Annotated in this window: 51 protein-coding genes and 1 tRNA gene (2 of these 52 running past the window's edge); 18 read left to right on the top strand and 34 right to left on the bottom strand. The window is 64.8% G+C overall.

Annotated features, from left to right (window positions below; translation table 11 throughout):
* The 3 genes from tpx to RO07_RS22275 form a co-directional block, all read left to right on the top strand.
* Window positions 1–284 carry the 3' portion of a thiol peroxidase gene (gene tpx / locus RO07_RS22265; protein ID WP_039405903.1) on the top strand. It extends 217 nt beyond the left edge of the window, so 284 of the gene's 501 nt are visible here — the last part of the coding sequence; its start codon lies beyond the left edge, outside the window; it ends in the stop codon at window positions 282–284.
* A 273-nt stretch (window positions 285–557) separates the two neighbouring features.
* On the top strand, window positions 558–1,493 hold the full coding sequence (locus RO07_RS22270; protein ID WP_039405906.1) for a carbohydrate kinase family protein: 936 nt from the start codon (window positions 558–560) through the stop codon (window positions 1,491–1,493).
* Between the two features lie 18 nt (window positions 1,494–1,511).
* Window positions 1,512–1,991, top strand: coding sequence for an outer membrane lipoprotein (locus tag RO07_RS22275; RefSeq protein ID WP_039405909.1), 480 nt, complete (start codon window positions 1,512–1,514; stop codon window positions 1,989–1,991).
* 280 nt (window positions 1,992–2,271) lie between these two features.
* Here RO07_RS22275 and RO07_RS22280 read toward each other — a convergent pair whose 3' ends face one another.
* Together RO07_RS22280 and RO07_RS22285 are read right to left on the bottom strand one after the other, a co-directional pair.
* Entirely contained in the window at window positions 2,272–2,868 is a 597-nt protein-coding gene (locus tag RO07_RS22280) for a histone H1-like DNA-binding protein (RefSeq protein ID WP_039405911.1), read from the bottom strand.
* Window positions 2,869–3,586: 718 nt separating this feature from the next.
* Window positions 3,587–4,729 carry a ribonucleotide-diphosphate reductase subunit beta gene (locus RO07_RS22285; RefSeq protein ID WP_039405914.1) on the bottom strand — a complete coding sequence of 381 codons (1,143 nt, stop codon included), beginning with the start codon at window positions 4,727–4,729 and terminating at the stop codon, window positions 3,587–3,589.
* A gap of 587 nt (window positions 4,730–5,316) precedes the next feature.
* Between RO07_RS22285 and RO07_RS22290 the strand changes: the two genes are divergently transcribed.
* Entirely contained in the window at window positions 5,317–6,279 is a 963-nt protein-coding gene (locus RO07_RS22290) for an aldose epimerase family protein (RefSeq protein WP_039405917.1), read from the top strand.
* A 144-nt stretch (window positions 6,280–6,423) separates the two neighbouring features.
* Here RO07_RS22290 and RO07_RS22295 read toward each other — a convergent pair whose 3' ends face one another.
* The 5 genes from RO07_RS22295 to RO07_RS22315 form a co-directional block, all read right to left on the bottom strand.
* On the bottom strand, window positions 6,424–9,375 hold the full coding sequence (locus RO07_RS22295; protein WP_039405920.1) for a ribonucleoside-diphosphate reductase subunit alpha: 2,952 nt from the start codon (window positions 9,373–9,375) through the stop codon (window positions 6,424–6,426).
* Between the two features lie 387 nt (window positions 9,376–9,762).
* Window positions 9,763–10,362: a 1,6-anhydro-N-acetylmuramyl-L-alanine amidase AmpD gene (ampD, locus tag RO07_RS22300; protein WP_039405922.1), complete on the bottom strand. Its 600-nt coding sequence runs from the start codon at window positions 10,360–10,362 to the stop codon at window positions 9,763–9,765.
* Window positions 10,363–10,779: 417 nt separating this feature from the next.
* Window positions 10,780–11,292 carry a DUF1269 domain-containing protein gene (locus RO07_RS22305; RefSeq protein WP_039405925.1) on the bottom strand — a complete coding sequence of 171 codons (513 nt, stop codon included), beginning with the start codon at window positions 11,290–11,292 and terminating at the stop codon, window positions 10,780–10,782.
* Between the two features lie 181 nt (window positions 11,293–11,473).
* Complete coding sequence (locus RO07_RS22310) at window positions 11,474–11,752, bottom strand: PP0621 family protein (RefSeq protein ID WP_039405928.1); 279 nt, start codon at window positions 11,750–11,752, stop codon at window positions 11,474–11,476.
* Between the two features lie 6 nt (window positions 11,753–11,758).
* Window positions 11,759–12,643, bottom strand: a complete 885-nt coding sequence (locus tag RO07_RS22315; protein ID WP_039405935.1) for a cytochrome C assembly family protein — start codon at window positions 12,641–12,643, stop codon at window positions 11,759–11,761.
* A gap of 100 nt (window positions 12,644–12,743) precedes the next feature.
* Here RO07_RS22315 and ffh point away from each other — a divergent pair, with 100 nt between their 5' ends.
* Both ffh and RO07_RS22325 read left to right on the top strand, forming a co-directional pair.
* Window positions 12,744–14,108: a signal recognition particle protein gene (gene ffh / locus RO07_RS22320; protein ID WP_039405938.1), complete on the top strand. Its 1,365-nt coding sequence runs from the start codon at window positions 12,744–12,746 to the stop codon at window positions 14,106–14,108.
* A gap of 142 nt (window positions 14,109–14,250) precedes the next feature.
* Window positions 14,251–14,799 carry a hypoxanthine-guanine phosphoribosyltransferase gene (locus RO07_RS22325; protein ID WP_039405941.1) on the top strand — a complete coding sequence of 183 codons (549 nt, stop codon included), beginning with the start codon at window positions 14,251–14,253 and terminating at the stop codon, window positions 14,797–14,799.
* Between the two features lie 143 nt (window positions 14,800–14,942).
* Here the strand turns inward: RO07_RS22325 and RO07_RS22330 are convergent, their stop codons facing one another.
* Window positions 14,943–15,536, bottom strand: a complete 594-nt coding sequence (locus RO07_RS22330; RefSeq protein WP_039405943.1) for a MarC family protein — start codon at window positions 15,534–15,536, stop codon at window positions 14,943–14,945.
* A 186-nt stretch (window positions 15,537–15,722) separates the two neighbouring features.
* Window positions 15,723–17,462 (bottom strand): proline--tRNA ligase, encoded by a 1,740-nt coding sequence (locus RO07_RS22335; RefSeq protein ID WP_039405946.1) that lies wholly within the window; start codon window positions 17,460–17,462, stop codon window positions 15,723–15,725.
* A 213-nt stretch (window positions 17,463–17,675) separates the two neighbouring features.
* Here RO07_RS22335 and RO07_RS22340 point away from each other — a divergent pair, with 213 nt between their 5' ends.
* Window positions 17,676–18,332, top strand: a complete 657-nt coding sequence (locus RO07_RS22340) for an RNA pyrophosphohydrolase (RefSeq protein ID WP_084072758.1) — start codon at window positions 17,676–17,678, stop codon at window positions 18,330–18,332.
* Window positions 18,333–18,510: 178 nt separating this feature from the next.
* A complete protein-coding gene (locus tag RO07_RS22345) occupies window positions 18,511–19,083 on the top strand; it encodes a CNP1-like family protein (RefSeq protein ID WP_039405948.1) in 573 nt (190 codons plus the stop codon).
* A 143-nt stretch (window positions 19,084–19,226) separates the two neighbouring features.
* Here the strand turns inward: RO07_RS22345 and proB are convergent, their stop codons facing one another.
* The 4 genes from proB to rplU form a co-directional block, all read right to left on the bottom strand.
* Complete coding sequence (gene proB, locus RO07_RS22350) at window positions 19,227–20,360, bottom strand: glutamate 5-kinase (protein ID WP_039405950.1); 1,134 nt, start codon at window positions 20,358–20,360, stop codon at window positions 19,227–19,229.
* Between the two features lie 155 nt (window positions 20,361–20,515).
* Window positions 20,516–21,655: an Obg family GTPase CgtA gene (gene cgtA / locus RO07_RS22355; RefSeq protein WP_039405953.1), complete on the bottom strand. Its 1,140-nt coding sequence runs from the start codon at window positions 21,653–21,655 to the stop codon at window positions 20,516–20,518.
* Between the two features lie 150 nt (window positions 21,656–21,805).
* Window positions 21,806–22,066, bottom strand: coding sequence for a 50S ribosomal protein L27 (gene rpmA / locus RO07_RS22360; RefSeq protein WP_039405956.1), 261 nt, complete (start codon window positions 22,064–22,066; stop codon window positions 21,806–21,808).
* Window positions 22,067–22,094: 28 nt separating this feature from the next.
* Complete coding sequence (rplU, locus tag RO07_RS22365; protein ID WP_010803930.1) at window positions 22,095–22,406, bottom strand: 50S ribosomal protein L21; 312 nt, start codon at window positions 22,404–22,406, stop codon at window positions 22,095–22,097.
* Between the two features lie 337 nt (window positions 22,407–22,743).
* Between rplU and RO07_RS22370 the strand changes: the two genes are divergently transcribed.
* The 9 genes from RO07_RS22370 (at window position 22,744) to yacG (ending at window position 30,612) form a co-directional block, all read left to right on the top strand.
* Window positions 22,744–23,673, top strand: a complete 930-nt coding sequence (locus RO07_RS22370; RefSeq protein WP_237171484.1) for a polyprenyl synthetase family protein — start codon at window positions 22,744–22,746, stop codon at window positions 23,671–23,673.
* A gap of 23 nt (window positions 23,674–23,696) precedes the next feature.
* Window positions 23,697–23,773: transfer RNA gene (locus tag RO07_RS22375), tRNA-Pro, on the top strand.
* Window positions 23,774–24,061: 288 nt separating this feature from the next.
* Window positions 24,062–25,354 (top strand): HlyC/CorC family transporter, encoded by a 1,293-nt coding sequence (locus RO07_RS22380; protein WP_039405962.1) that lies wholly within the window; start codon window positions 24,062–24,064, stop codon window positions 25,352–25,354.
* A 114-nt stretch (window positions 25,355–25,468) separates the two neighbouring features.
* On the top strand, window positions 25,469–26,677 hold the full coding sequence (locus RO07_RS22385; RefSeq protein ID WP_039405965.1) for a GspE/PulE family protein: 1,209 nt from the start codon (window positions 25,469–25,471) through the stop codon (window positions 26,675–26,677).
* A 165-nt stretch (window positions 26,678–26,842) separates the two neighbouring features.
* Window positions 26,843–28,054: a type II secretion system F family protein gene (locus RO07_RS22390; protein ID WP_052266806.1), complete on the top strand. Its 1,212-nt coding sequence runs from the start codon at window positions 26,843–26,845 to the stop codon at window positions 28,052–28,054.
* Entirely contained in the window at window positions 28,051–28,851 is an 801-nt protein-coding gene (locus tag RO07_RS22395; protein ID WP_039405967.1) for a prepilin peptidase, read from the top strand. The genes RO07_RS22390 and RO07_RS22395 overlap by 4 nt, the downstream gene beginning before the upstream one ends.
* Before the next feature lie 14 nt (window positions 28,852–28,865).
* Window positions 28,866–29,480 (top strand): dephospho-CoA kinase, encoded by a 615-nt coding sequence (gene coaE, locus RO07_RS22400; RefSeq protein ID WP_039405974.1) that lies wholly within the window; start codon window positions 28,866–28,868, stop codon window positions 29,478–29,480.
* Window positions 29,481–29,657: 177 nt separating this feature from the next.
* Window positions 29,658–30,413: a cell division protein ZapD gene (gene zapD / locus RO07_RS22405; protein ID WP_039405976.1), complete on the top strand. Its 756-nt coding sequence runs from the start codon at window positions 29,658–29,660 to the stop codon at window positions 30,411–30,413.
* A gap of 4 nt (window positions 30,414–30,417) precedes the next feature.
* On the top strand, window positions 30,418–30,612 hold the full coding sequence (yacG, locus tag RO07_RS22410) for a DNA gyrase inhibitor YacG (RefSeq protein ID WP_039405978.1): 195 nt from the start codon (window positions 30,418–30,420) through the stop codon (window positions 30,610–30,612).
* Window positions 30,613–30,864: 252 nt separating this feature from the next.
* Here yacG and RO07_RS22415 read toward each other — a convergent pair whose 3' ends face one another.
* The 4 genes from RO07_RS22415 to secA form a co-directional block, all read right to left on the bottom strand.
* Complete coding sequence (locus RO07_RS22415) at window positions 30,865–31,299, bottom strand: NUDIX domain-containing protein (RefSeq protein ID WP_039405980.1); 435 nt, start codon at window positions 31,297–31,299, stop codon at window positions 30,865–30,867.
* A 116-nt stretch (window positions 31,300–31,415) separates the two neighbouring features.
* The gene (locus tag RO07_RS22420) at window positions 31,416–32,297 is read right to left on the bottom strand and encodes an ATP-binding protein (protein WP_039405984.1); all 882 of its coding nucleotides are present in this window, start codon (window positions 32,295–32,297) and stop codon (window positions 31,416–31,418) included.
* A 220-nt stretch (window positions 32,298–32,517) separates the two neighbouring features.
* Entirely contained in the window at window positions 32,518–33,747 is a 1,230-nt protein-coding gene (gene argJ / locus RO07_RS22425; protein WP_039405988.1) for a bifunctional glutamate N-acetyltransferase/amino-acid acetyltransferase ArgJ, read from the bottom strand.
* 213 nt (window positions 33,748–33,960) lie between these two features.
* A complete protein-coding gene (secA, locus tag RO07_RS22430) occupies window positions 33,961–36,756 on the bottom strand; it encodes a preprotein translocase subunit SecA (RefSeq protein WP_039405991.1) in 2,796 nt (931 codons plus the stop codon).
* Between the two features lie 338 nt (window positions 36,757–37,094).
* Here secA and RO07_RS22435 point away from each other — a divergent pair, with 338 nt between their 5' ends.
* Complete coding sequence (locus RO07_RS22435) at window positions 37,095–37,526, top strand: DciA family protein (protein ID WP_052266807.1); 432 nt, start codon at window positions 37,095–37,097, stop codon at window positions 37,524–37,526.
* Between the two features lie 122 nt (window positions 37,527–37,648).
* Here RO07_RS22435 and lpxC read toward each other — a convergent pair whose 3' ends face one another.
* From lpxC to coq7, 17 genes are all read right to left on the bottom strand, one after another.
* On the bottom strand, window positions 37,649–38,563 hold the full coding sequence (gene lpxC / locus RO07_RS22440; protein ID WP_039405999.1) for a UDP-3-O-acyl-N-acetylglucosamine deacetylase: 915 nt from the start codon (window positions 38,561–38,563) through the stop codon (window positions 37,649–37,651).
* Window positions 38,564–39,086: 523 nt separating this feature from the next.
* Complete coding sequence (ftsZ, locus tag RO07_RS22445) at window positions 39,087–40,277, bottom strand: cell division protein FtsZ (RefSeq protein ID WP_039406001.1); 1,191 nt, start codon at window positions 40,275–40,277, stop codon at window positions 39,087–39,089.
* 106 nt (window positions 40,278–40,383) lie between these two features.
* Window positions 40,384–41,616 (bottom strand): cell division protein FtsA, encoded by a 1,233-nt coding sequence (gene ftsA / locus RO07_RS22450; RefSeq protein ID WP_039406003.1) that lies wholly within the window; start codon window positions 41,614–41,616, stop codon window positions 40,384–40,386.
* Window positions 41,617–41,638: 22 nt separating this feature from the next.
* Entirely contained in the window at window positions 41,639–42,472 is an 834-nt protein-coding gene (locus RO07_RS22455; protein WP_039406005.1) for a cell division protein FtsQ/DivIB, read from the bottom strand.
* A 47-nt stretch (window positions 42,473–42,519) separates the two neighbouring features.
* Window positions 42,520–43,458 carry a D-alanine--D-alanine ligase gene (locus RO07_RS22460; RefSeq protein WP_052267454.1) on the bottom strand — a complete coding sequence of 313 codons (939 nt, stop codon included), beginning with the start codon at window positions 43,456–43,458 and terminating at the stop codon, window positions 42,520–42,522.
* 46 nt (window positions 43,459–43,504) lie between these two features.
* Window positions 43,505–44,914 carry a UDP-N-acetylmuramate--L-alanine ligase gene (murC, locus tag RO07_RS22465; protein ID WP_039406009.1) on the bottom strand — a complete coding sequence of 470 codons (1,410 nt, stop codon included), beginning with the start codon at window positions 44,912–44,914 and terminating at the stop codon, window positions 43,505–43,507.
* Between the two features lies 1 nt (window position 44,915).
* Window positions 44,916–46,019 carry an undecaprenyldiphospho-muramoylpentapeptide beta-N-acetylglucosaminyltransferase gene (gene murG / locus RO07_RS22470; RefSeq protein ID WP_084072762.1) on the bottom strand — a complete coding sequence of 368 codons (1,104 nt, stop codon included), beginning with the start codon at window positions 46,017–46,019 and terminating at the stop codon, window positions 44,916–44,918.
* The gene (ftsW, locus tag RO07_RS22475; RefSeq protein ID WP_039406012.1) at window positions 46,016–47,284 is read right to left on the bottom strand and encodes a putative lipid II flippase FtsW; all 1,269 of its coding nucleotides are present in this window, start codon (window positions 47,282–47,284) and stop codon (window positions 46,016–46,018) included. Before ftsW ends, murG begins: the two co-directional genes overlap by 4 nt.
* On the bottom strand, window positions 47,281–48,816 hold the full coding sequence (gene murD, locus RO07_RS22480) for a UDP-N-acetylmuramoyl-L-alanine--D-glutamate ligase (RefSeq protein WP_039406015.1): 1,536 nt from the start codon (window positions 48,814–48,816) through the stop codon (window positions 47,281–47,283). Before murD ends, ftsW begins: the two co-directional genes overlap by 4 nt.
* 125 nt (window positions 48,817–48,941) lie before the next feature.
* Window positions 48,942–50,111, bottom strand: a complete 1,170-nt coding sequence (gene mraY / locus RO07_RS22485; RefSeq protein WP_039406018.1) for a phospho-N-acetylmuramoyl-pentapeptide-transferase — start codon at window positions 50,109–50,111, stop codon at window positions 48,942–48,944.
* Between the two features lie 15 nt (window positions 50,112–50,126).
* The gene (locus RO07_RS22490) at window positions 50,127–51,524 is read right to left on the bottom strand and encodes a UDP-N-acetylmuramoyl-tripeptide--D-alanyl-D-alanine ligase (protein WP_039406021.1); all 1,398 of its coding nucleotides are present in this window, start codon (window positions 51,522–51,524) and stop codon (window positions 50,127–50,129) included.
* Entirely contained in the window at window positions 51,521–53,059 is a 1,539-nt protein-coding gene (locus tag RO07_RS22495) for a UDP-N-acetylmuramoyl-L-alanyl-D-glutamate--2,6-diaminopimelate ligase (RefSeq protein WP_039413324.1), read from the bottom strand. The genes RO07_RS22490 and RO07_RS22495 overlap by 4 nt, the downstream gene beginning before the upstream one ends.
* A 32-nt stretch (window positions 53,060–53,091) precedes the next feature.
* The gene (locus tag RO07_RS22500) at window positions 53,092–54,861 is read right to left on the bottom strand and encodes a peptidoglycan D,D-transpeptidase FtsI family protein (RefSeq protein WP_052266808.1); all 1,770 of its coding nucleotides are present in this window, start codon (window positions 54,859–54,861) and stop codon (window positions 53,092–53,094) included.
* Window positions 54,858–55,202 (bottom strand): cell division protein FtsL, encoded by a 345-nt coding sequence (gene ftsL, locus RO07_RS22505; RefSeq protein ID WP_039406023.1) that lies wholly within the window; start codon window positions 55,200–55,202, stop codon window positions 54,858–54,860. The genes RO07_RS22500 and ftsL overlap by 4 nt, the downstream gene beginning before the upstream one ends.
* The gene (gene rsmH, locus RO07_RS22510) at window positions 55,199–56,152 is read right to left on the bottom strand and encodes a 16S rRNA (cytosine(1402)-N(4))-methyltransferase RsmH (RefSeq protein ID WP_039406025.1); all 954 of its coding nucleotides are present in this window, start codon (window positions 56,150–56,152) and stop codon (window positions 55,199–55,201) included. Before rsmH ends, ftsL begins: the two co-directional genes overlap by 4 nt.
* A 22-nt stretch (window positions 56,153–56,174) precedes the next feature.
* A complete protein-coding gene (gene mraZ / locus RO07_RS22515; protein ID WP_039406026.1) occupies window positions 56,175–56,603 on the bottom strand; it encodes a division/cell wall cluster transcriptional repressor MraZ in 429 nt (142 codons plus the stop codon).
* Between the two features lie 423 nt (window positions 56,604–57,026).
* Window positions 57,027–57,671, bottom strand: the 3' portion of a protein-coding gene (gene coq7 / locus RO07_RS22520) for a 2-polyprenyl-3-methyl-6-methoxy-1,4-benzoquinone monooxygenase (RefSeq protein ID WP_039406043.1). It continues 12 nt past the right edge of the window; only the last 645 of its 657 coding nucleotides appear in the window; its start codon lies off the right edge, out of view — the gene reads right to left on this strand; its stop codon occupies window positions 57,027–57,029.

A 57,671-nucleotide genomic window follows, 5' to 3' on the forward strand; every position in this document is an offset into this window, starting at 1 on the left:
AGCTCGAGAACACCGTCGTGCTCGTCATTTCGGCCGATCTGCCGTTCGCGATGAGCCGTTTCTGCGCCACCGAAGGGCTGACCAACGTCGTTACGCTGTCGACCATGCGCGGCCGTGATTTCCTCAAGGACTACGGTGTGGCGATCTCCACCGGCCCGCTCGCCGGCGTTGCGGCCCGCGCCGTCGTGGTGCTCGACGCGGACAACCGTGTCATCCACGCCGAACTCGTGCCGGAAATCAAGAACGAGCCGAACTACGACGCGGCACTCGCCGCCAAGGCGTAAGCCATTGCCGTTCGGTCCGGTGTGCTCACGCGCCTGCACACCGGCATCGTGATTTCGCTGGTGCGAATCGAAACGCTTCGGCGCTTCTCGATACACGTCGCAGTGCGTCGATGTCCGCCGGCAGCGTTTCCCCGTTTCTCCGGCTTCTTCGGTGTCGCCGGTTTCCGCCAGATGGCGCCGCTTCCTCTGTGACGACTGGGCGAAGTGGCGCCCACACCGCGGCCGCCTGTCGAGACTTGCAGCCCCCCAACACCTTTCGCAAGGATCTATCCCGTGACTACCGTGATCTGCGGCTCGCTCGCCTACGACAACATCATGACGTTCGAAGGCCGCTTCGGCGAGCACATCCTGCCTGATCAGGTGCATATCCTGAACGTCAGCTTCCTGGTGCCGACGATGCGCCGCAATTTCGGCGGCTGCGCGGGCAACATCGGCTACAGCCTCCACCTGCTCGGCGGCAAGCCGCTCGTCATGGCCACGGTCGGCGAAGATGGCGCTGCCTACCTCGAGCGCTTCCAGTCGCTCGGCATGACGACCGAATTCGTGCGCACCGTGACCGGCAGCATGACCGCCAACGCGATGATCACGACCGATCTGGACAACAACCAGATCACCGCCTTCCACCCGGGCGCAATGATGTTCTCGGCGCAAAACCGCGTGGCCGATGCGAAGGGCGCCAAGCTCGGCATCGTCGCCCCGGACGCCCCCGACGCCATGCTCACCCACGCCGAAGGTTTCGCCGCCGCCGGAGTACCCTTCGTGTTCGACCCGGGTCAGGGCCTGCCGCTCCTCTCGCCCGAGGCGCTTCGCCGCATGGTGGAACTCGCTACGTATCTTGCGGTCAACGACTACGAAGCCAAGCTCCTCGCCACGAAGACCGGCTGGTCGATGGAAGACCTGCAGTCGCGTGTCGAGGCACTTGTCGTCACGCGCGGAGAGCACGGGGCTCTGATCTTCGCCGGCGGCAAGCAGCACGACATTCCTGCCGTGGCCGCCAAGCGTGTCGTCGACCCCACCGGCTGCGGCGACGCATTCCGTGGCGGTCTGCTCTATGGCATCGAAAAGGGTCTCGACTGGCCGACCACCGGCCGCCTGGCCAGCCTGATGGGTTCGCTCAAGATCGCCGAGCAGGGCCCGCAGACTTATGCACCCACGCGCGCCGAAATCGACGCGCAATACGAAGAAGCGTTCGGCCACCGCTTCGAGTGATTTTATAAAGGCACAACGATGGCACGACTGACCACACCGCTAATCCTTCTCGCCGCCGCGGCTTCGCTCTCCCTGTCCGCCTGCACGGCGTTCGGTCCGAGCAACTCCGCGAGCGTCTACAGCAGCCGTCAGGCACAACGTGAACAGGTCGTACGCATGGGCACGGTCGAGTCGGTTCGTCCGGTCACGATCGACAGCAGCAATGGCGAACCGGGCATTCTCGGCATCGCGGGCGGCGGCGCGCTCGGCGCCATCGGCGGCAGCGCCATCGGTGGCGGCCGCGGTTCGATCGCGACGGGTATCGTCGGCGGTTTGCTGGGTGCGGTTGCCGGGCAAGCCATCGAGAACCGCATGAGCAAGAAGGCCGGCCTGGAAATCACCGTGCGGCTCGACAACGGCGAACTGCGTGCGATCACGCAGGATGCCGACGAGGCCTTCCAGCCGGGCCAGCGCGTACGCTTGCTCTCGAGCGGTGGCGTGACGCGCGTGACGCACTGACCACTGGCGCTTCGGTATTATTCGGTACGGCAGGCGCAACGAACGCGATGCGCTGGCAATGAGGCGGCAAGGGAGCGAGGCGAGATTGCTTCGCCTCACTCCGCATCTCGACGGGCGACACATGTCGCCCGTTTTTCATTGGGGCGGTATGGACGCGGCATGGGTGAGGCCCATGAAAAAACCCGCTGTGACACCTAAGCATCACAGCGGGTTTCGGATCGAGTAGGCCTACTCGATCAAAAGACACCGAAGTGCCTTGGTTCCTGCATCGGCACTCGAATTACGGACGGCTGCCGGTCGGGAACGGCCATGCCGCTGCCGGGTTCAGTGCCGTCTTTGCTGCAGCCGGAGCCGCTGCGGGAGCAGCAGCAGCGGCAGGCTTGGCGGCGACCTTCTTCGCAGCAGGCTTCTTGGCAGCGGCCTTCTTCGCAGCGGGCTTCTTGGCAGCAGCCTTCTTCGCAGCAGGCTTCTTGGCGGCAGCCTTCTTCGCAGCAGGCTTCTTGGCAGCAGCCTTCTTCGCAGCCGGCTTCTTGGCGGCAGCCTTCTTGGCAGCAACCTTCTTCACTGCCTTCTTGGCTGCCGGCTTCTTGGCGGCGACTTTCTTGACCGCGGCCTTCTTGGCCGCCGGCTTCTTGGCGGCAACCTTCTTCACTGCCTTCTTGGCTGCCGGCTTCTTAGCGGCAACCTTCTTCACTGCTGCCTTCTTGGCGACCGGCTTCTTCGCCGCGGCCTTCTTGGCTGCCGGCTTCTTGGCGGCAACCTTCTTCACTGCTGCCTTCTTGGCGACCGGCTTCTTGGCGGCCACGGCCTTCTTGGCGACGGGCTTCTTGGCAGCAGCCTTCTTGGCTGCGGGTTTTTTCTTAGCAGTAGTAGCCATCACATTACTCCTTAACGTAAGAGATCACTCAAACAAACCACCTGAGAAGGAAACCCGACCACCGCGCGGCGAACCGCCGGCGAGCGGGCTATTCATCGGCGTACGCATCGGACATCGACGGCTTACGCTAATGAATTCGGCGCTGCGCGCATGATGCGGACCGTGTGTGCTCACGCGCGCAAAAAAATTGCCGGCGACATTGCCGCCAGCAATTCGATTGTCTTGAGAAGGGGGATTCGCCAGATTCTTCGGGGGGTAGCTTGCCTGTCCCGTCATCGGGATGGAGGAGATTGCGATAGCGGATAAGCGATACTGCTTGCTATGCACCAAGGTTTTTACGCTCCGTAACTACCAGCTCTCTGTCGCGGGAGGAAAGCGATGCACGCTTTCGTGTGTTCATCGAGACTGCAATTTATTTGAGCGAATAATAATTCTTTTGTGATGCGATGTTAATACTTTGCGCACAAAAAAGCGCACATCAATCGCAATGAAGAAGTCAATCTGTTGTATTTGATGCACAGCGCACTCGCATGTCGATGTGCGCGACGCGCTCACGAAGCGTTCGTCTCGACGCGTGGGCGAGGATGATGTGCGTGACCTGCGCGTTCTCTTCTGCTTCTCTTGCTACCAGTCACACGTGCGCCGCACGCACACATCACCCTCTTGAAAGCCGCATGGCTGCTGGCTTTGCAGCCAGCAGCCCATTTCTTCGAATTGCTTAGTCCCAGCTCAGTGCGCCACCGGTCTGGTACTCGATCACTCGCGTCTCGAAGAAGTTGCGCTCCTTCTTCAAGTCGATCATCTCGCTCATCCACGGGAACGGATTCTCTTCGTTCGGATAGAGCGCTTCGAGACCGATCTGGGCGCAACGACGGTTCGCGATGAAGCGCAGATAGCTCTTGAACATGCCCGCGTTCAGGCCGAGCACGCCGCGCGGCATCGTGTCTTCGGCGTAGCGGTACTCCAGCTCGACAGCCTTCAGGAACAGATTGCGGATCTCTTCGCGGAACTCCGGCGTCCACAGGTTAGGGTTTTCCAGCTTCACCTGGTTGATCAGGTCGATGCCGAAGTTGCAGTGCATCGACTCGTCGCGCAGGATGTACTGATACTGCTCTGCGGCGCCGGTCATCTTGTTCTGGCGGCCCAGCGCGAGGATCTGCGTGAAGCCGACGTAGAAGAACAGGCCTTCCATGATGCAGGCGAACACGATCAGCGAGCGCAGCAGCTTCTGGTCGGCTTCCTGCGTGCCGGTCGTGAACGACGGGTCGGCCACCACCTCGATGAACGGCAGCAGGAACTCGTCCTTGTCGCGAATCGACGGCACTTCGTGATACGCGTTGAAGATCTCGCCCTCGTCCAGGCCCAGGCTCTCGACGATGTATTGGTAAGCGTGCGTGTGGATCGCCTCTTCGAACGCCTGGCGCAGCAGGAACTGGCGGCACTCAGGCGCCGTGATGTGGCGGTAGGTGCCCAGCACGATGTTGTTCGCGGCGAGCGAGTCGGCCGTCACGAAGAAGCCGAGGTTGCGCTTGATGATGCGTCGCTCGTCTTCCGTCAGGCCGTTCGGATCCTTCCACAGGGCGATGTCGCGCGACATGTTGATTTCCTGCGGCATCCAGTGGTTCGCGCAACCGGCCAGATACTTTTCCCAGGCCCACTTGTACTTGAAGGGCACCAGTTGGTTCACGTCCGTCGTGCCGTTGATCACGCGCTTGTCGGAAGCGCTCACGCGGCGCGTGGACTGCGAGGCGATCACATTCGGGGTATCCCCTTGCGTGCCGAGAATGTTCGGCTCCGGCGAGAGGGATGCCGCCGGTGCGGCAGGTTTGGCGATGGAGGTGTCTTCTTCCCAGTTCAGCATAGGGTCTCAGTCCGTTCAGGTTGATGCGATACACGCGAGAGCGCGCATCGCCGAAGTGACAGATCAGCCGTTCGCGTGCGAAGGCCGACAAAAAACTTGCGATCCGGCGGCCGGCAACCTTTCGCCAACCGCGCGAAATTCGCCAGGGGTCGTGCCGTGTTTCGAGGGTGACGCAGATGCGCAATTGCGCTGTTCTGAACAACGATGCCGACGCGAGAGCTGCCGCAACATCCTCACCCCCCGACGTCGAATTGGATGACTCCAATTTAGCACAATTACGTCACTCATTCCAGCTAATGACACTAGATATAGTGTCGCAGTGCACGACAAACACTATACCTAGTGTTTTCGTCGGTTCCCCTGATTGACGTCATCCGGCACTGCGGGACCGGCATCTTGCCACGAATCGGCCGCTCGCGACAGCCTGCCCGGGCTCATCGCGAGGGGGGGCGCACGCACTTGCGACAGCCGCCGGGTCCTCGTCGCGGCATTGGCGTATCCTGTGCGGCAAGCGTCACCGCACAGCGAACCAGGACAACAGATTCCGGCGCGCGCCATCTTCGACGCAGACGAAGGAGAGACCCACCATGACTTCCCCAGACGCCGACGGCGCACGCGCGAGAACGCCCGCCACCGGCCCGACGCCGCTCACGCTCACGCCCGGCAAACCGATCCGCCTGACGGCTGGCACATTGATTGCCGAGATCCAGCCCGGCTGCGGCGCACGACTTTCGCGACTGAGCCGGCGCGACACGCGCGGCGACGTCTTCGACTATCTCGTGCCGCTCGGCAACGAGCCGTTTCCTTCGGACGAATGGCCAAAAGCCGGCGCGTTCCCGATGTTGCCGTATACCAATATGTTGCGCGACGACACGCTGCATTGGCAGGGACGCGCCATCACCGTGCGCGAGGCGCCGGCGGCATCCAGTTCGCTGCACGGCTGGGGACTGCGCCGTGCGTGGGAAGTCGTCGACGAGAGTCCTCACTGCTGCGTGCTGCAGCTCGACAGCCCCGCGCAGACGGAGTGGCCCTGGCACTATCAGGCCTACCTCTCGGTGACGCTCGACCCCCAGGGCGTCGACATGCAACTCTCGATCACCCATCTGTCGACGGGCGACATGCCTGCCGGACTCGGCCTGCACCCATACTTCCGGTGGCCGGCGGGTGCACGCCTCACCTTCGAATCGGAGGCCGTCTGGCGTTCGCCCTCCGAGGACATTCGCTGGCCGAGCGAGCAACGCGTACACGTCGGCGCCATCGAGGTGGTTTCCGTGGGCGGCGGACTCGATACCGAGGGCCGCTCCACCTGGTTCGCCGAAGTCCCGACGGACACCGGCCGCTTCGATGCGCGCATCGACTACGCCGGCGGCCTGCGCTCGGCCACCGTGCGCAGCGAGGACGCAGCGTGGCTCGTCGTCCATTCGCCGGCTGGGCGTCCGTACCTGTGCCTGGAGCCGTCGACGCATCGTGTGGGCGAGTTCGACGAGGATCACGCCGTCGTGCCGCACGGTGAGACGCTCAGCCTCTCCATGCGGATCGACCTGACCTGAGGCGGACGGCACCCCACGTCGCTGGACGTCGCCCGACACCGCCAGGCGCATGCCGTCCCAAAGAAAAAACCCCGTCGGCCCGCAAGGGCGACGGGGTTTTCCGCGTGTGCCGGGCACCGCACGCGGCACCACGGCAGACTCGGCTTACTGGCAAGCCTCGCACTCTTCGAAGCCGGGATCGCCCGGACGCATCGTGCAGACAGCGCCTTCGGCTTCCGGCATCGGCTGGGCCAGCGGCGAAGTCGGTTCGGCCGAGAAGCCGCCCGATACACCGCCCGAGCTCGGTACTGCGTTGAGCGCACCGTGGCTCACCGTCGACTTCTCGACGTGCGTGGCCGCCATCGTACGGAGGTAGTACGTGGTCTTCAGCGCACGCGTCCAGGCCAACTTGTACGTCTCGTCGAGCTTCTTGCCCGAAGCGCCCGCCATGTAGATGTTGAGCGACTGCGCCTGATCGATCCACTTCTGACGACGCGACGCCGCCTCGACCAGCCACTTCGGCTCGACTTCGAACGCCGTGGCGTAGATCTCGCGCAGGTCGGCCGGCACGCGGTCAATACGCGAGAGCGAGCCGTCGAAGTACTTCAGGTCGGCGACCATCACTTCGTCCCACAGGCCGCGAGCCTTCAGATCGCGCACCAGATACTCGTTGACCACCGTGAATTCGCCCGACAGGTTCGACTTCACGTACAGGTTCTGGAACGTCGGCTCGATACAGGCGGACACGCCGATGATGTTCGAGATCGTCGCGGTCGGTGCGATCGCCACGCAGTTCGAGTTGCGCATGCCGTGAGCGGCGATATGCTTGCGCAGGCTGTCCCAGTCGAGCGTGGCCGACATGTCGACGTCCACGTAACCACCGCGTTCTTCGGCCAGCAGCTTGAGCGAGTCTTGCGGGAGGATGCCGCGATCCCACAGCGAACCCTTGTACGACGAATACTGACCACGTTCCTTGGCCAGCTCGGTCGACGCCCAGTAGGCGTAGTAGCACACGGCTTCCATCGAACGGTCGGCGAACTCGACGGCGGCGTTCGATGCGTACGGCGTACGCAGCAGGTGCAGGCAGTCCTGGAAGCCCATGATGCCCATGCCCACCGGACGATGATGCAGGTTCGAATTGCGCGCCTTCGCCACCGCGTAGTAGTTGATGTCGATGACGTTATCGAGCATGCGCATCGCCACGCGAATGGTGCGCTGCAGCTTCTCGTGATCGAGCTCGTAACCGTTCGCGGTCTGCTTCATGTGCGCCACGAGGTTCACCGAGCCGAGGTTGCACACGGCGATTTCGGTCTCGCTCGTGTTGAGCGTGATTTCCGTGCACAGGTTCGACGAATGCACCACGCCCACGTGCTGCTGCGGCGAGCGGATGTTGCACGGATCCTTGAACGTGATCCACGGATGGCCGGTTTCGAACAGCATGCCCAGCATCTTGCGCCAGAGCGCCTGCGCCGGCACCTTCTTGAACAGCTTGATCTCGCCGCGCGCGGCCTTGTCTTCGTAGGCCGTGTACGCCTGTTCGAAGGCCTTGCCGTATTTGTCGTGCAGGTCCGGGCAGGTCGAGGGCGAGAACAGCGTCCATTCGCTGCCCTCCATCACGCGCTTCATGAACAGATCGGGAATCCAGTTCGCCGTGTTCATGTCATGCGTACGGCGACGGTCGTCACCCGTGTTCTTGCGCAGTTCCAGGAATTCTTCGATGTCCAGGTGCCACGTTTCCAGATAGGCGCACACGGCGCCCTTGCGCTTGCCGCCCTGGTTCACGGCCACGGCCGTGTCGTTGACCACCTTCAGGAACGGCACCACACCCTGGCTCTTGCCGTTCGTGCCCTTGATGTGCGAGCCGAGCGCGCGAACCTGCGTCCAGTCGTTGCCCAGACCGCCGGCGAACTTCGAGAGCAGCGCGTTTTCCTTGAGCGCTTCGTAGATGCCCTCCAGGTCGTCCGAGACGGTCGTCAGGTAGCACGACGAGAGCTGCGAGCGGCGCGTACCCGAGTTGAACAACGTCGGGGTCGAGCTCATGAAGTCGAAGCTCGACAGGATCTGGTAGAACTCGATCGCGCGGGCTTCACGCTCGACTTCGTTCAGCGCCAGGCCCATCGCCACACGCATATAGAACGCCTGCGGCATTTCGATGCGGTGACCGTCGATGTGCAGGAAGTAACGGTCGTACAGCGTCTGCAGGCCCAGGTAGTTGAACTGCAGATCGCGCGAGGCGTCGAGCGCGGCGCCCAGCTTGGCCAGATCGAACGAGAGCAGTTGCTCGTCGAGCAACTCGGCTTCGACGCCCTGCTTGACGAAGCGCGGGAAATACTCGATGTAGCGAGCCGGCATTTCGGCCTGCGGTACTTCTTCGCCGAGAATCTCGCGGCGGATCGTGTGCATCAGGATACGTGCGGTGACCTGGCTGTAGGCCGGTTCCTTCTCGATCAGGGTACGCGAGGCGAGGATCGCCGAATCGTAGACCTGCGACAGCGGCACGCCGTCGTACAGGTTCTTGATGGTCTCGGCCAGGATCGGCTCGGCGTCGACTTCGCTGCCGAGGTTTTCGCAGGCCGCCTGCACCACACCGCGCAATGCGGCCATGTCGAGCGGGTGGCTCACGCCGTTGTCGGTGACATGCAGCACCGGCGCGGCGGGGGCGGCGGTCTCCGGCTTTGCCTCGCCCGCATGAGCACGCTCTTGCGAACGTTTTTCACGGTAGAGCACGTAGGCGCGCGCCACATTGTGTTCGCCTTCGCGCATGAGCGCGAGTTCGACCTGATCCTGAATGTCTTCGATGTGGAACGTACCGCCGTTCGGGCGGCTGCGCACCAATGCGCGCACGACGTTCTGCGTCAGTTGTTCCACGAGTTCGCGAACACGCGCCGAAGCCGCACCCTGACCGCCATTTACGGCCAGGAACGCCTTCGTCACGGCGATCGCGATCTTCGACGGCTCGAAACCCACCACCGCGCCGTTGCGTCGAATCACTTTGTAGTCGGCGTTGGTCGCCGGCTCGAATGCGCCCGTCGTCTGGGGCGCCGACGCACCCGTGCCATTGCCGGCATTCGCCGCAGGCGTCGGGTTCGGGCGGGTGAGGTTTTCGTTGGTCTGCATGTAAAAACTCCCGTTCCAATGAGATGGTGCTGTTAGCGCGTCTCTACCAGTTTTACTGCCGGCAAAAATACGCCCTGGGGGGCGCCGATGGAGCGAAGTGCTGAACACAGCACGACCGACTGACGGCCAAGGGTTCGAGATGTCCGCTGCATGGCTTCGCTGCTGTGCCGCCTGCGCAAAACGCCGCGGGACGAGCACGGTATTGATGGTTTTGCTTCCGGCGCCGATCTCCACATCAACCACTAGATATAGTGGTCAGCACCCGAATTGGCACTAAGTATAGTGGAGATGACGCACTCCGCAAACCCAAAAATTTCTTCTACCGGGAAGGCCCGTGGCACCGCCGTGTCAAGCAAAACCTACCCGGGTATGGGGATTAATCGGGGATTAATCGGTCGGCTGAAACGGCAACGCCGCCGCGCTCAGTCCCGCCATCCTGCGCAAGCGCCGCCACTCGAAGTGCGGACCCGGATCCGTCTTGCGCCCCGGCGCTATATCGGCATGTCCGGCCACGGCTTGAATCGGATAACGCTCACGCAACAAGCGCGTGAGCGCTGCCAGCGTTGCGTACTGCGCTGCCATGAACGGCACGTCGTCGGTGCCTTCCAGTTCCACGCCGACCGAAAAATCGTTGCAGCGCACGCGTCCCTCGAACGACGACGCCCCGGCGTGCCACGCCCGCGCATCGCACGACACGAACTGCTGCAAGGCACCATCGCGCCGCACGAGAAAATGCGACGACACATGCACGCCACGGATCTCGTCGAAGAACGGATGCGCATCGTGATCGAGACGATTCTGAAAGAACGCCGCGATCTCGGGGCCACCGAACTGTCCCGGCGGCAACGATATGTTGTGCACGACGAGCAGGTCGATCGGCATGCCCTGCGGCCGGGCATCGAAGTTCGGCGACGGCAGATGCTCCGCTTCGCACACCCAGCCCTTGCCGTCGAGCGTGAAGACGGGCAGTCGGTCCGGTGCGTTCATGCGTCACCTCGCGGCGACGTCGCAACGCGCACGGACGCGCACGCAACGACGCGGTCGCATGAGCGATACACACGATACGAACGACACGGGTAACAGCGCCGGTGCGCAACCTTAGGGGACGCAGATGACTGGAGCATGACGGGCACAGCGAACTCCCGTAGAGCGAGGGGAGGCATTGTAGCCCACTTGGCGTAACGCCGCCGCCGGGCGCCCACACCTCCCAAAGAAGAAGCCCCTCGCCGAACTTGACCGAGAGGCTTCCATGGGCGTGACCACGCCCGGGGATGGCGTCGACTCGTGTCGTACGACACGCGCACCATCCCGCGCCGCTCACAGGGGCGGCGCCAAGGGCCGTTGCCGGCCGGTGAAACCTGTTGTTGCCTCGTCGAATCCGTCACCTCACGCCGTCTGCGCCAATCAGGGGAACGCCGGAATGGCGGCTTCCACGCCTTCCATGTGAGCTTCCGGGTGATGCGCCTTGAGCATCTCGCGGATCTCGTCCACCCGCCCCTCGCGCACATCCACCATCAGCAGGATCATGCCGCGCTCGAGCGGCTCGCGAAACGCCTTGAGTCGCGAGTTCGGCACCGACACGCCGATCATGCTCGACACCCAGGCGCCGAAGAGCGCGCCGAGCGGCGCCGTCACGATCATCAGTTCCCACTGGGGGCGCGTACCCACGATGGGGAAAAACGCGGCGACCGCACCGACGGCCAGCCCACAGAACCCACCGATCACGAGCCCGGCTTCCGCGCCGTGCACGATATCGGAGGTCTGAAGCAGGTTCGCCTCGTGCAGTCCCTCCAGGTCCATTTCGTCACGTGCCATGAAGTGGATGTGACGTTCCTCGACCCGGGCGAGCAGCAAGTCGCTCATCGTGCGCTGCGCACTGGCCAGATCGGGAAGAAGGAAATACATCCGTCTGCGCATTAGCATATTGCGCCTCCTGTCATCGCCCCTTCCCCTGTGTTTGTCGCTCTTCTTTTAGAAGGGGTCAGTAACTGAGTTTTAGTGCATGGGACAGGCATGCGCAAGGCGCTGTCGCGGCGTTGCCTTGCCGATCGCGACGGAATCTGCGGAATCGATGCGCGGACGGTTCGCGCGAGCGGCGTTAGACGCGGTGTTCACGCGTGAGATAGGCATCCCGATGCGTGCCGCTGCAAAAGTGCGTGCCACCGGCGCCGACGACGGATTCGCTCTCGGGAAGATAGGTCTGGCATTCGTCGCAGCGCACCATGCGCTCAGCCGGCGGCAGCGATTGCTGCGCCGTGGCGCGCGCATCGTTGGACGACGATGAACGCTTGCGCTCGGCTTCGCGCTTGCGCTCGTTATGACGCATCCACCAGGTGCCGCCGATCAACAGCAGCAGTAACAGAAGAATATTGCGCATCGCGCTTCAGCTCTCCGTCATGCGATGCAGCACCACCTCAAGAACGAAGCGAGAACCGACATACGCCAGCAACAGCGCCACGAACGACGCCAGAACCCAACGCAGCGCGACCTTGCCGCGCCACCCGTAGAAATGCCGCCCGAGCAGGACTGCGCCGAACATCGCCCAGGACACCACCGCGAACACGGTCTTATGATCGATGCGCACGGCGCGCCCGAACAGGGCCTCGGAGAACATCACGCCCGAGATCAGCGTCAGCGTGAGCAGCACGAACCCCGCGCCGATCAGGCGGAACAGCAGTTTCTCCATGGTAAGCAGCGGCGGCAGCGTCTCGAGCCAGCGCGATAACCAGCCGGTCGCCTCGCCGCCGCGCGACGGGTGCAACTGACGCTCGGCATAGATCATGAGCAACGCATGGAGCGCGGCGAGCGCGAACAGCCCGTAAGCCATGTTGGCGATGATGAAGTGCACCTTGAAAATCGGATCGGCCGCAAAGCCGAGAATACGCACATCCGGAGAAATCATCGGCAGCAGACACGCGACGGCGGCCACCGGTGTGACCATCAACCGCAGGCTGTCGAGCGGGAAGAAGAAGCTCTCGATCCAGTAGATGCCCACCGAGAGCCACAGCATGGCCGAGAGCATGTACGCGAAACCGAAGTGCATGCTGTCCGCGCGGAAGATCGTTTGATGCAGCAGCACCCCGTGCAGCACGAGCACGACGAACAGCGAGAGCTGCATCGGCCAGCGCGAGCGCGTGCCCGCGACCGGCGCAGGCGCGAGCTGCCCGCCCGCGAGAGCGAGCACGGCGTCGCGCCGGTAACCTTGCCACGAACAAACCGCCAATACGACGTAGAGGATGGCGGTCAGCGCATACAGTAAAATAGTCATGTTTCAAGTTTACACCAGCCCATGAGGGGCGCGCTGCCGTGCCTGCCATCGTCCCACGACGGGCACACGGGGCCACAGCAGGTCTTACAGGATACGTTTCATGCTCGACAATCTCACTACGCGCCTCGCCAAGGTCGTCAAGACGCTGCGCGGCGAAGCCCGCCTGACCGAGGCCAACACGCAGGAAATGCTGCGTGAAGTGCGCCTCGCCCTGCTCGAGGCCGACGTCGCCCTGCCGGTGGTGCGCGATTTCATCGCCAAGGTGAAGGAAAAGGCCCTTGGCGAGGAAGTGATTTCGAGCCTCTCGCCGGGCCAGGCGCTCGTCGGCGTGGTGCAGCGCGAGTTGACCGCCCTCATGGGCGGCGACTATGAAGGCCGCGCCGCCGAGCTCAACCTCGCGACGACCCCGCCCGCGATCATCCTCATGGCCGGCCTGCAAGGCGCCGGCAAGACCACGACCGTCGGCAAGCTCGCCAAGCTGCTGCGCGCGCAGAAGAAGAAGGTGCTGACCGTCTCCACCGACGTCTACCGCCCCGCCGCTATCGCCCAGCTCCAGACGGTGACCCAGCAGGTCGATGCCGACTTCTTCCCGTCGCAACCCGACCAGAAGCCGGTGGACATCGCCCGCGCGGCGGTGGACTGGGCGCGTCGCCATCACCATGACGTGCTGCTCGTCGATACGGCCGGTCGTCTGGGTATCGACGAGGCCATGATGCAGGAGATCAGCGCCCTGCACGCCGAGTTGAAGCCGATCGAAACGCTGTTCGTCGTCGACGCCATGCTGGGCCAGGACGCCGTGAACACCGCCCGCGCCTTCAACGACGCGCTGCCGCTCACCGGCGTGGTGCTCACCAAGCTCGACGGCGACTCGCGCGGCGGTGCGGCGCTGTCGGTGCGTCACATCACCGGCAAGCCGATCAAGTTCGTCGGTGTCGGCGAAAAGCTCGACGGCCTGGAAGTCTTCCATCCGGACCGCATGGCGAACCGGATTCTCGGCATGGGCGATATTCTCGCGCTCGTCGAGGAAGCGCAGCGCGGCGTTGACGTGCAGGCCGCGCAGAAGCTCGCCGAGAAGGTCAAGAAAGGCGGCGACTTCGATCTGAACGACTTCAAGGCGCAGATCGGCCAGATGAAGAAGATGGGCGGCCTGTCGTCGCTCATGGACAAGCTGCCGGCGCAGTTCCAGGCCGCCGCCAGCCAGACCAACATGGACCAGGCCGAGAAGCAGGTGCGCCGCATGGAAGGCATCATCAACTCGATGACGCCGACCGAGCGCGCCAAGCCGGAACTGATCAAGGCGAGCCGCAAGCGTCGCATCGCCGCCGGGGCGGGCGTGCAGGTCCAGGAAGTCAACCGCATGCTCAATCAGTACGATCAGATGCGCACCATGATGAAGAAGCTCAAGGGTGGTGGCATGATGAAGATGATGCGCGGCATGAAAGGCATGATGCCGGGCATGCGCTGACAAGCCGAAGACCGGACGCACTCCGGTCGCAGTCCGGGCATGACGACGGTCTTTCCGTATATACTCCGGGCCGCATTCGGCGAACGCTTGGCGCACCGAGCAACGTCGTCCCCCGCAACACCGTTATACAGGGTCGCCCCATATGAACCGCGAAGAAGCCCTCGAAGTATTCCGTGATTCCGAAGAAATCGTCTCCGCCGCCGAGGTCGACGCTTCGGTCGATCGCATGGCCACGGCCATCAAGGCCGCCATTGGCGACGAATTCCCGATGGTGCTGTCGGTCATGGGCGGCGCGGCCGTCTTCACCGGCATGCTGCTGCCGCGCCTGGACTTCCCGCTGGAGTTCGACTACATCCACCTCTCGCGCTACAACAACACCACCACGGGCGGTGCGATGCAGTGGCGCGTGGCGCCGCGCGACTCGGTGCGCGACCGCGTGGTGCTCGTACTCGACGACATCCTCGACGAAGGCGCCACGATGGCCGCGATCCGTGACCGGATTCTCGAGATGGGAGCGTCGAAGTTCTATAGCGCCGTGCTGTGCGAGAAGATCCTGACCAAGGAAAAGCCGTCGCATCCGGACTTCTGCGGCTTCACGGTGCCGGATCGCTATGTCTTCGGTTGCGGCATGGACGCCAAGGGTTACTGGCGCAACCTGCCGGCCATTCGCGCGCTGACCACGCCACGCTGAACGGCAAATCGAACGGCAGTTCGAACGACGAGCCGAACGCCACGACCTTCGGTCGACAAAATGGGGCCTGCGAAAAGCAAGGCCCCTTTTTCATTGCCGGACAATCGACAGTCGGCAGCTGGCATCGACCGACGCGCGCCGCGTCAGAATTGATGCACGAAGACCCTCACGCCCTTGAGGATCAATTCGACCGAGATCGCGACCAGAATCAGTCCCATCAGACGCTCGAACGCCGCCACGACACGCGAGCCGAGCAGGCGCTCGATGCGATCCGCAAGCAGCAACACCACGGCGCAGACGGCCATCGTCACGCACAGCGCCGTAATCCATTCGACCATGCGCCCCGGCTGCTGCGACACCAGCAGCATGACCGTTGCCAGCGCGGACGGCCCGGCCAGCGCCGGGATGGCCAGCGGCACGATCAACGGCTCGCCGGCATCGGGCAGCGTGCCGTCGTCCGGCCTCGGGAAGATCATCCGCAAGGCGATCAGGAACAACACGATCCCCCCCGCGAGCTGCAGCGACAGATCGGTGAGGCTCATCATGCGCAGGAAGCGCTCGCCGACCAGCATGAAGATCAGCAGGATCGCGAAGGCGATCAGCACTTCGCGCACGATCACTCGCCGTCGACGCGCCGGCGCCACGTTCTTCAACGCATTCACGAAGATCGGGATATTGCCGAACGGATCGGTGATGAGCAGCAACAGCACCGTGGCTGACGCAAACGTGTATTCCATGGAGACACCACTTGCCGCGACTCGCGCGGATATGACAACGGCAGCCGCCGGGGCGACTGCCGTCAGGTATTGCCGATATCGCTACGTGGCAAGCGCATCGGGCGGCGCGTCCTCATCCCGCCCCATCCCGTCCTCACCCGGCGGCCCTGCGACCGGGTGATGCGAAGACGCGCCCTGCCCTTGCGCTCAAACCGCCTTGGCAGCGCGCACCTTGCCGATCACGACTTCGGCCACGGAAGCCGCATCGAGCAATTGGGGTTCCGTATCGCGGCGGCCCTGGTACTCGATCTTGCCTTCCTTCAAGCCGCGATCGCCGATCACCACGCGGTGCGGCACGCCGATCAGCTCCCAGTCGGCGAACATCACGCCGGGGCGCTCGCCGCGATCGTCCAGGATGACGTCGACGCCGGCCGCCAGCAGCGCTTCATACAGCTTGTCGGCCGCCGCGCGCACTGCATCGCTGCGATCGTAGCTCATCGGGCACAGCACCACTTCGAACGGGGCGATCGCTTCCGGCCAGATGATGCCGCGCTCGTCGAAATTCTGCTCGATGGCCGCGCCGAGAATCCGCGTGATGCCAATGCCGTAGCACCCCATCTCCATCGGGGCGGGCTCGCCGTTCTCGTCGAGGAACGTGGCCCCCATGGCGTCCGAGTACTTCGTGCCCAACTGGAACACGTGACCCACTTCGATGCCACGGCACAGGGCGATCTCGCCCTTGCCGTCCGGCGACGGGTCGCCCGGCACGACGTTGCGCAGATCGAAGACCACTTCCGGCTCGGGCAGGTCGCGGCCCCAGTTCACGCCGGTGATGTGATAGTCGGCCTCGTTCGCACCGACCACGAAGTCGCTCATCTTCGCGACCGAACGATCGACCACGAGCTTGACCGGCTTCTTCGTGCCGATAGGGCCGAGGTAACCCGGCGGCGTGCCGAACCACTCCACGATTTCGGCTTCGCTCGCGAAACGGAAGTCGGCCAGGCCGGGCACCTTGCTCGCCTTGATTTCGTTCAGAGCGTGATCGCCGCGCAGAAGCAGCAGCCACAGCGTCGTGCCGGTGTCCTCGCTGTCGGTGGCCAGCACGATCGACTTCACCGTGCGGGCAAGCGGGATCGAAAGCAGTTCGGCCACATCTTCGCACTTGGCCTTGCCCGGCGTGGCGGTCCGGGTCATTGCCTCGGCGGGCGCGGCTCGCTCGCCCTGGGGCGCGAGCGCCTCGGCCATCTCGACGTTGGCCGCATAGTCCGACGTCGGGCAATAGGCGATCGAGTCCTCGCCGGTTTCGGCAATCACGTGGAATTCGTGCGAGCCGGAGCCGCCGATGGACCCGTTATCGGCCACCACGGCACGAAACTCCAGGCCCAGGCGCGTGAAGATGCGCACGTAGGCGTCGAACATCTTCTGGTACGACACCTGCAGGCCGGCGCGATCCTTGTCGAAGGAATAGGCGTCCTTCATGATGAATTCGCGTCCGCGCATCACGCCGAAGCGCGGACGGATCTCATCGCGAAACTTCGTCTGCACCTGGTAGAAGTTCACCGGCAGTTGGCGGTAGCTCTTGATTTCGCGGCGAGCGATGTCCGTCACCACTTCCTCGTGCGTCGGCCCGACGACGAAATCGCGATCGGAGCGATCCTTCAGACGCAGCAACTCGGGGCCGTACTTCTGCCAGCGGCCAGATTCCTGCCAGAGTTCGGCCGGCTGCACCGCCGGCATGAGCAATTCGAGCGCGCCGGCGCGATTCATTTCTTCACGGACGATGGCTTCCACCTTGCGGATCGAGCGCAGGCCGATCGGCAGGTAGTCGTAGATGCCGCCGGCAACGCGGCGGATCATGCCGGAACGCATCATCAGCTTGTGGCTGACGATCTCGGCGTCGGCGGGCGCCTCCTTGAGGGTGCCGATGAAGAAACGAGAGGCTTTCATGCAGATTTCCGGAAAAAATGAGGGTCAACGGCGCTCGCGGCGATTCGATTCGTGGCCGGGATCAGGGCCGGGGGGCGTCCGAACGTCGTCGCGGCCCCCGAGACACCCGCCGGCCTTGCGCGCCGCCCCGGTCGCCCGAGCCGCCGCCGGCCGCCGCGCCGGTGATTATCTGTTTATAATCGAAGCAATTTTAAAGGATTCAAGGGTGGTTGTATGCTGGACCGTGAAGGCTTTCGCCCGAACGTCGGCATCATCCTCTTAAACGCACGCAATGAAGTGTTCTGGGGCAAGCGGCTGGGCGAGCACTCCTGGCAGTTCCCGCAAGGCGGCATCAAGTACGGCGAAACGCCCGAACAGGCCATGTTCCGAGAATTGCACGAGGAAACCGGGCTAAAGCCAGAACACGTCAAAATCATCGGTCGCACACGCGACTGGCTGCGTTATGAGGTGCCGGACAAGTTCATCAAGCGCGAAGTGCGCGGACATTACCGGGGCCAGAAGCAAATCTGGTTCCTGCTGCGCATGGTTGGCCGCGACTGCGACATCTGCCTGCGCGCGACCGATCATCCCGAGTTCGACGCCTGGCGCTGGAACGAATATTGGGTGCCGCTCGACGCCGTGATCGAGTTCAAGCGCGAGGTCTATCAACTCGCACTGAACGAGCTCTCGCGCTATCTGCGCCGCTCGGCCGCGCGCGCCCAGCAGGACCGGCGGCGATTTCCGCGCGCCGGCGCCCGGGTCGACGAGCTGCCGCAGGCCGTGACGGGCACGCCGCACTCGCAGAACACCGGCCACGATGACAGCGATTGCGGCGGCGGTACGCCTCAGCCCAGCAGTGCCGACTCCGGCATGCCGCCCCGGGAGCACTGAACCGGGCCGCGCACGGCCTGTCTCACGTCACCGAACGCGGGCATCATGCCCGCGTTCCGTTACCGTGTTTTCCCGAGCGTTGTCGTCATTGGCCGGGCGCCATCCTGGATCCATCGGATCGTCCGCTGCCGAGGCTTCGCTCCTTCGTTCGTCCAACCGACTTTTCGATCAACAATCCATGCGTTCTTTCTTCGCCCGCCGCGCCCCGCGCCTGACCGCTCTGGCCCCTCTGGCCGCCTTGGCGCTGGTGGCTGCCTGCAGCAGCGTCTCGCAGCCCGTCCAGGACTTCGATGAGTACATGGCCCAGCAGGAAGCTGCCAAGGGCAAATGGAAGGAAGCCAGCTACACGCTGCCGACGAGCGCTCCGCAGGACGCCGATCTGTTGAGCTTCCCCACGCTGCCCGACGCCAGGCTCGACTACGCCATCGATGCAAAATCGGTGCAGGTGACCGATGACGGCGTGGTGCGCTACATTGCCGTGATTCGTAGCAAGCAAGGTGCGCGCAACGTCTCGTATGAAGGCATGCATTGCGCCACGTTCGAGTCGCGCCTCTACGCCACCGGCCGCCCCGACGGCACGTGGGCGCCCGCGCGCAACAGCGAATGGCGCCCGATCCGCCCGTATGGCGCGACGGCCTACCAGGGCATTCTGTACCGCGACTTCCTCTGCCAGGACAAGACACCGTTCGGCAACGCCAAGGAGATCGTGCAGAACCTGCGCTATCCGACGACGCCGACGAACTATCGCTGATTCACCACAGGTCCATCGCAGGTCGATCCAGCCGGGGACGTCCGCCGTCCCGCATTGTCGACGCGATAAAGACGCCGGTCACGCTTGCACGTGCCGGCGCTCTTTTTGCCGGTGACGCACAGCGCGCGGCCCGTGACGGCAGCTCAGCGCAAGATCAGGTTGTCGCGATGAATCAGCTCCGGCTCGTTCGCGAAGCCCAGAATCTGTTCGATATCGCTGCTGGGGTGACGCCGGATGAGACGCGTCTCCGAGGCGCTGTAGTTCGACAAGCCGCGCGCGACTTCATGACCGGCCTCGTCCACGCACGCGATCACCTCCCCACGCGCGAACGTACCTTCCACGTCGATCACGCCGATCGGCAACAGGCTCTTGCCCTCTTCCATCAGCTTCTTGCAGGCGCCGGCATCGATCACCACGCGCCCGCGCACTTGCAGATGATCGGCCATCCACTGCTTGCGCGCCGTGAGCACCGCCGTGCGCGCGACCAGTTGCGTGCCGATGCTCTCACCGCTCGCCAGACGCACGAGCACGTCCGCCTCGCGCCCCGACGCGATCACGGTGTGCGCTCCGCTCGTCGCCGCGCGCTTGGCGGCCAGAATCTTGGTCAGCATGCCGCCGCGGCCGATGTTGGTCCCTGCGCCGCCGGCCATCGCTTCCAGGCGCTCGTCGCCCGCTTCCGCTTCGTGGACGAATTCGGCATCCGGATGCTTGCGCGGGTCGGCCGTGTACAGGCCCGATTGGTCGGTCAGGATGACGAGCGCGTCGCCGTCGATCAGATTGGTGACGAGCGCGCCGAGCGTGTCGTTGTCGCCGAACTTGATTTCGTCGGTGACGACGGTGTCGTTCTCGTTGATGATCGGCACCACGCCCAGACGCAGCAGTGTAAGCAAGGTCGTACGCGCGTTCAGATAGCGTTCGCGATCGGCCAGGTCGGCGTGCGTGAGGAGAATCTGTGCGGTGCGTACGCCATGCTCGGCAAAGCGGGTCTCGTAGACCTGCGCCAGCCCCATCTGTCCCACGGCGGCGGCGGCCTGCAGTTCGTCGATGGCCTTCGGTCGGCGCGCCCAGCCCAGGCGCTGCATGCCCTCGGCAATCGCGCCCGAGCTCACCAGCACGACCTGCTTCGGCGGGCGTCCGTCGCCGCCGTGCCGCAATGCGGCGATCTGCTGCGCCCAGCGCGCAATCGCGACATCGTCCAACCCGCGACCGTCGTTGGTCACGAGACTGGACCCCACTTTCACCACGAGCCGTTTAGCATCGGCGATGACCGAACGCATGGAACTGAACTCTCCTGCGGAGGTATTTGGGAAGACTGGCCGCTACGGTCGGCGGGAAGATGCGCGAATCGACCTTCCCTCGCATGGCCACAGCAGCCGGATCGCCGGCACAGGCGCCGTTGCAACGCCGATGCCGCCTTTGAGTGATCTGAAGTTTACGCCTTTGGCGCGTCGTCCGGTGGCGTTTGCGGCGCACCGTCTGCCGACGGGATCGACGGCGCGGCACCGCCCTCGCGGAAGCGCGGATCCTGGGCGGCGTCCTCGATGGCTTCTTCGATGGCGCCGCGCTGCTGATACAGGTAGTCCTGCACCGCCAGGCACAGCTTCTCGCAGCCTTCGCCCGTCAACGCGGAAATCTGGTACGTCGGGCCGTCCCACTCGAAGCGCTTCAGGAAGTCGGCCACGCGCTCGGCGCGCTCGTCCTCCGGCACCATGTCGACCTTGTTGAGCACCAGCCAGCGCGGCTTGTCGAAGAGTTCCTGGTCGTACTTCTGGAGTTCGAGCACGATGGCGCGCGCATCGGCGACCGGATCGACGCCCTCGTCGAACGGCGCGATGTCCACGATATGCAGCAGCAGACCGGTGCGCTGCAGGTGGCGCAGGAACTGGTGGCCCAAACCGGCGCCCTCGGCCGCCCCTTCGATCAGACCGGGAATATCGGCGATGACGAAGCTCTTGCCCGGCGCGGTGCGCACGACACCGAGGTTGGGGTGCAGCGTGGTGAACGGATAATCGGCGATCTTCGGCCGGGCGTTCGACACCGACGAAATGAAGGTCGACTTGCCCGCGTTGGGCATGCCGAGCAGGCCGACGTCCGCGAGCACCTTGAGCTCGAGCTGGAGCATGCGACGCTCGCCCGGCTTGCCGTCGGTCTTCTGACGCGGCGCGCGGTTCGTGCTCGACTTGAAGTGAAGGTTGCCCAGACCGCCCGCGCCGCCATGCGCGAGCACGACCTCCTGACCGTGCTCGGTCAGATCGGCGATGGTCTCGCCCGTGTCCATGTCGCTGATGATGGTGCCGACCGGCATGCGCAGGAAGATATCGTCGCCGCCCTTGCCATAGCAATCCGAGCCCCGACCGGATTCGCCGTTCTTCGCCACGTGCTTCTTCGAATAACGGTAATCGATCAGGGTGTTGATGTTGCGATCCGCCACGGCATACACACTGCCGCCGCGACCGCCGTCGCCGCCGTCGGGTCCGCCGAAGGGCACGAATTTCTCCCGGCGCATCGACGCCGAGCCATTGCCGCCATTCCCGGCGATCACCTCGATACGCGCTGCGTCAATGAATTTCATGGTTCCGTTCCGCTTTATCGACCGTCTGCAGACGATCCTGACTCTGTTCCATACCCCGCGTGTCGATGCCGAATTTTCACGGCACACTCACGGGACAAACAAAAAAGGCTCCGCATGGGAGCGGAGCCTTTTGGTGGCAAAAGGCTTAGCTTACGCTGCCGGTACCACGCTGACGAATTGCTTCTTCGCTGCGCCCTTGACGGCGAATTGCACGTGACCGTCGGTCAGTGCAAACAGCGTGTGGTCCTTGCCGATGCCGACGTTTTCGCCAGCATGCATGCGCGTGCCACGTTGGCGAACGATGATGCCGCCAGCCAGGATTGCCTGACCGCCGTACACCTTCACGCCAAGGCGCTTCGACTCGGAATCGCGGCCGTTACGGGACGAACCGCCTGCTTTTTTGTGTGCCATGACTTAACTCCTTACCTAGCTCGATCGATTAGCCGTTGATGCTGTCGATGCGCAGCTCGGTGTAGTTTTGGCGATGGCCTTGACGCTTTTGGTAGTGCTTGCGACGGCGCATCTTGAAAATCTTCACCTTGGGGTGACGACCTTGGGCGATAACGGTAGCCTTGACGGAAGCCCCACTGACCAACGGCGCACCGAACTTAATCGATTCGCCCTCGCCAACGGCGAGAACCTGGTCGATGGTGATTTCAGCGCCAATGTCAGCCGGTATCTGTTCTACTTTGAGCTTTTCGCCAGCAGCAACCTTATATTGCTTACCGCCGGTTTTTATGACCGCGTACATTGTTGAACCTCACTCATAAACAAGAGAATTTCCGTGCAGGCCGAGGGTCCCGGAAGGACTCGTCTTGCCGACCGTTCGCATCGCCGCAGCCCCTCGGGCCCCTGCGTACCGCGGTATTTCAGGGCCGGTCGCTACGAATGCGCGCACGAAAACGGGGAATTATACAGACTTTCTCCTTTTGCGTCAAAGACTTCCATGAAGCCGGGGATTCCGCGGGGCTGGGACCCGAAAGTTGCCGCGCCCACTATATAATTTGGGGCGAATTTTTCCTCACCCGAGCCTTGTCTTGACTGCTTCGACTTCTTCCCAGAACGTACTGGCCGCCATCGCCGACGACATGCGTGCCGTCGACCAGCTTATCCGTAACCGGCTGGCCTCCGAGGTGGTCCTGATCAATCAGATCTCGGAGTACATCATCAACTCGGGCGGCAAGCGGCTGCGTCCGGCGCTGCTCCTGCTTGTGGCCGGGGCGCTGGGCGTGACCTCGCAGGCTCGCTACGAGCTGGCTGCCGTCATCGAGTTCATCCACACATCCACGCTGCTGCACGACGATGTCGTCGACGAGTCCGATCTGCGTCGCGGCAAGCAAACGGCCAACGCGCTGTTCGGCAATGCGGCGTCGGTGCTCGTCGGCGACTTCCTGTATTCGCGCTCGTTCGAGATGATGGTGAGCGTGGACAACATGCGCGTGATGCAGATTCTCGCTCGCGCGACCAACGTCATCGCCGAAGGCGAAGTGCTGCAGCTGTTGAACATGCACGACCCGGACGTGGATGAAGCGCGCTATCTGCATGTCATCAGATACAAGACGGCCACGCTGTTCGAAGCGGCGACGCAACTCGCGGCCGTGCTGGCCGGCGCCGACGAACAGACCGAAACCGCCGTGCGCGAATACGGTGGTCGTCTGGGTACCGCGTTCCAATTGATGGACGACTGGCTCGATTACGCCGGCGACACCGATGCGATGGGCAAGAACGCCGGCGACGATCTTCGCGAAGGCAAGCCGACCCTGCCGCTTATCCACGTGTTGCAGCACGGCACCGAGCAGGAGCGCGCGCTCGTTCGCGAAGCGATCGAGAATGGCGGCACCGACAAGTTCGAACCGATCCTCGCCGCGATCACCCGCACGGGGGCGCTCGACTACACATTGGCCCGCGCAAAGGAAGAAGCCGATGCCGCCGCACGAACTATTTCTGCGCTGCCCTCTTCCAATTACAAAAATAGCCTGCTAGAATTATGCTCTTACTCGATAGCGCGACGCACTTAACAAGCGAAGCCGCAGTATCGAAGCGGGGTGTAGCTTAGCCTGGTAGAGCGCTACGTTCGGGACGTAGAGGCCGGAGGTTCGAATCCTCTCACCCCGACCAGGATTTACTTTGCTCTCAAGCAAAGCGGAAAAACCGCCGGACGCGTCCGGCGGTTTTTTTATGCCCGCGCGGATCGGATCGTCGTTGCGAATATCCGAAGGCATCGGCCCGAAGAGGGACTCATTCCTCACGCGTCGTGCAAGGCGCTCAATGGGCAGCGGGGTGGTGCTGGCGATGATCGCCTCCGAGGCGTTATCCGCCATCGCACCGACCCCACTGCCCCACAAATCCGCTCTGATATAGTGGCAACTCATTGTCACCGCCTGCGCCGCTCGCGCACCCCATCGCTTGGAATCCTTGCCCTTATGGGCGCAGATTTGCGCCGTCGCCCTGCTGATCATCTGCTCGGGATTTTTTTCGATCTCCGAAACGAGCATGATGGCGCTCAACCGCCATCGCCTGAAGCACCTGGTACGGATGAACGTCCGCGGCGCCAAGGCGACCCAGGGTCTGCTCTCGCGCACTGAAGACCTGCTCTCGACCATTCTCGTCGGCAACAACGTCATCAACACGGTCGTGCCGGTGCTCACGACCTCGATTGCCGTGCGCTACTTCGGCAACGACGCGATCACGCTCTCGATCGCCACGGCGCTCATTGCGTTGCTGATCATCATCTTCGCCGAGATCGGTCCGAAAATCGTCGGTGCGACCTACCCCGAGCGCATCGCGCTGCCGGCGAGTACGCTGCTCGGTCCCATCGTCGGCGCCGCGAAGCCGCTCGTGTGGGTGCTCAACGGCTTCGTGCGCGGCATGCTGCGCGCGATGCGCATCGACACGCGGCGTGCGGCCAGCGAAGCCCGCCTCACCACCGAAGAGTTGCGCACCATCGTGCTCGAAGCCGGCAACTACATGCCGACCAAACCGCGCAGCGTGCTGCTCAATCTGCTGGATCTGGAGAACATCACAGTCGACGACGTGATGGTGCCGCGCGCGCGCATCGAAGCCCTCGATATCTCGGCGCCGCTCGACACGATCCTCACGCAGCTCGAAACGTGCTACCACAACAAGCTGCCGGTCTACGACGGCGATATCGACCGCGTCGTCGGCATTCTTCCGGTGCGACGCACGCTCGCGGCGCTGCGCCACCCCGACGATCTCACCGTCGATACGCTGCGCGCACTGCTCGTCGACCCGTACTTCATTCCGAGCGATACGCCTGCGCTGCGTCAACTGCAGTACTTCCAGGAGAACCATCGTCGCGTGGGACTGGTCGTCAACGAGTACGGCGAAGTCGAAGGACTGGTGACGACCGAGGACATCATCGAGGAGCTCATCGGCGAGTTCACGACTAGCGTGCCGGGTAGCGGCGGCAGCCGTTCCGGGTGGACGGCGGACGACGACTGCCTGGTCGGCGGCGGCGTCGGGCTGCGCGATCTGAATCGCCGGCTCGGACTGCATCTGCCGACCGACGGCCCCAAAACGCTCAACGGCCTGATCCTCGAAGTGCTGCGCGAGATTCCCGAAGCCTCCGTCAGCATGGAGATCGACGGTGTGCGAATGGAAATCGTGCAGATCGACAACCAGGCGATCAAGACCGTCCGCCTGTTCAAACCGAAAGCGCGCCCAGCATCGCGCGACTGAGCGGCGCCTCGTTCACTGCAGGTGACACGCCCCCATTTTTCGGGCAATTCCGATTGAGCAGCAACAGGGTTTTGACGAGACTGGAGCTCCACACCGCTCTCGTCGAACCCCGCCATGTCCCTGTCCGCCTCTCCCATGCCAGACGCCGTCACCGCAACGGACGGCGTCGCCAACACGCCGACATCTACCTCGCACGCGCCATCGCGCGGCGGCTCACCATTGCAGTTTCTCGAGCAGTTGCTGGGTGAAGCGATTCGAGCGGGGGCCTCCGACGTCCATTTCGAGCCGATGGCGCAGCGCTTTCGCGTGCGGCTGCGCATCGATGGTCGATTGCAGGAGCACGTCGACATTCCACTGCCATGGCGCGACATGCTCGTCTCGCGGCTCAAGGTACTCGCCAATCTGGACATCTCGCAGAAGCGCCTGCCCCAGGACGGGCGCATGGTGTGGCGAGAGGCGGGTGAACCGGTCGAATGCCGCGTCAGCGCATTGCCTTCGTTGCATGGCGAGAAGCTGGTCGTGCGGCTGCTCGATGGCGCGAAAGTCCCGCTCTCGCTCGAAGGCCTCGGCTACACGCCGAAACAGTACCTCGCGCTCACGCAGGCCATCGCCCGCCCGCACGGCATGATCCTGCTGACGGGCCCCACTGGCAGCGGCAAAACGGTTTCGCTCTATAGCTGCCTGCGCCGCCTCAACGACACCTCGCGCAATATCGTGACGATCGAAGATCCCGTGGAAATTCGCTTGCCGGGCGTCACACAGGTCAATCTCAACGAACGCGCCGGCCTCGACTTCGCGACCGCGTTGCGCGCCTTTCTTCGGCAGGATCCGGATGTGCTCGTCGTCGGTGAGATACGCGATGCGCAGACCGCCGAAATCGCCGTGCAGGCCGCGCAAACGGGGCACCTCGTGTTCGCGACGGTCCATGCGAACGATGCCCCGAGTACGCTCGCCCGCCTGTTCGATCTCGGCGTCGCGCCGTTCAATCTGTCGTCGACGCTGCTGCTGATCAGCGCGCAGCGGTTGCTCAGACGCCGCTGCCCCGCCGGGTGCGACCCCGGGCGTGCACCGCAGGCCGACGCTCGCACGACGCCGCTTTGTATGCGCTGCCACGGCACCGGGTTCGCCGGGCGGATCGGGGCGTTTCAGGTCATGCCCATCAGCGCCATCCAGGCGATCAACATTGCGCAGGCCCGCAGCCCGCACGAACTGGCGGCACAGGCGCAAAGCGAAGGCGTCATGACCTTGCGCGAAGCCGGCCTCTGGCATGCCGCCGCCGGCACCGTCTCGGAGGAGGACGTCGATGCGACGACGCCTGCGTGAATCGGCGTTGCGATGCTCACGCGATGCAACGCTCGCGCTCGCATGCCTTGTCGCCGGCCTTGACGCCCATCTTGTCGCCCGCCCTGTCGAACGATGCACGCGAGGGAGATGTCGACAGGGGGTGTCGTCAACAACAACGAGGCGAGGTCAGCCATGCCTCCTCGCATGACGCAACCGCGGCGCTGGCAGTGGCAAGGACGCGATGCCGACGGCCAGTGGCGGCGCGGCGAAGTGCTTGCGCACGGCGAAGCAGGCGCGCGCCTCATCCTGCGCGAGCAGCGCCTGACGATCACGCATCTACGGGTCGGACGTCGCCATATGCGGCCCGGTCGCACCCGGGCTTCCGACGCCACCGATCTCGTCCGCCGTCTGGCCACGCTGCTGGGCGCCGGCGTGCCGCTCACGGCCGCACTCGACGTGCTCGCCCGGGGCGCGCACACGCGAGGACTGAAGCAATTGGCGTCCGCCATCGCGCAGGACGTCAGGCAGGGGCACTCGCTGGCCGAGTCGATGTCGCGGGCCAGCGGCCGGTTCAGCCGCGTCGACTGTCAACTGATCGCGGCCGCTGAGCTCGGCGGCCAGTTGGGGCCGACATTGCGCCGGCTGAGCGCGCAATACGATCACACCCGGGGGATACGGGAAAAGCTGCAGCGTGCGCTCGCCTACCCGCTGACGGTGCTGGTCGTCGCGGTGGCGGTAGTGATTGCGCTGCTGCATTGGGTGATCCCGGAGTTCGAGCGCCTGTTCGCCAGCGCCGCCGGCGGCGGCATGCCTCTCCCGCCGATGACGCGATGGCTCATCGACGTCTCGCGCGCCTCGCTGGCGAACGGACCTTGGGTGGCGGCGGGGTCGGGCTGCCTGGGACTGATCGCCACGGCGGCATTGCGGCGCAGCGCGGGACTGCGCCGCCAGCGCGATCGCTTGATCCTGCACCTTCCGGGCGCGGGGCAGATCGTCCGCATGATGAGCGCGGCGCGCTGGGCGCGAACGCTCGGCACGTTGCTCGATGCGGGCGTCTCACTGCCGGATGCCATGGATGCCGCAGCGAATGCGTGCGGCAATCTCGTCATGCAGCAGGCAGCGCACGACGTGCATCGCGCAGTGGCTCGCGGGGCGCGTCTGGCAACGACGCTCGAAGCCGACGCCCGTTGGCCGCTGGTCATTGCGCAACTGGTCGTGATCGGCGAGGAATCGGGTACACTCGGGCGCATGCTCAACCAGGCGGCCGGTCTGCTCGACGAAGAGGCCTCGCACGCGCTGGTGAGCGCCTGTGCAACGCTCGAACCCATGATGATTACGTTTCTCGGCCTGCTGATCGGCGGCATGGTGCTCGCCATGTATCTGCCGATGTTCCAACTCGGATACGGTGTCGCATGAACGGTTACGCCGAGTTCCTGCTCGTTGACTGGCTCGCCCAACTGGAGCTCCATTGGCGTCTCGCACTGTTCGCGAGCGCCGGTGTCGTTGCCGGTCTGCTGCTGGACGTCATCGTGCGTCGTGTGCCAGCGGCCGTCGAACAGGCATGGCTGGCGGAGATGCAGGCCGTCGGCGACGCCGATACGTTCCCCTCGGAAGCCCGGGCACACGCGAGCGCCGCGTCGATGGCCACGACGATGGCCGCAGCCGTCGCGCATGCGCCCCCCGCTCGCCGCTGGCAGCTCTCGATACTGAGCGCCGCGCTGAGCGTGGCCGTCTCGTGGCGATTCGGCCCGACGTGGCAGAGCCTTGGCGCGCTCGGGCTCGTCTGGACGCTCATTGCGCTCGCCTACATCGATTACGACACGCAGCTTCTGCCCGACATACTGACGCTGCCGCTGCTCTGGGCCGGCCTGCTCGTCAATCTGGGCCATTGGTTCAGCGCGTTGCCCGCGGCCGTGATCGGCGCAGCCGTCGGATACATGAGCCTGTGGGCGCTGTACTGGGTGTACTGGTGGGTTCGCCGACGCGAAGGCATGGGATTCGGCGACTTCAAGCTTTACGCCGCGCTCGGCGCATGGTTCGGCTGGACGGCGCTGGTACAGATCCTGCTGCTGGCCTGCCTGCTCGCCATCGTGGTGGCCGGCACCGCATGGCTCGCAGGGCGTCTGCGCAGCGACCAGATGTTTCCCTTCGGCGCATTTCTCGCGACTGCAGGCGTCGCCACGCTGTTCTGGGGCAACGGCCTGACGATCTGAATCGGAGGGACTCCATGACTTACGCCATCGGCCTGACCGGCGGCATCGGCAGCGGCAAGACGACCGTGGCCAATCTGTTCGCGACGCACGGCATCGCCATCATCGACACCGATGCCATCGCGCACGATATCACCGCCCCGGGCGGCGCCGCGATGGCGGCCATCCGGCGCGAGTTCGGCGACGCCTTCGTGGCGCCCGACGGCTCGCTCGATCGTGCCCGCATGCGCGAAGCCGTATTTACGGACGATGCGGCAAAAGCCCGTTTGGAGGCCATTACCCATCCGCTCATTCGAACGGAGTGCGAGCGCGCAGCCGCGCAAGCGACGGGGCCTTATCTGATTTTCGTCGTCCCGTTGCTGGTGGAATCGGGGACGTGGCGCCAGCGTGTGCAGCGCGTGCTGGTCGTGGACTGCACCGAAGAGACGCAAATCGCCCGCGTGATGGCCCGCAACCGCTTCACGCGCGAACAGGTTCTGGCGATCATGGCGCGTCAGGCAAGCCGCGCGCAGCGGCTCGCGCAAGCCGACGACGTCATCGACAACGATGCCGCTCAGGCACCGCTCGCGCCGCAGGTCGACAGGCTGCACGCCGCCTATCTGAAACTTGCTGCGCAGGCGGAAAACGGTTGATCGCGGGGAAGGCGGCGAGGTCAGCGGCGAGGTTGGCGGCGGGCGGGCATGCGCGTTTCCGGCGCCGCGCCTGCGCGCCGCTCCCGATAGAACGCCCACTCGCGTTGCACCTCGACAGTTTCCCGCATTAGAATGTCGCCATTACGCTGAAAAGCGCCAACTTTTGGGCCAACGCGCTTGATCCTGTACGAATATCCGCTCAACGAACGCATTCGCACGCTGCTTCGGCTAGAAGAGCTGTTCGGGCGCTTTGCCTTTTTCGTCGCGCAGGATCAGCCGCTCGATCACCACGCGGCGCTGATCACCATGTTCGAGATCGCCGATATCGCGGGGCGAACCGATCTGAAGAACGATCTGGTCAAGGAGCTCGATCGCCAGCGCCAGACGCTTCAGACCTATCGAGGCAATCCCGATATTGCGTCCGACGCGCTCGAGCAGTTCATTGGCGAGGTCGAACTCGCCATCGCGAATCTCAACCAGATCCCCGGCAAGCCCGGCCAGCATCTGAACGACAACGAGTGGCTGGCGAGCATTCGCAGCCGGTCGGTGATCCCGGGCGGCACGTGCCGCTTCGATCTCCCGTCGTACTACGCCTGGCGTCACAACGACGCCGAGCAGCGCCGTGCCGACATCGACAAATGGATCGGCCCGCTGATGCCGCTGCGCGACGCCATCGCCATCGTGCTCGGGCTGGCGCGCGAATCCGGCCACGCCAGCAAGGCAATGGCGCAGCAAGGCAGCTACCAGCAGATGCTCACGGGACGCGTGTACCAGCTCATGCAGGTGCGCGTGGCAGCCGATTTACGCGTCATTCCCGAGGCGAGCGCGAACAAGTACATGCTGTGGGTACGTTTCACGACGCAGGACGGCGATCTGAAGCCGCGTCCGGTCGACAGCGACGTGCCGTTCCTGCTGACGCTCTGCAATCTGTAAGATCATGACGACCGTTGTCAACTGTCCGACTTGCGGGAAAAAGGTGGTGTGGGGCCCCGAGGCCAAATTCCGCCCGTTCTGCTCGGAACGTTGCAAGCAGATCGATATCGGCGCGTGGGCCGCGGAGAAGTACACGATTCCGGCCGAGTCGCCCGACGATCCGTCGCAGGACGCCCCGCTCGATCCCACGCAACGCTGAGCTGGCGCGTGCGGGAAAAAAGCACCCCCAAGGGGTTAGTGCCGTTCAATGAAAGCGAAAATGCCGCTTCGACGCCAATCGAAGCGGCATTTTTTTCGGTGTTTCGTGGCCCTTCGTCTGGTCGGACCAGCAATAAACACGCTTAACTGAACGGCATTAGCCCCGAAGGGCCTTTTCCCATTTGGTCGCATGTCATGGCGTTCGGCCAGCGAGGCGCCTGCCACGCTCGCCGTGCCCACCCCGCCCTCCCTGCTATCCCCGCGCAGCCAGCTCCTCCGCCAGCCAGTTCAGCGGCGGCAGCGCTGCGGGCAACAGCGGTTCGACCTTGACGGGCGGGTGTTCCCACGCCAGCGTCTGCCCTTCCTTGCCATGCGGCTCGCCTTGCCATGCGGTCACCTTGCAGAAGTGCAGCCGTACGTACGCATGCGGGTAATCGTGTTCGAGCACACGCCACGGGGCGCATCGCTCCACCGTCACGCCAAGCTCCTCGTGAAGCTCGCGGGCCAGCGCGGCCGCCACCGACTCGCCCGCCTCCAGCTTGCCGCCCGGGAATTCCCAATAGCCGGCGTACGGCTTGCCTGCCGGGCGCTGGCCCAGCAACACCGCGCCATCCGGACGTACCATCACGCCGACAGCCACTTCCGTAACGGGACGCCCGTCCGGTGCAAATCGTTTCGAATCTGTCATATCGTTGCCAGGCTGCCCCGCAGCCATACCAGCGGGCGTACCCGCGAAACACTCTGTCGATCCGGCGGGCGCCACGTGCCCGACATCGGGCATCGCACGTGGCGCCCGCCGAACCGTTACGACGCCTGCGCGCCGCCGCGCAGCTTGCCCGCCCAGTCACGCGCGAACTGAAAAGCCACGCGGCCCGAGCGCGAACCACGCTCCAGCGCCCAGATCAGCGCCTCCTGGCGCGCACTTTCCGTCTGATCGGCCGGCACGCCGAAATGCTGCAGCCAGTGGCTGACGATCGTCAGGTAGTCGTCCTGCTTGAACGGATAGAAGCTCACCCACAGGCCGAATCGCTCGGACAGCGAAATCTTCTCCTCGATCACTTCGCCCGGATGGATTTCCCCGTCCTCGGTGTGACGATAACTCTCGTTGTCCTTCATGTACTCGGGCAGCAGGTGCCGGCGATTCGACGTCGCATAGATCAGCACGTTGTCCGACTGCGCTGCCACGGAACCGTCGAGAGCAACCTTCAGGGCCTTGTAGCCCGACTCGCCGTCTTCGAACGACAGGTCGTCGCAGAACACCACGAAACGCTCGGGTCGCTGTGAAATCAGGTCGACGATATCGCCCAGGTCGGTCAGATCGTCCTTGTCCACCTCGATCAGACGCAGCCCTTCGGCAGCGTACTGATTCAGACAGGCCTTGATCAGCGACGACTTGCCCGTGCCGCGCGCGCCGGTGAGCAGCACGTTGTTGGCCGGCTCGCGACGCACGAACTGACGCGTGTTCTGCTCGATGAGCGCCTTCTGGCGTTCGATGTTCTGTAGATCGCCCAGCGTGATGCCCGAGATCTGCGCGACCGGCTGCAGGAAGCCGCGCCCCTGCTTCTTGCGCCAGCGAAACGCCACCGCGGTGTCCCAGTCGATCTCCGGAGCGGCCGGCGGCAACATCGCCTCCAGCCGTGCCAGCACGCCCTCGGCGCGCGTCAGAAACTGCTCGAGTTTGTCCATGCTTCGAAATCCCCGCGCCGCTCTCGGGCGCTCATGTCGGTGCTTCGTGGAGTTATGGTTTCCCTTCGCTGTGCGCCACGGTGCTTTTGCCACCGGCTGGCGATACGCCAACGGCGGTTGGCGACTGTCACTGGTGCATCGCCGATGCCGGTCGGGCACCGACGCTCCGCGCCAACGGCCTTCGCCTCCTGTGGGAGACGCCAGGCCGTCGCGTCAGGGCTCAGGAACGGTAATCGGCGTTGATGCTCACGTAGTCATGCGACAGGTCGCAAGTCCACAGCGTTGCCGCCGCGTCGCCGCGGCCGAGCACCACGCGTACCGTGATTTCACTTTGCTTCATCACACGCTGGCCATCCTCTTCGCGATAGTCCGCGTTGCGGCCACCGGCGCGCGCGACCAGTACATCATCCAGATACAGGTCGATCTTGCTCACGTCGAGATCGTTCACGCCGGCATAGCCGATCGCGGCCAGAATGCGCCCCAGATTCGGATCGGACGCGAAAAACGCCGTCTTCACCAACGGCGAATGCCCGATCGCGTAGGCGATCTGACGGCACTCGGCCACATCGCGGCCGCCTTCGACCGTCACCGTGATGAACTTCGTCGCGCCTTCGCCATCGCGCACGATCAATTGCGCGAGCTCCTGCGAGATCGAGAGCAGCGCGTCGCGCAGCGCCGCAAAGGCGGGCGTGTCGGTGCTGGCGATTTCCGGCAGGTCGGTCTGCCCCGTGGCGGCAACGATGAACGAATCATTGGTCGACGTATCGCCGTCGATCGTGATCGCGTTGAACGAACGGTCGGCGACGTACTTCACCAACGCGTCGAGCACCGGCTGCGCGACGCGCGCGTTGGTGCCGACAAAGCCCAGCATGGTCGCCATGTTCGGCTTGATCATGCCCGCGCCCTTGCTGATGCCGGTGAGTACGATCGTCTTGCCGTCGATCACGATTTCGCGCGACGCGGCCTTCGGCAGCGTGTCGGTCGTCATGATCGATTGCGCGGCTTCGTACCAATGGGCCGGCGCAAGGTTGGCGATGGCCCGCGGCAGACCGGCCACGAGGCGATCGACCGGCAGCGGTTCGAGAATCACGCCCGTCGAGAACGGCAGGATCTGGTTGGCCGAGACCGACAGCAGCCTGGCCAGCGCGTCGCACGTCTGGCGCGTGGCGGCCATGCCCGGCTCGCCGGTGCCCGCGTTGGCATTCCCCGTGTTGACGACCAACGCGCGAATCCCGGCATGCGCGGCCAGGTGCTCCTTGCACACCGTTACCGGCGCGGCGCAGAAGCGGTTCGTCGTGAATACGCCCGACACCGTGCTGCCGGGGGCCAGTCGCATGACCAGCACGTCCTTGCGGTTCGGCTTGCGGATATTGGCTTCGGCCCAGCCCAGTTCGACGCCAGGCACGGCGCGCAGTTGGGAGGCTTCGATCGAGGGGAAATTGACGGCCATGTGGGTTCGCCCGCGAGAGGAAAGGGTTGCAGCTCCCGCCCTGGCGATGTCGGCACGACAGTCCGCCGGGCGGCGGTTGATCGGTGCTGCCGGCTCGATCCGGGTGTGGCGTCCGTCGGCGCACAGCCGCTGGCCTCATCCCCCCGGAAAAACCGGCGCTACAAACGACGCGGCGCCGATCAGATGTCGGCGCCGCGTCGATCGGTTCACATCTTAAGACAGTTTGCCGTGGCAGTGCTTGAATTTCTTGCCACTGCCGCACGGACACGGGTCGTTGCGGCCGACCTTCGGCAGCATCTCGCCACCGGCCGCCACCGCTGCCGCGGCCTGCGCCAGCGCCGCGACCACCGGGCGACCGGCTTCCTCGTCCACTTCACCCTCGCCGCCCACGGTCTCGAGTTCGTCATGCTTGAACTCGATGTTGATCAAGCCGCCAGCGTTGTCGTCGAGCGACTCCGTCGCCTGCTCCAGTTCTTCCTGCGACTGGATGCGCACGTTCATGATCACGCGCGTGACCTCGAGCTTGATGGTCTCGAGCAACTGGGCGAACAGTTCGAACGCCTCGCGCTTGTACTCCTGCTTCGGGTTCTTCTGCGCATAGCCGCGCAGGTGAATCCCTTGACGCAGGTGGTCGAGCGCCGCCAGGTGCTCGCGCCAGTTCGAGTCGACGCTCTGGAGCATGACCGAACGCTCGAAACCCGAGAACGACTCGCGCCCCACGAGCTCGACCTTGGCGTTGTACGACGCTTCCGCCGCGTCGAGCACTTCCTTGAGGATGTCCTCGTCGTCGATCTCTTCCGAGCCCTCGATGCGCGACTGCAGCGGCAGATCGAGCTGCCACTCTTCGCGCAGCGTCGTCTCCAGGCCCTTCAGGTCCCATTGCTCTTCAACGGTACCAGCCGGCACGTAGGTGCGCACCAGGTCTTCGAACACGCTCTGGCGCATGCCCGCGATGGTCTCCGAAACGTCCTGCGCTTCGAGCAGCTCGTTGCGCTGCTGATAGATCACCTTGCGCTGGTCGTTCGCAACGTCGTCGTACTCGAGCAGTTGCTTGCGCACGTCGAAGTTGCGCGCCTCGACCTTGCGCTGTGCCGATTCGATCGAGCGCGTGACGATGCCGGCCTCGATGGCTTCGCCTTCGGGCATCTTCAGGCGATCCATGATCGCGCGCACCCGGTCGCCCGCGAAAATGCGCAGCAGCGGATCTTCCAGCGACAGGTAGAAGCGGGACGAACCCGGGTCGCCCTGGCGGCCTGAACGGCCGCGCAACTGGTTGTCGATCCGGCGGGACTCGTGGCGCTCGGTGCCGATGATGTGCAGACCGCCAGCGGCCTTCACCTGCTCGTGCAGCCCTTGCCACTCGTCCTGCAATTGCTTGATGCGCGCCTGCTTGTCGGCGTCGGACACGCTGGCGTCGGCCTCGATGAAGGTCGATTGCTTCTCGACGTTGCCGCCGAGCACGATGTCGGTACCGCGACCGGCCATGTTCGTGGCGATCGTGATCACACCGGGACGCCCGGCCTGCGCCACGATCTCGGCTTCGCGCGCGTGCTGCTTGGCGTTGAGTACCTGATGCGGCAGCTTTTCGCGCGTGAGCAGTTGCGAGAGATATTCCGAGGTCTCGATCGACGTCGTGCCCACCAGCACCGGCTGGCCGCGCTCGACGCAATCGCGGATGTCCTTGATGACGGCGTCGTACTTTTCCTTGGCCGTCTTGTAGATCTGATCCTGACGGTCGATCCGCTTGGGCGGACGGTTCGTCGGGATCACCACCGTCTCGAGACGGTAGATTTCGTTGAATTCGAACGCTTCGGTGTCCGCCGTGCCGGTCATGCCGGAGAGCTTGGCGTACATGCGGAAGTAGTTCTGGAACGTGATCGACGCGAGCGTCTGGTTCTCGTGCTGGATCGTGACGCGTTCCTTCGCTTCCACGGCCTGATGCAGCCCCTCGGACCAGCGACGGCCCGCCATCAGACGGCCCGTGAACTCGTCGACGATGACGATCTCGTCGTTCTGCACCACATAGTGCTGATCCTTGTGGAACAGCGTGTGTGCGCGCAGTGCGGCGTACACGTGGTGCATGAGCGTGATGTTCTGCGGCGCGTAGAGGCTATCGCCCTCGGCGATCATGCCCCACTCGGCAAGCAGTTGCTCCGCCTTCTCGTGACCGCGCTCGGTCAGGAACACCTGACGCGCCTTCTCGTCGAGCGTGTAGTCGCCCGGCACCTCGACGCCCGTGCCGTCGGCCTTCTCTTCGCCGATCTGGCGCTCGAGCATGGCCGGCAGACGGTCCATTTTCACGTACAGCTCGGTGTGATCTTCCGCTTGCCCCGAGATGATGAGCGGCGTGCGCGCCTCGTCGATCAGGATCGAGTCCACTTCGTCGACGATGGCGTAGTTCAACGTACGCTGCACGCGCTGCTCGGTCTCGTAGACCATGTTGTCGCGCAGGTAGTCGAAGCCGAACTCGTTGTTCGTACCGTAGGTGATGTCGGCGGCGTAGGCGGTCTGCTTCTGGTCGTGCGACATCTGCGACAGGTTGATACCCACCGACAGGCCGAGGAAGTTGTACAGACGCGCCATCCACTCGGCGTCGCGCTGCGCCAGGTAATCGTTGACGGTCACGACGTGCACGCCCTTGCCCGTGAGCGCATTCAGATAGGCCGGCAGCGTGGCGACGAGCGTCTTGCCCTCGCCCGTGCGCATTTCGGCGATCTTGCCGTAGTGCAGTACCATGCCGCCGATCAATTGGACATCGAAGTGGCGCATCTTGAGGACGCGCTTGCCCGCCTCGCGGCACACCGCGAAGGCTTCGACGAGCAGCGAGTCGACGCTCGCCCCCTGGGCGATACGTTGCTTGAATTCCTCAGTCTTGCCGCGCAGTTCGTCATCGCTCAGTTGCGCGATTTGCGGCTCGAGGGCGTTGATCGCCACGACGGTTTTCTGGTACTGCTTGATGAGCCGCTGGTTGCGGCTGCCAAATACTTTTTTAAGAAGACCGGGAATCATCGGATCACTGGTTAGGACGGCAAATGTCGTTCGCAGTCGCACGACCTGCCCGACGGCGAGCGCCCGCGGGACGCTTCCCCCGTGGATGCCGAACCGCCCGAGGCGTCTGTGCGCTGCGGGTCACCGGTGTTTGGCACTCGGGCCACACACCAGTTCGATACCTGTACTGAAAAACGGATTCTAGCACGCTGGCGTGGCGCGTCCCGGCACCGCCCGAGGTCGGCGAGCCGGTGTTTTCAAGGGATACCGGGAGGTGACGCCCGATGGCGGGGTAAAATATGCGGCGCCCTCTGTCTCATCATATGAAACGACCCAAAGCCTCCCGCGTTGCCCGCCCGATGACCGACCTCCTGTCTGCTTCCGACGGGGCCGGTTCGCTGCTGGTTGCCGCCGAGCAACTGGGCCGGCTCGAGCGCGACGTGCATTCGCTGCTGCCGGCGCCGCTGGCCGCCAGCGTGCGGCTGGCGCCGCCGCGCGACGGCGCGCTGGTCTTTCTCGTATCGAACAATGCGCTGGCGGCGCGCCTGCGGCAGCAAACGCCCTCATTGATCGAAGGGCTCGCCAGATGCGGCTGGCTCATCCGCACGATCCGCATTCGCGTGAGCATCGCCGAACCGGAGCCGCAGAAGCCCCCCAAGGAAGCGCGACTATCGCGGCAGGGCCTCGTCAGCCTGCGGGATCTGCGCGACGCCCTGGAACCGTCGCCACTGCGCGACGCCCTCGCCCGCCTCGTCGCCCGCCACTCGTACGGCGGCACGCGCAAGCCCTGATCGATCGCACGTCGTCCGAGCCTCAACGCCGGAATTTATCGACCGTCAAATAAAAAAGCGCCGGATTTCCGGCGCTTTCGTTTTGTTACATTCGCGCAGCCGTTGGCAGCGCGATGCGCAATTTATGCAAACTGCGTCTGCGGCTCGAACTGGAAGCCGCGCGGTGCCTCTTCGGCGCGCTCGAAAGTCACGATCTCGTAGGCTTCCTGCGCGAGAAGCTCGCGCAGCAGCTGGTTGTTCAGACCGTGGCCCGACTTGTATGCCGTGTACGACGCCAGCAATGGGTGGCCGATCACATACAGGTCGCCGATGGCATCGAGCATCTTGTGCTTCACGAACTCGTCGTCGTAGCGCAGACCATCGTTGTTCAGGATGCGGTATTCGTCGAGCACGATGGCGTTGTCCATGCTGCCGCCGCGCGCCAGCCCCAGCTCACGCAGCATCTCGACTTCGTGCGCGAAACCGAACGTGCGCGCGCGGGCGATTTCCTTCGCATACGACGTGTCGGCGAAATCGACTTCCAGCGCCTGACCGGTACGATCGACGGCGGGATGGCGGAAATCGATGGTGAACTTGAGCTTGAAGCCCTCGAACGGGTCGAGACGGGCAAACTTGTCGCCGTCGCGAATCTCGACGGGCTTCGTCACGCGGATGAACTTCTTGGCGGCGGCCTGCTCTTCGATGCCCGCCGACTGGATCAGGAAGACGAACGTTGCCGCACTGCCGTCCATGATCGGAATCTCTTCGGCCGTCACATCGACATACAGGTTGTCGATGCCCAGACCCGCGCATGCCGACATCAGGTGTTCCACCGTGGACACCCGTGCGCCATCCTTCTGCAGCACCGAAGCCAGACGCGTGTCGCCGATCGCCATTGCCGAGGCCGGAATCTCCACGGGGGGATTCAGATCGGTGCGGCAGAAGACGATGCCCGTGTTGGGCGGCGCCGGACGCAGCGACAACTCGACCTTGCGACCGGAGTGCAAGCCGATGCCGACTGTCTTGGCGATGGATTTGAGAGTGCGCTGCTTGAGCATGCTATTTGCTAAAACTATCAGATGCGTCGAATCATAGTTCCGAGTATACCAGATCGGCGCCTTTGCCGCTGTGCCACAAACACAACGCTTCGTTACGAAACATTTTGAATTTGCCCCACTGTTTCCACGTCGCCCATGGTGCGAAACGAAACATGGTGCTTCGCGGTTCGACGTCAGGTCCTTCAGGTTCGGGGCGCCCCGGCCGCCGCGACGGAGGCATGCCGCAGCGGTCGGGGGACAGGATCACGAGACCGGGTCAGGGATGACGAACGCTTACCCGTAACGTTCGTCATCTGCGAGACGTTGACGCCTGTTGCGACTCTGGCTGTCGCAACCCACCAGGCATCTACGCCCTCACAACCTTGCCGTATCGCCGTTCGGATTCATACCGCGGTGCACGCGCCCCACGCCCGGTGGCATGGTTGGCGAGCGACGGCAAATCCTCACGACGACCTGCGTAGGTCTCGCGATTCCCAAGGTGCGGCGGCGCCAGGCACTGGCACCTGGCCCGCGCGCAACCCTGTCAGTCGGCTTGCTTGCGCAGGAAGGCCGGGATGTCGTACGTGTCGACGCCCTTTTCCTGCAACGCGGCAACGTGCGAGGCTGCGGTCTCGCGCGTGCTGCGCCACACGGCCGGCGTGTCGAGCGCACCGTAGTCCGTACCGGCAGCCTGACCGACGTTCGGCACGTGGCCGGTAGCGATCGGCATGTTGTCGGTACCGGTCTTGAGCAGCGTCATCGGCGCCGCGGCCTTCTTCGCAATGGCACGGCCCAGGCCGGTCGCCACGACGGTCACGCGCAGGGCATCGCCCATCTTGTCGTCGTAGACGGTACCGAAAATCACGGTCGCGTCTTCGGCGGCGTAGCTCTTGATGGTGTTCATCACTTCACGCGTTTCCGACAGACGCAGCGAACGCGATGCCGTGATGTTGACCAGCACGCCACGCGCCCCCGAGAGGTCCACGCCTTCGAGCAGCGGGCTCGCCACGGCCTGCTCGGCGGCCAGACGCGCACGATCGACGCCGGCCACGGTGGCCGTCCCCATCATCGCCTTGCCCTGCTCGCCCATCACCGTCTTCACGTCTTCGAAGTCGACGTTCACGAGACCATCGACGTTGATGATTTCGGCGATGCCGGCCACGGCGTTGTGCAACACGTCGTCCGCGCACTGGAAGCACTTGTCCATCTCGGCATCGTCGCCCATGACTTCGAACAGCTTGTCATTGAGCACCACGATGAGCGAATCGACGTTGTCTTCCAGCTCCTGCGCACCCGTCTCGGCCACGCGCATGCGCTTGCCGCCTTCGAACTCGAACGGCTTCGACACCACGCCGACGGTCAGAATGCCCATTTCCTTGGCGATCTGCGCGACGACCGGTGCGGCGCCCGTGCCCGTACCGCCACCCATGCCGGCGGTGATGAACACCATGTGCGCGCCGCGCAGGGCGTCGGCCACGCGCTCGCGCGCCTCTTCGGCAGCGGCACGGCCCATTTCCGGCTTGGCGCCCGCACCCAGCCCCGTCTTGCCGAGCTGGATGTTCACGCCGGCCTGCGAGCGGCCCAGTGCCTGAGCGTCGGTGTTCATGGCGATGAACTCCACGCCTTGCACACCACGGTTGATCATGTGCTGGACGGCATTGCCGCCAGCGCCACCAACACCCACCACCTTGATGATGGTGCCGTTGGTTTCCGTTTCCAACATTTCAAAGTTCATAGCGCCTCCAGTGATTTAAAAACAGATCCGGAATTGCGGGTCACATGTCGCTCGGGTAAGCCACCTGTGTTTCAATGCCGAATCCGCACCCCTCAAAAAAACAGCTTCAGAAATTGCTGAAGAACCAGTCGCGCATGCGCGCCCAGACCTGGTTCGCCTGTCCCGACTGCACGGCGACCTTGCGGCCGCGCATGCGCTGGGAACGTCCTTCGAGCAGCAGCCCCATGGCCGTGGCGTAGCGCGGACTGCGCACTACGTCGGCCAGGCCACCGGCGTACTCCGGCACACCGATACGCACCGGCTTGAGGAAGATGTCCTCGCCCAGTTCGACCATGCCCGGCATCATCGCGGCGCCGCCCGTGAGCACGATGCCCGAGGACAGCAGTTCTTCGTACCCCGACTCGCGCACGACCTGCTGCACGAGCGAGAACAGTTCTTCGACGCGCGGCTCGATCACCGCCGCCAGTGCCTGACGCGAGAGCGTGCGCGGACCGCGCTCGCCCAATCCCGGCACTTCGATCATCTCGTCCGGATCGGCCAGCGACTGCTTGGCGATGCCGTGCTGAATCTTGATGTCTTCCGCGTCCGGCGTCGGCGTGCGCACGGCCATCGCGATATCGCTCGTGATCTGGTCGCCGGCGATCGGAATCACGGCCGTATGGCGGATCGCGCCTTCGCTGAAAATCGCGATGTCGGTCGTGCCACCGCCGATATCGATCAGCACCACGCCCAGTTCCTTCTCGTCTTCCGTGAGCACCGAAATGCTCGACGCGAGCGGCTGCAGAATCAGGTCGTTCACTTCGAGGCCGCAGCGGCGCACGCACTTCACGATGTTCTGCGCGGCCGACACGGCGCCGGTCACGATGTGCACCTTCACTTCCAGACGGATGCCGCTCATGCCGATCGGCTCGCGCACGTCTTCCTGACCGTCGATGATGAATTCCTGCGTGAGGATGTGCAGCACCTGCTGATCGGTCGGGATGTTGATCGCCTTGGCCGTCTCGATGACGCGCGCCACATCGGCCTGCGTCACTTCCTTGTCCTTGATCGCCACCATGCCGCTCGAGTTGAAGCTGCGGATGTGGCTGCCGGCAATGCCGGTGAACACGTTGGTGATCTTGCAGTCCGCCATCAGCTCGGCCTCTTCGAGCGCACGCTGAATGGACTGCACCGTGGCCTCGATGTTGACCACGACGCCTTTTTTCAGGCCCCGCGATTCACTCTGGCCGAGGCCGATCACTTCATAGCGGCCTTCAGGGCGCAGCTCGGCCACCACCGCCACGACTTTCGACGTGCCGATATCGAGGGCGACCAACAGATCCTTGTAATCTTTGCTCATAGCGTGTGTAAGTCCTGAAGTCTCACTGGCTTCGCAACGCGCGCGCGGCGGGTTTCGCTGCCGGCTTCTGCAAATCCCGCTTTTGCGGCGGTGTCGCGGCAAGTTTCTTGGCCTGTTCCTCGCTCAAGAACCGCATGCCCGCGGCCCGTACTGCAAAACCGTTCGGGTAACGCAGATCGGCGTACTCGATCTGGCTGCCCCAGCGTGCCGCCACCTGCGGATACGCCTGCACGAAGCGGCGGCTGCGCGTGGACAGGGTCTCGGGCGTTCGCTCGCGTCCCAGTGCCAGTTGCATCCCGCCGGCGAGCCGCACGCCCCAGGCGTAGCGATTCGACAGCGTCACCGCTTCGGGTTTCATATTCAGCGGCGCGAACCATTTCACGAAGTCGTAGTACCGCGCCGTCACATCCTTTTCGCTGCCCGGCGGACCGGCGAACTCCGGCAACTTGCCGTCGTCCTCCGCTTCGGCCAGGTTCGCCGCGAAGAGCTCGCCGTCCACGCTCACCAGACGGCCGTCGTTCCACGTGGCCAGCGGCTTGTACTCCTCGATGCTCACCGCGAGCTGGTTCGGCCAGACGCGCCGCACGCTCGCGTGGCGCACCCAGGGCACCGCCTCGAACGCCGCTCGCGTGGCGTCCAGATCGATCGTGAAGAAGTTGCCCTTGAGCCGCGAGACCGCGTTCGCGCGCAAGGTCGGCCCATTGATGTGGGACACGTCTCCGTCGATCTGAATCGCCTTGAGCGTGAAGATCGGCCGCTGGATCAGCCAATGGCCGCCCGCCGCGAGCGCCGCCAGCACGACGAGTGCGACGAGCACACTCGCGATGGCGTTGAGCAGGCGTACGTTGTGCCACATGGCGATTCGCTTTCCGTATCAGGGCGTTGTTCAACGCGTTCAAGGTTTTACTCGGGCTTCCACTGCGCGTTCGGATGCAGATCGAGCGTCGCGGTGGCCAGAATTTCCAACACCAGGTCTTCGTACGACAGGCCCGCCGCGCGCGCCGAAATCGGCACCAGCGAGTGACCGGTCATGCCCGGCGACGTATTGATCTCCAGCAGGAACGGCTTGCTGTCGCGCTTGCGCAGCATCACGTCGACGCGTCCCCAGCCCCGGCAACCCAGCACGAGATACGCGCGCAACACGAGACGCTGCACTTCTTCCTGCAACGACACCGATAGCGGCGGCGGGCACTCGTAGCGGGTGTCGTCCTTGAAATACTTGTTCTGGTAGTCGTAGTTCGCGTCAGGCGCCACGATGCGGATCACCGGCAGCGAGCGCGCCGCGGCCGCCCCCTTCGTGCCCACGCCGAGCACGGGCACGGTGAGTTCGTCGCCGTCGATGAATTCCTCGGCGAGCACGTCCGGATCGAGCGCGGCGGCCTTCTCGTAGGCGGCTTTCAGTTGCGACGCATCGGTGACCTTCGTCAGTCCGATGGTCGAGCCCTCGCGCGCCGGCTTGACGATCAGCGGCAGGCCGAGGTCGCGCGCGACCGTATCGAAATCGCTGTCAGCCGAAAGCATCGTGAAGCGCGGCGTCGGCAGCCCTTCGTTGATCCAGACGCGCTTGGTCATTTCCTTGTCCATCGCCAGCGCGGAAGCCAGCACGCCGCTGCCGGTGTACGGAATGCCCAGATGCTCGAGCGCGCCCTGCAGCGTGCCGTCTTCACCGTAACGGCCGTGCAGCGCGATGAACACTCGGTCGAACTTCTGTGCGGCGAGTGCCGCCAGGTCCTGCGTGCCGGTATCGAACGCGTGGGCGTCCACGCCGCGCGAGCGCAGCGCTTCGAGCACACCGTTGCCCGAAATCAGCGAGACCTGACGCTCGGCCGAGCGCCCGCCCATCAGGACGCCAACCTTGCCGAAACGCTTCGGATCGAAAGCACTCACGTCAAACTCCTTGCTGAACTTGCAACTTGCCGGGCACCGCGCCGATGGAGCCGGCACCCATGGTGATCACGACGTCGCCCGCGCGGGCGACCTGCAGAATGGCGTCGGGCAACTGCGCGACGTCTTCCACGAAAACCGGTTCGACCTTGCCCGCCACGCGCAACGCGCGCGCGAGCGCACGGCCGTCGGCTGCCACGATGGGCGCCTCGCCGGCCGAATACACTTCCCCGAGCACCACGGCGTCGGCTTCGGAGAGCACCTTGACGAAGTCTTCGAAGCAATCGCGCGTGCGCGTATAGCGATGCGGCTGGAACGCCAGCACGACGCGGCGGCCCGGGAAAGCGCCGCGTGCGGCGGCCAGCGTTGCCGCCATCTCGACCGGGTGATGCCCATAGTCGTCGATCAGCGTGAACGTGCCGGCGCCGCTCGCCTTGGGCAGCGCGATTTCTCCGTAGCGCTGGAAGCGACGGCCCACGCCGTTGAACTCGGCCAGGGCCTGCTGGATCGCGGCGTCGGGCACTTCGAGCTCGGTCGCGATCGCAATGGCGGCCAGCGCGTTGCGCACGTTGTGTTCGCCCGGCAGGTTGAGCGTGATGTCGAGCGGCGGCGCACCGGCGCCGAACCGGCGCAGCACGGTAAAGCGCATCTGCCCGCCCTGCGCGCGCACGTCGATGGCGCGCACCTGCGCGTCTTCCGACAGGCCGTAGCGCACGATCGGCTTCGACACGAACGGCAGGATCTCGCGCACGTTCGGATCGTCCACGCACAGCACGGCAATGCCGTAGAACGGCAGGCGTTGCGTGAACGCCACGAACGACTGCTTCAGGCGCGCGAAGTCGTGCCCGTAGGTGTCCATGTGATCGGCATCGATGTTGGTGATGACTTCGATGACCGGATTCAGGTTCAGGAACGAGGCGTCCGACTCGTCGGCCTCGACCACGATGAAGTCGCCCGTGCCGAGCTTCGCATTGGCGCCGGCGCTGTTGAGCCGCCCACCGATCACGAACGTCGGATCGAGGCCGCCCTGGCCGAGCACGCTCGCCACGAGGCTCGTGGTGGTCGTCTTGCCATGCGTGCCGGCGATCGCGATGCCCTGCTTCAGGCGCATGAGTTCCGCGAGCATCAGCGCGCGCGGCACGATGGGAATCTGGCGGGCGCGACCCGCGAGGACTTCCGGATTGTCCGCCGTGATGGCGGTGGACACGACAATGGCGTCCGCGCCTTCGATATGTTCGGCCGCATGGCCGCGCGCGATGCTCGCACCGAGGCCGGCGAGACGCTGCGTGACCGAGTTCTCGCCGAGATCGGAGCCGCTCACCCGGTACCCCAGGTTGAGCAACACCTCGGCAATGCCGCTCATGCCCGAGCCGCCAATGCCGACGAAGTGAATGTGTTTGACGATGTGTTTCATTTCAATCCTTGGCCAGAGCCGCGCACGCGCGCGCCACTTGTTCGGTGGCGTCCGGCTTGGCGAGCGCCCTGGCTTTCTCTCCCATCGCGAGCAGCGATTCGCGCGTCTGACGGCGCAACCACTCGGCCAGGGTCTCGACCGACAGCTCGCGCTGATCGATCAGCGTTGCCGCGCCCTTGTCGGCGAGGAAACGCGCATTCGTCGTCTGATGGTCGTCGACCGCATGCGGGAACGGCACGAACAGCGCCGCCACGCCCGCCGCGGCCACTTCGGCCACCGTCATCGCGCCCGCCCGGCAGATCACCAGATCCGCCGCCGCGTAGGCCGCGACCATGTCGTCGATGAACGGCACCGCTTCGACCGTCACCCCCGCCGCGGCGTAGTTCGCCTGCAGCGTCTGAATATGTTTCACGCCCGCCTGATGCGTGACGACCGGACGCGTCTCGCGCGGCAGCTTCGCCAGCGCCTTCGGCACGATCTCGTTGAGCACCGTGGCGCCCAGGCTGCCGCCCACGACCAGAATGCGCAGCGGCCCCGTGCGGGCGCCGTAGCGCTCGGCCGGCGGCGCCATGTCGTCGAAGTCGGCGCGGATCGGATTGCCGACCCACTCCCCTCCGGGGATGGTGTCCGGGAAGGCGAGCAGCACCTTGTCCGCCACGCGCGCGAGCACCTTGTTGGCGAGCCCCGCCACGGAGTTCTGCTCGTGCAGCACGAGCGGGCGGCCCAGCAGCGACGCCATCATGCCGGCCGGAAACGTGATGTATCCGCCCATGCCCAGCACCACGCTCGGCTTCACGCGACGAATCGCACCGAGGCTCTGCCAGAACGCGCGCAGCAAGTTGAGCGGCAGCAGGAACTTGGTCATCAACCCCTTGCCGCGCAGGCCGCCGAACTTCACGAATTCCATCGGAATGTCGTACTTCGGCACGAGCGTCGCTTCCATGCCGTTCGGATTGCCGAGCCATACCACGCGCCACCCCTGCACACGCAGGAAGTTGGCGACCGCGAGCCCCGGGAAGACGTGACCGCCCGTGCCGCCGGCCATGACCAGCAGCGTGCGCGTCTTCGTCTCCGGCACCGGCATCGCGGTTGCGCGCTCGGTCATACCTTGCCTCCCCGCATCAGCACGCGGTTCTCGTAATCCACCCGCAGCAGGATCGCCACGGCCACACAGTTGAGCAGGATCCCCGAGCCGCCGTAGCTGACCAGCGGCAGCGTCAGCCCCTTGGTCGGCAGCAGGCCGAGGTTCACGCCCATGTTGATGAAGGTCTGCGCCCCAAGCCATACGCCCACACCCTTGGCGAGCAGGCCCGCGAAGGTGCGCTCGAGCGCCAGGGCCTGACGGCCGATCTCGAACGCGCGACGCACCAGCCAATAGAACAGCAGGATGACGACCAGCACGCCCACGAAGCCGAACTCCTCGCCGATCACCGCGAGGATGAAGTCGGTGTGCGCTTCGGGCAGGTAGTGCAGCTTCTCGATGCTGCCGCCCAGGCCCACACCGGTCCACTCGCCACGCCCGAAGGCGATCAGCGAGTGCGTGAGCTGATACGCCTTGCCCAGCGCATAGTCCTCGCGCCACGGATCGAGGTACGCGAAAATCCGCTCGCGGCGCCACGGCGAGAGCCAGATCAGCATGGCGAACGTGCCCACGGCCGTGAGCGCCAGACCGCCGAAGAGTCGACCGTTCACGCCGCCGAGAAACAGGATGCCCATCGCGATGGCGGCCACCACCATGAATGCGCCCATGTCCGGCTCGAGCAGCAGCAGCATGCCGACGAACACCACCGCGATGCCCATCGGCAGGAAGCCCTTGCCGAAGCTCTGCATGAACTCCTGCTTGCGCACGGTGTAGTTCGCGGCGTACAGCGTGACCGCGAGCTTCATGATTTCGGACGGCTGGAGGTTGAGCACGCCGAACGGAATCCAGCGTTTTGATCCGTTCACGCCCTTGCCCACGTGCGGGATCAGCACGATCACGAGCAGCATCAGGGCGAGCAGGAAGAGCTTCGGCGCAAGCTTGTCGAGCGTCTTGACCGGAATACGGAAGGTAATCGCCGCGGCCGTGAGCCCCATCGTGAGCGACACGATGTGACGGCCGAGGAAGTGGAACGTCGAGTAGCCGCTGTACTTCGGCGAGTCGGGCAGCGCGACCGACGCCGAATACACCATCACCAGTCCCAGCGACAGCAGCGAGATGACCACCCACATCAGCGCGTGATCGTATTCGAGCATGCGCGAGCGGGTCGGCTTGATGCCGTTGAGGGTGCGATTCGCGGCCTGGGTCGCGGCGCCCCTCGCCGTGGTGGCCCCCGCCCCGGCGAATCCGGCCTGACGCTTCTTGCTGAAGAACGACTTGATACGGTTCATAGCATCACCCCCGCGTCGGCGGCCAGATCGACCACGGCGTCGCGAAAGACCTGCGCGCGATGCTCGTAGTTGCGGAACATGTCGAAGCTCGCGCACGCCGGCGAGAGCAGCACCGCGTCGCCGGGCTGGGCGAGTTTCGCGGCTTCGCGGGTGGCGTCTTCGAGCGTGGGTGCGTCGATCAGCTCGACGCCGGTGTCGGTCAGGGCTTCGCGCAGCAGCGGCGCGTCGCGGCCGATGAGCAGCACGGCGCGCGCGTGATGGGCGACCGGGTTGGCGAGCGGCGAGAAGTCCTGCCCCTTGCCGTCCCCGCCGACGATCAGCAGCAACTTCTTCTGCAGGCCCGTGATGGCGGCGACCGTCGCGCCGACGTTGGTGCCCTTGCTGTCGTCGTAATACTCGACTTCGTTGATGGTGCCCACGAGCTGCACGCGATGCGGCTCGCCCGGATACTCGCGCAGACCGTGCAGCAGCTTGGCCATCGGCAAATCGATCGCCCGCGCGAGCGCGAGCGCGGCCAGCGCGTTCGCGGCGTTGTGTTGGCCGCGGATGCGCAAGGCGTCGGCCGGCATCAGGCGCTTGCCCAGCACTTCGACAGCGGCTTCCACGGCCCCGGCCTTGCGGCGCTTCGGCGCCGGCGGCGCATCGTCGCGCGTGAAGCCCTCGACCAGCCACCACATGCCGCCTTCCATTTCCAGACCGAAGTCGCCGACCGCGTCGGGCCTACCCGTGCCGAACGTCACGACATTGGCGTCGGGCGCGGCGAACGCGATCACGCGGGCGTCGTCGCGATTGAGCACGCGCACGGTCTGCTCGCCGAAGATGCGGGCCTTGGCCGCGGCGTACGACGCCATGTCGCCGTGCCAGTCCAGATGGTCCTGCGTGATGTTGAGGATCGCGGCCGCGTCGGGTGCGAGCGAGTGCGTCGTCTCGAGCTGGAAGCTGGAGAGCTCGAGCACCCAGACGTCGGGCAGCGTGGCTTCGGCAATGCACTCGGTGAGGCGGTCGAGCGCCGTCGGACTGATGTTGCCGGCCACGGCCGCGCGCTTGCCGGCGCGACGGCACAGCAATCCCGTGAGGCTCGTGGTTGTGGTCTTGCCGTTGGTGCCGGTGATCGCGAGCACCTTCGGCGCGTAGCCGCTCGTCGCCTGCATATGGCGAAGCGCCTGCGCGAAGAACTCGATTTCACCCCACACCGGCACGCCGCGCTCCGCCGCTTCGGCCAGCAGCGCCGCCGTATCGGGCGCGAGCGGCGAGAGGCCCGGGCTGATGCCGATCAGTTCGATGTCGTCGAGCAGCGCGTCGATCCGGTCCGCGAACGCGCCGCCGATGAACTCGGCTTGCGGCGCCTCGGCGCGCAGGGTGACCAGGTTCGGCGGCACATTCGACGAATCCGTCGAGGCAAAGCGCGTGTCGGCCGCGCGGACGCGGCAGCCGTAACGCGCGCACCAACGCGCCATCGCCAGGCCGGACTCTCCCAGACCCAGGATCAGGACACGCGGTTGCCAGGATTCACCAAACTTCTCGCCGAACACGTCGCTCTTTCCCTTTTTATCGATTCAAACAACCTACGAGTCCATCGCCTCGATGTCGCCGATATTCCGCTATCGGCGCGAGCGGCCCTACCTTTAGGGCCGCCTCTGTCCCGCTGCCTTGACGCTTAGCGCAACTTGAGCGTCGACAGCCCGATCAACACCAGCATCAACGTGATGATCCAGAAGCGGACCACCACCTGCGTTTCCTTCCAGCCCGACAGCTCGAAGTGGTGATGCAGCGGCGCCATCTTGAAGATGCGTCGCCCTTCGCCGAATCGGCGCTTGGTGTACTTGAACCACGTCACCTGCAGCATCACCGACAGCGTTTCGGCCACGAACACGCCGCCCATCACGAACAGCACGACTTCCTGACGCACGATCACGGCCACCGTGCCGAGCGCGCCGCCGAGGGCCAGCGCGCCGACATCGCCCATGAACACTTGCGCCGGGTGCGTGTTGAACCACAGGAACGCCAGCCCCGCGCCGGACATCGCCGAACAGAACACGAGCAACTCGCCCGCGCCCGGGATGTGTGGGAACAGCAGATACTTCGAATACACGACGTTGCCCATCACGTAGGCGAACACGCCGAGCGCCGCCCCCACGAGCACGACCGGCATGATGACCAGTCCGTCGAGCCCGTCCGTGAGGTTAACGGCGTTGGACGAGCCCACGATGACAAAGTAGGTGAGCGCGATGAAACCAAACACGCCGAGCGGGTAGCTCATCGTCTTGAAGAACGGCACGATGAAGTCCGCCTTCGGCGGCAGATCCAGCGGGAAACCGTTGCGCACCCAGCTGATGAACAGCTCGAACACCTTCAGGTTGCTCGTCTCCGAAACCGAAAACGCCAGATAGATCGCGGCGAACAGACCGATCAGCGATTGCCAGAAATACTTCTCGCGCGACGACATGCCGCGCGGGTCCTTGTAGACGACCTTCCGGTAATCGTCGATCCAGCCGATGATGCCGAAGCCCAGCGTGACCAGCAGCACGATCCAGACGAAACGGTTGCTCAGATCCGCCCACAGCAACGTGGCGACGGTAATGCCGATCAGGATCAGCACGCCGCCCATCGTGGGCGTACCCGACTTCACGAGGTGAGTCTGCGGGCCGTCGGTGCGCACGGCCTGGCCCACCTTCATCTCGGTCAGCTTGCGGATGACCATGGGCCCGAACGCGAGCCCGATCACCAGCGCCGTGAGGCTTGCCATCACGGCCCGAAACGTCAGGTAGTTGAACACGCGCAAATAGCTCGCATCCGCTTGCAGCCATTGCGCCAACGTCAGCAACATTCCATCAATCCTTTATCACTTGGCCGGGGCGTCGCCGCCCCCGGTTTCATTCGTCGCGCGCAATTGTTCGAGCACGCGCTCCATCCGCATGAAGCGGCTTCCCTTTACCAGCACCGTCGCCGGCGCACTCAACGTGGTTTTCAGTTCGGCCACGAGCGGAGCGACATCCGAAAAATGCTCGCCACCGTCGCCGAAGGCCGCGATGCTCGCCGGTGTCTGCTCGCCGATCACCAGCAAACGGTCGACGCCGCGCTGCGCGGCATACTCGCCCACTTCCCGGTGGAACGCCGGGCCGTTATCGCCCACCTCACCCATGTCGCCGAGCACCAGCACACGCGGCGCCGGGGTCTGCGCGAGTACGTCGATTGCGGCACGTACCGAATCGGGGTTCGCATTATAGGTGTCGTCGATCAAGGTGACGCCGGCGAGGCTGCCCTTGGAGAGCGTCGACACCTGAAGGCGGCCTTTGACGGCGGAGAACGCTTCGAGCGCCCGCACGATCGAGCCGATGTCGACGTGGGCGCCCAGTGCGCACGCGATCGCGGCCAGCGCGTTGCGGGCGTTGTGCTCGCCGAGCAGCGGCAACGTGAGCGTGAATTCACCGACGGGCGACGCGACGCGCAGCACGCGCGTGGCCACGTCGTAGCGCCCCGAGACTGCCGCGCGCGCATCGAGCGCGAAGTCGAGCACCCGGCGCTTGCCGGCGATCTCGCGCCACATCGGCGCGAATTCGCTCTCGGCCGGGAACACCGCGGTACCGTCCGCCGGCAGCGCGGCAAGCACGGCGGCGTGCTCTTCCGCCACCGCCGCCACGCTCACCATGAATTCCTGGTGCTCGCGCTGCGCGTTGTTGATGACCGCCACCGTCGGCTGCGCGATGCGCGCCAGGTAGGCCGTCTCGCCCGGGTGATTCATGCCCAGTTCGAGCACCGCAAGCTTGTCACCGGCACTGAGCCGGAACAGCGTGAGCGGCAGACCGATGTCGTTGTTGAGGTTGCCTGCGGTGGCCAGGCGCGCGTCGGCGCCGACCGCTTCGGCGAAGATCGCCGAGATCATTTCCTTGACGGTCGTCTTGCCGTTGCTGCCGGTCACCGCCACCACGGGAATCGCGAACTGGCGGCGCCACGCGGCGGCAATCTCGCCCAGCGCAATACGCGTGTCCGGCACGATGAGCGCGGGCGTCTCGAAACCGTCCGGCACGCGCGACGCGACCACGGCCGCCGCACCTGCGCGCGCCACGTCGCCGAGAAAGTCGTGGGCGTCGAAACGCTCACCCTTGATCGCGACGAAGAGATCGCCCGGCTGCACCGAGCGGCTGTCCGTGACGATGCGAGCGAACGCCGTGGACGGCGCGCCCGTCACGCGCGAACCGGTGACGGCAGTCTGGGCGTCGCTCAGATGCCACATCGTCATTCGCCACCTCCGCGTACCGTGGTCGCACGCGCGGCCAATGCCAGACGCGCATGCTCCTGATCGGAGAACGGCCGTTTCTTGCCCATGATTTCCTGTGTACTTTCGTGTCCCTTGCCCGCGATGAGCACGACATCGGCCGGCTGCGCGCCGCGCACGGCCTGCAGAATCGCGCTCGCACGGTCCTCGATGCGGCGCGCGGCGTCGGGATGCGCGAGCCCCGCGGCGATCTGCGCGATGATGTCGGCCGGCCCTTCGGTGCGCGGGTTGTCGCTGGTCAGCACGATGGCGTCTGCCAGACGCTCGGCCACCGCGCCCATCTGCGGACGCTTGCCCGCGTCGCGATCGCCGCCGCAACCAAACACGCACAGCAGCTTGCCGCCACGGGCGGCCGCCACCGGGCGCAGGGCGTCGAGCGTCTTGTCGAGCGCGTCGGGCGTGTGAGCGTAGTCGACGACGACCAGCGGCTGTCCCGGCTGGCCGATCTGTTCCATGCGACCGGACACCGGCGCGAGCGCCGCCAGCCCCGCGACCGCGACATCCTGCGGCATGCCGGCCGCGAGCGCCGCGCCAAGCACCGCGAGCGCGTTGCTCACATTGAATTCGCCGACGAGCGGAATCGTGATCTGCTGGTTCTGATCGTCGATATGCAGCGTAAAGCGGGTGCCGGCCGTCGTGGCGCGGACGTCTTCGGCACGCAACACGCGGTTGCCATGCGCCGACGTCGCATCGCCGTGGATGCCGAATTCGTAGACCGGCGTCTTGCCCGCGAGACGCTTGAGCAGGCGCTGCCCCATCGCGTCGTCGCGATTGACGACCGCCGCCTTCAGGCCTGGCCAGTCGAACAGGCGCGTCTTGGCCGCCTCGTACTCGGCCATCGTGCCGTGGTAGTCGAGGTGGTCCTGCGTCAGATTGGTGAATACGGCGACGTCGAACGCCACGCCGTTCACACGGCCCTGATAGAGACCGTGCGAGGAGACCTCCATCGCGACGGCCGCCGCGCCCTGTCCGCGCAAGTCCGCGAGACTGCGCTGCAGTTGCACGGCGTCGGGCGTGGTGAAGCCGGTCACCGTCAAATGTCCGGGGAAGCCGCTGCCGAGCGTGCCGATCACGGCACTGCGCGTGCCCGCCTTCGAGAGCAATTGCGAGAGCCACTGGCTGCACGAGGTCTTGCCGTTCGTGCCGGTCACGCCGAGCATCGTCATGCCGACGCTCGGCTCGCCGTACCACAGCGCCGCCAGCGGGCCTGCGAGCCAGTCGAGGCGCGGCACGCCGAATTGCGGCACGTTCGCGACGCCGGCAAGCGACGCCGGCCACGTGAAGCCGTCGCTCTGCCAGATCACGGCGGCGGCGCCGCGTTCGACGGCGTCGGCAATGAAGCCGCGACTGTCGGCCCCCTTCACGGCGTACGCGACGAACACGTCGCCCGGCGCCACACTGCGGCTGTCGGCGTGCAGCGTGGCACCGGCCGGCGCCGTGCGGCGCAGCCAGTCCCAGGCTTGCGCGAGCACGGCGCGCTCGGCGGCGTCCGCGATCATGGCCAGCGTGGCCGGGTTGCGAGGCGTCGGCGTCACGGTGCCCATGGCTCGCTCTCCTCGACGTTGTCGCTCACGACGAGCTTCGTCACCGGCGAATCCGGCACCACGTTCAACGCCCGCAGCGTGCCGCCGACGATCGCGGCGAATGCCGGACCGGCCGCCACACCGCCGTAGTGCGAGCCGCGTCCCGGCTCGTCGAGCGTGACGGCCACGATGATGCGCGGCTCCGACATCGGCGCCATGCCGACGAACGACGCGCGGTACTTGCTCTTGTCATAACCCCGGCCCGACTGCTTGTACGCCGTACCGGTCTTGCCGCCGACGCGATAGCCGACGACCTGGGCGCGCGTGGCCGTGCCGCCCGGCGACGTCACCATCTCGAGCATCTTGCGCACTTCACGTGCCGTGGCAGGGGAGATGACCGGCGTGCCCTTCACGACACTGCCGTCCGTCTTGTAGATCGAGATCGGCAGCAGTTCGCCGTCGTGGGCAAATACCGTGTAGGCGCGCGCCAGTTGAATGAGCGACGCCGACAGACCATAGCCGTAGCCCATCGTCGCCTGCTCGATCGGGCGCCAGCTCTTGGCCGGACGCAGGCGTCCCGCCACGGCGCCCGGGAAGCCGATCTTGGGCGCCTGCCCGAGCCCGACGCTCGTGAACATGTCCCACATTTCCTGCGGCTTCATCTGCAGCGCGATCTTCGCGGTGCCGATGTTGCTCGACTTCTGGATGACGCCCTGCACGGTAAGCAGCCCGTAATCGTGCGTGTCCGTGATCGTCGCCCCGAACAGATTGGTGCGGCCGGTGGTCATCACCGTCGACATCGGTTTGACGTAGCCGTTTTCCATCGCCGCCGCGATCGTGATCGGCTTCATGATCGAGCCGGGCTCGAACGTGTCGGTAATGACCCGGTTGCGCAACTGCGCGCCGGTCAGATTCGTGCGGTTGTTCGGGTTGTAGGTCGGAAGATTCGCGAGCGCGAGCACTTCGCCGGTGCGGACGTCAAGCACCACGGCGCTGCCGGCCTTCGCGCCGGTGCGCTCGATGGCGTCCTTCAGCTCGCTGTACGCGAGGAACTGGATCTTGCTGTCGATGGACAGGGTGATGTCGTGACCGTCGCGCGGTTGCGCCAGGATGTCGAGATCCTCGACGACGCGCCCCAGTCGGTCCTTGATCACGCGGCGGCTGCCCGGTGTCGCGGCCAGATCCTTCTGCATCGAGAGCTCGACGCCTTCCTGGCCGATATCCTCGACGTTCGTGAAACCGACGATGTGCGCGGCGATCTCGCCTTCCGGATAGAAGCGCTTGTATTCCTTGCGCTGGTACACGCCGGGAATGTCGAGGTCCGCGACCTGCTTGGCCACGTCCGGCAGCACCTGACGCTTCACGTAGACGAAGCTCTTTTCCTGATTGAGCTTGCGACGCAGATCCGGCTCGCTCATTTCGAGCAGCTTGGCCAGTTGCCGCACCTTCTGCGGGGAGACGTCGTCGGGCACGTCTTCGGGAATGGCCCAGATGGCCTTGACCGGCAGGCTGGTCGCGAGCACCTGACCGTTACGGTCGAACACTTTGCCGCGCGTGGCGGACATCTCGAGTGTGCGCTCGTAACGGCTCTCGCCCTGACGTTGATAGAAGGCGTTGCCCGGCCCCTGGATCCAGAAGGCGCGCGCGACCAGCGACGCGAAAGCGCCGAAGATCACGAAGACGAGCATCTTCGAGCGCCACATCGGCAGACGCACGGACAGAACCGGACTGGCAGAGAACTGCACGTCCTTGGTCTTGGCATCCTTGCGGCGGATCATCGCTTGCCTCCGCTCGCCGGGGCGGACGCGGCGCTCGCGCTGGGCACGGGCACGTCGATCATCGCGCCGGCGCTACCGGCGGGTGCGGACAGATATTGCGTACGGCCCGGCGAGACGGCCTGCATCTTCAGGTCGCTGCGGGCCACGCTTTCGATGCGTGCGCTCTTGCTCTGCGCGCTTTGCTCGTACTGGAGGCGATCCCAGTCCTGCAACAGCTGATGCTCGAGCGCCTGCTCGCGGTTGAGCTCGACGAACGTGCCGCGGGCACGGTATTGCGCATTGATGAGCGACAGCGCGCAACCGATGAGCAGCGCGAGCAGGAGAATGTTGAGCCGACTCATGTCGACACCCGCTCCATGACCCGCATGATGGCCGAGCGCGCGCGCGGGTTGGCTTCCACCTCGGCGGCGGAAGGCTTGATCTTGCGGCTGGTCTTGAAGGGCGGCTCGGGGATTTCGTGTGCGCGCAAAGGCACGCGGCGATCCACCGCCGGCGCGCTCGCGTGCGCTTGCATGAAGCGCTTCACGATACGATCTTCCAGCGAATGAAAACTGATCGCCACGAGTCTGCCTCCCGTTTCGAGGACATCGGCCGCCACATCGAGTGCTATCTGCAGGTCCGCAAGCTCTTGATTGACGTGAATCCGTAGAGCCTGAAAGGTACGTGTTGCCGGGTCCTTGCCCTTCTCACGGGTCTTGACGGCGCCAGCCACGATCTCGGCAAGCTCCCGAGTGCTGACGAGTGGGCCGAGGCGATCGGCGTTTGCCCGGCGAGCAACAAGCGCCTTTGCAATCTGAAAAGCAAACCGTTCTTCCCCATAGTCCTTGATGACCTCCGTCATGTCTTCCAACGTTGCTCGGGCCAGCCAGTCGGCGGCCGACTCGCCGCGCGTGGGATCCATGCGCATGTCGAGCGGGCCGTCGAAACGAAAACTGAATCCGCGCGCGGGGTCGTCGAACTGCGGCGACGAAACGCCCAGGTCCAGCAAAACGCCCGACACCTTGTCGATACCGCGCCGGGCCAGCACTTCGCGCAACGTCGCGAAGCTGTCGTGCTCAATCGAAAATCGCGGATCGGCAATCTTTGCCGCCTCCGCGATCGCTTGGGGGTCCTTGTCGAACGCGATCAGCCTCCCCCTGGCACCCAGCCGCTCCAGTAGCCTGCGACTGTGCCCGCCGCGGCCGAACGTGCCGTCGACGTATACGCCGTCGTCGCGCCACAGCAAGGCATCCACGGCCTCCTCCAGCAGGACCGTGCGGTGCTGCATTACCGTATCCACCGCGTGCGCCATGCTCGTCGGACCACCTGATCTGTCAAAAAGTGAAGTTCTTCAGTGCTTCCGGCATGCCTTGCGCCATTGCCGCCTGTTCCTTGGCGGCATACGTCGCGGCATCCCAGAGTTCAAAGTGACTGCCCATGCCCAGCAGCATGACTTCCTTGTCCATGCCCGCGGCCGCACGCAACTCCGGCGCCACCAGGACGCGCCCCGCCGAATCCATCTCGACGTCGGCTGCATTGCCCAGGAAGATGCGTCGCCACCAGTGCGCGTCCATCGGCAGTGCGGCGATCTTGCCGCGGAAGATCTCCCATTCGGGACGCGGGAACAGCAACAGACATCCGTCCGGGTGCTTCGTGATCGTCACCTTGCCTTCAGCTTCGCCTTGCAGCACGTCACGATGCCGGGCCGGAATCGACATCCGTCCCTTCGCATCCAGTGAAAGTGCCGAGGCTCCCTGAAACACGTGCGCTCCCGTGGGGTTTCGTCCGCCTGCCCGTCATGCCGAAAGAGAAAGATTATGTGCCTTACGCCACACAAAAATACACTTTCTCACACTATTTCCCACTTTAGAGGAGAGTGTTTGGGCGGTCAAGCTTTTCGCCCGTTTTTCGGAGGAGATTTGGTAGACAGAACAATGACTTAGCGCACTTTCCTAAAGCCGAGAAACGGAATTTTGTCAGGAAAATTAAAGACATAACCGCGATAGTGAAAGTGGAACATCAAACTCTCAGCGTCGCCTCGCAGGAGGCCCGCCATCACTATCGATACCGGGGAGTGCGCACTCACGCCGAGAGAAAACCCGGCGAGCGCCGGGCGGCGAGCGTCACGCGAGGGAAGTTTCGATACTGGATGAGGGAATCAGTCGGGGGAAAACGGCGCAGACGTTCTATATATAGTAGGCGGTCGTCGTCATGACCTTTGCAGCGGCACGCATGGCACGCTGCACCGGCACCGGCAGATCCACACCGCCGGCGTCTCGCGCGGCCTGGCCGTGCTGGATTTCATCAATGCGCATCTGATCGACGATGGCGCGCGAGCGCGCGTCCTGCGAAGGCAGATCGTCGAGATGGCCTTCGAGATGATGCTCGACCTGGCGCTCCGTCTCCGACATGAAGCCCAGACTCACCTTGTCGCCGCACTTGCCGGCGACGAAACCGATCGCGAACGCCCCCGCGTACCAGAGCGGGTTCAGCAGGCTCGGGCGCGAACCCAGTTCCGACAGACGCTGCGCGGTCCACGCTAGATGGTCCTCTTCTTCCTTCCCTGCATGCTCGAAGGCAGCGCGCAGTTCGGGACGCTTCGTTGCCAGCTTCTGCGCCTGATACAGCGCCTGCGCACAGACCTCGCCCACATGATTCACACGCATGAGCCCGGCGACGTGACGACGCTCCTGCGGCGAGAGCGCGTCGTCGCCCACCGGCGCATTGCCTGGGTCACTGTCTATATAGGAGACGGGGACGGGGGTCGGGCGCGAGGCGCGGGTCACGCCCGCGATGGCTCGCAGGCCGCGGTCAAGTTCGGAGATCAGGCT

This window comes from Pandoraea pulmonicola (assembly GCF_000815105.2).
Lineage (GTDB): Bacteria > Pseudomonadota > Gammaproteobacteria > Burkholderiales > Burkholderiaceae > Pandoraea > Pandoraea pulmonicola.

Bases quoted from the DNA above. Each gene is read 5' to 3' on its own strand.
- RO07_RS22275 (WP_039405909.1), top strand. From the start codon at position 1,512: ATGGCACGACTGACCACACCGCTAATCCTTCTCGCCGCCGCGGCTTCG.
- RO07_RS22280 (WP_039405911.1), bottom strand. From the start codon at position 2,868: ATGGCTACTACTGCTAAGAAAAAACCCGCAGCCAAGAAGGCTGCTGCC.
- RO07_RS22285 (WP_039405914.1), bottom strand. From the start codon at position 4,729: ATGCTGAACTGGGAAGAAGACACCTCCATCGCCAAACCTGCCGCACCG.
- RO07_RS22290 (WP_039405917.1), top strand. From the start codon at position 5,317: ATGACTTCCCCAGACGCCGACGGCGCACGCGCGAGAACGCCCGCCACC.
- RO07_RS22295 (WP_039405920.1), bottom strand. From the start codon at position 9,375: ATGCAGACCAACGAAAACCTCACCCGCCCGAACCCGACGCCTGCGGCG.
- ampD (WP_039405922.1), bottom strand. From the start codon at position 10,362: ATGAACGCACCGGACCGACTGCCCGTCTTCACGCTCGACGGCAAGGGC.
- RO07_RS22305 (WP_039405925.1), bottom strand. From the start codon at position 11,292: ATGCGCAGACGGATGTATTTCCTTCTTCCCGATCTGGCCAGTGCGCAG.
- RO07_RS22310 (WP_039405928.1), bottom strand. From the start codon at position 11,752: ATGCGCAATATTCTTCTGTTACTGCTGCTGTTGATCGGCGGCACCTGG.
- RO07_RS22315 (WP_039405935.1), bottom strand. From the start codon at position 12,643: ATGACTATTTTACTGTATGCGCTGACCGCCATCCTCTACGTCGTATTG.
- ffh (WP_039405938.1), top strand. From the start codon at position 12,744: ATGCTCGACAATCTCACTACGCGCCTCGCCAAGGTCGTCAAGACGCTG.
- RO07_RS22325 (WP_039405941.1), top strand. From the start codon at position 14,251: ATGAACCGCGAAGAAGCCCTCGAAGTATTCCGTGATTCCGAAGAAATC.
- RO07_RS22330 (WP_039405943.1), bottom strand. From the start codon at position 15,536: ATGGAATACACGTTTGCGTCAGCCACGGTGCTGTTGCTGCTCATCACC.
- RO07_RS22335 (WP_039405946.1), bottom strand. From the start codon at position 17,462: ATGAAAGCCTCTCGTTTCTTCATCGGCACCCTCAAGGAGGCGCCCGCC.
- RO07_RS22340 (WP_084072758.1), top strand. From the start codon at position 17,676: ATGCTGGACCGTGAAGGCTTTCGCCCGAACGTCGGCATCATCCTCTTA.
- RO07_RS22345 (WP_039405948.1), top strand. From the start codon at position 18,511: ATGCGTTCTTTCTTCGCCCGCCGCGCCCCGCGCCTGACCGCTCTGGCC.
- proB (WP_039405950.1), bottom strand. From the start codon at position 20,360: ATGCGTTCGGTCATCGCCGATGCTAAACGGCTCGTGGTGAAAGTGGGG.
- cgtA (WP_039405953.1), bottom strand. From the start codon at position 21,655: ATGAAATTCATTGACGCAGCGCGTATCGAGGTGATCGCCGGGAATGGC.
- rpmA (WP_039405956.1), bottom strand. From the start codon at position 22,066: ATGGCACACAAAAAAGCAGGCGGTTCGTCCCGTAACGGCCGCGATTCC.
- rplU (WP_010803930.1), bottom strand. From the start codon at position 22,406: ATGTACGCGGTCATAAAAACCGGCGGTAAGCAATATAAGGTTGCTGCT.
- RO07_RS22370 (WP_237171484.1), top strand. From the start codon at position 22,744: ATGCGTGCCGTCGACCAGCTTATCCGTAACCGGCTGGCCTCCGAGGTG.
- RO07_RS22385 (WP_039405965.1), top strand. From the start codon at position 25,469: ATGTCCCTGTCCGCCTCTCCCATGCCAGACGCCGTCACCGCAACGGAC.
- RO07_RS22390 (WP_052266806.1), top strand. From the start codon at position 26,843: ATGACGCAACCGCGGCGCTGGCAGTGGCAAGGACGCGATGCCGACGGC.
- RO07_RS22395 (WP_039405967.1), top strand. From the start codon at position 28,051: ATGAACGGTTACGCCGAGTTCCTGCTCGTTGACTGGCTCGCCCAACTG.
- coaE (WP_039405974.1), top strand. From the start codon at position 28,866: ATGACTTACGCCATCGGCCTGACCGGCGGCATCGGCAGCGGCAAGACG.
- yacG (WP_039405978.1), top strand. From the start codon at position 30,418: ATGACGACCGTTGTCAACTGTCCGACTTGCGGGAAAAAGGTGGTGTGG.
- RO07_RS22415 (WP_039405980.1), bottom strand. From the start codon at position 31,299: ATGACAGATTCGAAACGATTTGCACCGGACGGGCGTCCCGTTACGGAA.
- RO07_RS22420 (WP_039405984.1), bottom strand. From the start codon at position 32,297: ATGGACAAACTCGAGCAGTTTCTGACGCGCGCCGAGGGCGTGCTGGCA.
- argJ (WP_039405988.1), bottom strand. From the start codon at position 33,747: ATGGCCGTCAATTTCCCCTCGATCGAAGCCTCCCAACTGCGCGCCGTG.
- secA (WP_039405991.1), bottom strand. From the start codon at position 36,756: ATGATTCCCGGTCTTCTTAAAAAAGTATTTGGCAGCCGCAACCAGCGG.
- RO07_RS22435 (WP_052266807.1), top strand. From the start codon at position 37,095: ATGACCGACCTCCTGTCTGCTTCCGACGGGGCCGGTTCGCTGCTGGTT.
- lpxC (WP_039405999.1), bottom strand. From the start codon at position 38,563: ATGCTCAAGCAGCGCACTCTCAAATCCATCGCCAAGACAGTCGGCATC.
- ftsZ (WP_039406001.1), bottom strand. From the start codon at position 40,277: ATGAACTTTGAAATGTTGGAAACGGAAACCAACGGCACCATCATCAAG.
- ftsA (WP_039406003.1), bottom strand. From the start codon at position 41,616: ATGAGCAAAGATTACAAGGATCTGTTGGTCGCCCTCGATATCGGCACG.
- RO07_RS22455 (WP_039406005.1), bottom strand. From the start codon at position 42,472: ATGTGGCACAACGTACGCCTGCTCAACGCCATCGCGAGTGTGCTCGTC.
- RO07_RS22460 (WP_052267454.1), bottom strand. From the start codon at position 43,458: ATGGGCGGGCGCTCGGCCGAGCGTCAGGTCTCGCTGATTTCGGGCAAC.
- murC (WP_039406009.1), bottom strand. From the start codon at position 44,914: ATGAAACACATCGTCAAACACATTCACTTCGTCGGCATTGGCGGCTCG.
- murG (WP_084072762.1), bottom strand. From the start codon at position 46,019: ATGACCGAGCGCGCAACCGCGATGCCGGTGCCGGAGACGAAGACGCGC.
- ftsW (WP_039406012.1), bottom strand. From the start codon at position 47,284: ATGAACCGTATCAAGTCGTTCTTCAGCAAGAAGCGTCAGGCCGGATTC.
- mraY (WP_039406018.1), bottom strand. From the start codon at position 50,111: ATGTTGCTGACGTTGGCGCAATGGCTGCAAGCGGATGCGAGCTATTTG.
- RO07_RS22490 (WP_039406021.1), bottom strand. From the start codon at position 51,524: ATGACGATGTGGCATCTGAGCGACGCCCAGACTGCCGTCACCGGTTCG.
- RO07_RS22495 (WP_039413324.1), bottom strand. From the start codon at position 53,059: ATGATCGCGGACGCCGCCGAGCGCGCCGTGCTCGCGCAAGCCTGGGAC.
- RO07_RS22500 (WP_052266808.1), bottom strand. From the start codon at position 54,861: ATGATCCGCCGCAAGGATGCCAAGACCAAGGACGTGCAGTTCTCTGCC.
- ftsL (WP_039406023.1), bottom strand. From the start codon at position 55,202: ATGAGTCGGCTCAACATTCTCCTGCTCGCGCTGCTCATCGGTTGCGCG.
- rsmH (WP_039406025.1), bottom strand. From the start codon at position 56,152: ATGGCGCACGCGGTGGATACGGTAATGCAGCACCGCACGGTCCTGCTG.